General features: G+C 47.4%; 72 protein-coding genes. 58 read left to right on the forward strand and 14 right to left on the reverse strand.

Annotated features, from left to right (window positions below):
• Positions 1-109: 109 nt before the first annotated feature.
• The 33 genes from IEX86_RS19870 (at position 110) to IEX86_RS20030 (ending at position 14370) form a co-directional block, all read left to right on the forward strand.
• On the forward strand, positions 110-421 hold the full coding sequence (locus tag IEX86_RS19870; protein WP_188867885.1) for a hypothetical protein: 312 nt from the start codon (positions 110-112) through the stop codon (positions 419-421).
• A complete protein-coding gene (locus IEX86_RS19875) occupies positions 405-671 on the forward strand; it encodes a hypothetical protein (RefSeq protein WP_188867886.1) in 267 nt (88 codons plus the stop codon). Before IEX86_RS19870 ends, IEX86_RS19875 begins: the two co-directional genes overlap by 17 nt.
• Positions 672-736: 65 nt before the next feature.
• On the forward strand, positions 737-973 hold the full coding sequence (locus IEX86_RS19880) for a hypothetical protein (RefSeq protein WP_188867887.1): 237 nt from the start codon (positions 737-739) through the stop codon (positions 971-973).
• Positions 974-1246: 273 nt separating this feature from the next.
• Positions 1247-1585, forward strand: a complete 339-nt coding sequence (locus tag IEX86_RS19885; protein ID WP_188867888.1) for a hypothetical protein — start codon at positions 1247-1249, stop codon at positions 1583-1585.
• A 37-nt stretch (positions 1586-1622) separates the two neighbouring features.
• Positions 1623-1844, forward strand: coding sequence for a hypothetical protein (locus IEX86_RS19890; RefSeq protein ID WP_188867889.1), 222 nt, complete (start codon positions 1623-1625; stop codon positions 1842-1844).
• Positions 1845-2161: 317 nt separating this feature from the next.
• Positions 2162-2374, forward strand: a complete 213-nt coding sequence (locus IEX86_RS19895) for a hypothetical protein (RefSeq protein WP_188867890.1) — start codon at positions 2162-2164, stop codon at positions 2372-2374.
• A 37-nt stretch (positions 2375-2411) separates the two neighbouring features.
• Complete coding sequence (locus IEX86_RS19900; protein WP_188867891.1) at positions 2412-2903, forward strand: hypothetical protein; 492 nt, start codon at positions 2412-2414, stop codon at positions 2901-2903.
• A gap of 32 nt (positions 2904-2935) precedes the next feature.
• Positions 2936-3286, forward strand: coding sequence for a hypothetical protein (locus tag IEX86_RS19905; protein ID WP_188867892.1), 351 nt, complete (start codon positions 2936-2938; stop codon positions 3284-3286).
• Between the two features lie 461 nt (positions 3287-3747).
• Positions 3748-4050: a hypothetical protein gene (locus IEX86_RS19910; protein WP_188867893.1), complete on the forward strand. Its 303-nt coding sequence runs from the start codon at positions 3748-3750 to the stop codon at positions 4048-4050.
• Positions 4051-4061: 11 nt separating this feature from the next.
• Complete coding sequence (locus IEX86_RS19915; RefSeq protein ID WP_188867894.1) at positions 4062-4379, forward strand: hypothetical protein; 318 nt, start codon at positions 4062-4064, stop codon at positions 4377-4379.
• A 231-nt stretch (positions 4380-4610) separates the two neighbouring features.
• Positions 4611-4985 (forward strand): hypothetical protein, encoded by a 375-nt coding sequence (locus IEX86_RS25115; protein ID WP_229685426.1) that lies wholly within the window; start codon positions 4611-4613, stop codon positions 4983-4985.
• A 10-nt stretch (positions 4986-4995) separates the two neighbouring features.
• Positions 4996-5331, forward strand: a complete 336-nt coding sequence (locus tag IEX86_RS19925; RefSeq protein ID WP_188867896.1) for a hypothetical protein — start codon at positions 4996-4998, stop codon at positions 5329-5331.
• A gap of 82 nt (positions 5332-5413) precedes the next feature.
• Positions 5414-5806, forward strand: a complete 393-nt coding sequence (locus IEX86_RS19930) for a hypothetical protein (protein WP_188867897.1) — start codon at positions 5414-5416, stop codon at positions 5804-5806.
• The gene (locus tag IEX86_RS19935) at positions 5803-6165 is read left to right on the forward strand and encodes a hypothetical protein (protein WP_188867898.1); all 363 of its coding nucleotides are present in this window, start codon (positions 5803-5805) and stop codon (positions 6163-6165) included. Before IEX86_RS19930 ends, IEX86_RS19935 begins: the two co-directional genes overlap by 4 nt.
• A 244-nt stretch (positions 6166-6409) precedes the next feature.
• Positions 6410-6772, forward strand: a complete 363-nt coding sequence (locus tag IEX86_RS19940; protein ID WP_188867899.1) for a hypothetical protein — start codon at positions 6410-6412, stop codon at positions 6770-6772.
• Positions 6769-7248: a hypothetical protein gene (locus tag IEX86_RS19945; RefSeq protein ID WP_188867900.1), complete on the forward strand. Its 480-nt coding sequence runs from the start codon at positions 6769-6771 to the stop codon at positions 7246-7248. Before IEX86_RS19940 ends, IEX86_RS19945 begins: the two co-directional genes overlap by 4 nt.
• Positions 7249-7326: 78 nt before the next feature.
• Complete coding sequence (locus IEX86_RS19950) at positions 7327-7593, forward strand: hypothetical protein (protein WP_188867901.1); 267 nt, start codon at positions 7327-7329, stop codon at positions 7591-7593.
• Positions 7594-7614: 21 nt separating this feature from the next.
• Positions 7615-7902, forward strand: a complete 288-nt coding sequence (locus tag IEX86_RS19955) for a hypothetical protein (RefSeq protein WP_188867902.1) — start codon at positions 7615-7617, stop codon at positions 7900-7902.
• Positions 7903-7941: 39 nt separating this feature from the next.
• Positions 7942-8400 (forward strand): hypothetical protein, encoded by a 459-nt coding sequence (locus IEX86_RS19960; RefSeq protein WP_188867903.1) that lies wholly within the window; start codon positions 7942-7944, stop codon positions 8398-8400.
• A 73-nt stretch (positions 8401-8473) separates the two neighbouring features.
• Positions 8474-8776, forward strand: a complete 303-nt coding sequence (locus IEX86_RS19965; protein ID WP_188867904.1) for a hypothetical protein — start codon at positions 8474-8476, stop codon at positions 8774-8776.
• A gap of 44 nt (positions 8777-8820) precedes the next feature.
• Positions 8821-9330, forward strand: coding sequence for a hypothetical protein (locus IEX86_RS19970; protein WP_188867905.1), 510 nt, complete (start codon positions 8821-8823; stop codon positions 9328-9330).
• A gap of 461 nt (positions 9331-9791) precedes the next feature.
• On the forward strand, positions 9792-10037 hold the full coding sequence (locus IEX86_RS19975) for a PapB/FocB family fimbrial expression transcriptional regulator (protein WP_188867906.1): 246 nt from the start codon (positions 9792-9794) through the stop codon (positions 10035-10037).
• 78 nt (positions 10038-10115) lie between these two features.
• On the forward strand, positions 10116-10262 hold the full coding sequence (locus IEX86_RS19980; protein ID WP_188867907.1) for a hypothetical protein: 147 nt from the start codon (positions 10116-10118) through the stop codon (positions 10260-10262).
• Entirely contained in the window at positions 10262-10480 is a 219-nt protein-coding gene (locus IEX86_RS19985) for a hypothetical protein (protein ID WP_188867908.1), read from the forward strand. Before IEX86_RS19980 ends, IEX86_RS19985 begins: the two co-directional genes overlap by 1 nt.
• A 44-nt stretch (positions 10481-10524) precedes the next feature.
• Positions 10525-10746, forward strand: coding sequence for a hypothetical protein (locus IEX86_RS19990; RefSeq protein ID WP_188867909.1), 222 nt, complete (start codon positions 10525-10527; stop codon positions 10744-10746).
• Positions 10747-10816: 70 nt separating this feature from the next.
• Positions 10817-11029 carry a hypothetical protein gene (locus IEX86_RS19995; RefSeq protein ID WP_188867910.1) on the forward strand — a complete coding sequence of 71 codons (213 nt, stop codon included), beginning with the start codon at positions 10817-10819 and terminating at the stop codon, positions 11027-11029.
• Between the two features lie 74 nt (positions 11030-11103).
• Positions 11104-11409, forward strand: a complete 306-nt coding sequence (locus tag IEX86_RS20000) for a hypothetical protein (protein WP_188867911.1) — start codon at positions 11104-11106, stop codon at positions 11407-11409.
• Positions 11406-11816: a hypothetical protein gene (locus tag IEX86_RS20005; RefSeq protein ID WP_188867912.1), complete on the forward strand. Its 411-nt coding sequence runs from the start codon at positions 11406-11408 to the stop codon at positions 11814-11816. Before IEX86_RS20000 ends, IEX86_RS20005 begins: the two co-directional genes overlap by 4 nt.
• Before the next feature lie 250 nt (positions 11817-12066).
• On the forward strand, positions 12067-12582 hold the full coding sequence (locus IEX86_RS20010) for a hypothetical protein (protein WP_188867913.1): 516 nt from the start codon (positions 12067-12069) through the stop codon (positions 12580-12582).
• Positions 12583-12597: 15 nt separating this feature from the next.
• Complete coding sequence (locus tag IEX86_RS20015) at positions 12598-12966, forward strand: hypothetical protein (protein WP_188867914.1); 369 nt, start codon at positions 12598-12600, stop codon at positions 12964-12966.
• A 64-nt stretch (positions 12967-13030) separates the two neighbouring features.
• Positions 13031-13306 (forward strand): hypothetical protein, encoded by a 276-nt coding sequence (locus IEX86_RS20020; RefSeq protein WP_188867915.1) that lies wholly within the window; start codon positions 13031-13033, stop codon positions 13304-13306.
• A 56-nt stretch (positions 13307-13362) separates the two neighbouring features.
• Positions 13363-14049, forward strand: a complete 687-nt coding sequence (locus IEX86_RS20025) for a hypothetical protein (protein ID WP_188867916.1) — start codon at positions 13363-13365, stop codon at positions 14047-14049.
• Between the two features lie 15 nt (positions 14050-14064).
• Positions 14065-14370, forward strand: a complete 306-nt coding sequence (locus tag IEX86_RS20030; RefSeq protein ID WP_188867917.1) for a hypothetical protein — start codon at positions 14065-14067, stop codon at positions 14368-14370.
• Between the two features lie 177 nt (positions 14371-14547).
• Here IEX86_RS20030 and IEX86_RS20035 read toward each other — a convergent pair whose 3' ends face one another.
• Positions 14548-14862, reverse strand: coding sequence for an LptM family lipoprotein (locus IEX86_RS20035; RefSeq protein WP_188867918.1), 315 nt, complete (start codon positions 14860-14862; stop codon positions 14548-14550).
• A gap of 347 nt (positions 14863-15209) precedes the next feature.
• Here IEX86_RS20035 and IEX86_RS20040 point away from each other — a divergent pair, with 347 nt between their 5' ends.
• The 14 genes from IEX86_RS20040 to IEX86_RS20105 all read left to right on the forward strand — a co-directional run bounded on the left by IEX86_RS20040 (position 15210) and on the right by IEX86_RS20105 (position 23343).
• Positions 15210-15641, forward strand: a complete 432-nt coding sequence (locus IEX86_RS20040) for a hypothetical protein (protein WP_188867919.1) — start codon at positions 15210-15212, stop codon at positions 15639-15641.
• A 55-nt stretch (positions 15642-15696) separates the two neighbouring features.
• Positions 15697-15933, forward strand: a complete 237-nt coding sequence (locus IEX86_RS20045) for a hypothetical protein (RefSeq protein ID WP_188867920.1) — start codon at positions 15697-15699, stop codon at positions 15931-15933.
• A gap of 87 nt (positions 15934-16020) precedes the next feature.
• Positions 16021-16569, forward strand: coding sequence for a hypothetical protein (locus tag IEX86_RS20050; protein ID WP_188867921.1), 549 nt, complete (start codon positions 16021-16023; stop codon positions 16567-16569).
• Positions 16570-16676: 107 nt separating this feature from the next.
• Entirely contained in the window at positions 16677-17183 is a 507-nt protein-coding gene (locus IEX86_RS20055) for a hypothetical protein (protein ID WP_188867922.1), read from the forward strand.
• Positions 17184-17267: 84 nt separating this feature from the next.
• Positions 17268-17606 carry a hypothetical protein gene (locus IEX86_RS20060; RefSeq protein ID WP_188867923.1) on the forward strand — a complete coding sequence of 113 codons (339 nt, stop codon included), beginning with the start codon at positions 17268-17270 and terminating at the stop codon, positions 17604-17606.
• A 75-nt stretch (positions 17607-17681) separates the two neighbouring features.
• Positions 17682-18098, forward strand: a complete 417-nt coding sequence (locus tag IEX86_RS20065) for a hypothetical protein (protein WP_188867924.1) — start codon at positions 17682-17684, stop codon at positions 18096-18098.
• 80 nt (positions 18099-18178) lie between these two features.
• Entirely contained in the window at positions 18179-18496 is a 318-nt protein-coding gene (locus IEX86_RS20070) for a hypothetical protein (RefSeq protein ID WP_188867925.1), read from the forward strand.
• A 403-nt stretch (positions 18497-18899) separates the two neighbouring features.
• Entirely contained in the window at positions 18900-19496 is a 597-nt protein-coding gene (locus IEX86_RS20075; protein WP_188867926.1) for a DUF6012 family protein, read from the forward strand.
• Positions 19497-19553: 57 nt separating this feature from the next.
• Positions 19554-20018: a hypothetical protein gene (locus IEX86_RS20080; RefSeq protein WP_188867927.1), complete on the forward strand. Its 465-nt coding sequence runs from the start codon at positions 19554-19556 to the stop codon at positions 20016-20018.
• 165 nt (positions 20019-20183) lie between these two features.
• A complete protein-coding gene (locus tag IEX86_RS20085) occupies positions 20184-20435 on the forward strand; it encodes a PapB/FocB family fimbrial expression transcriptional regulator (RefSeq protein WP_188867928.1) in 252 nt (83 codons plus the stop codon).
• Positions 20436-21053: 618 nt separating this feature from the next.
• Positions 21054-21344, forward strand: coding sequence for a hypothetical protein (locus IEX86_RS20090; RefSeq protein WP_188867929.1), 291 nt, complete (start codon positions 21054-21056; stop codon positions 21342-21344).
• 110 nt (positions 21345-21454) lie between these two features.
• Positions 21455-21793, forward strand: a complete 339-nt coding sequence (locus IEX86_RS20095) for a hypothetical protein (RefSeq protein ID WP_188867930.1) — start codon at positions 21455-21457, stop codon at positions 21791-21793.
• Between the two features lie 597 nt (positions 21794-22390).
• On the forward strand, positions 22391-22633 hold the full coding sequence (locus tag IEX86_RS20100) for a hypothetical protein (protein ID WP_188867931.1): 243 nt from the start codon (positions 22391-22393) through the stop codon (positions 22631-22633).
• A gap of 302 nt (positions 22634-22935) precedes the next feature.
• Positions 22936-23343, forward strand: coding sequence for a hypothetical protein (locus IEX86_RS20105; RefSeq protein WP_188867932.1), 408 nt, complete (start codon positions 22936-22938; stop codon positions 23341-23343).
• A gap of 495 nt (positions 23344-23838) precedes the next feature.
• On the opposite strand, the gene IEX86_RS20110 is transcribed toward IEX86_RS20105, so the two are convergent.
• The 4 genes from IEX86_RS20110 to IEX86_RS20125 all read right to left on the reverse strand — a co-directional run bounded on the left by IEX86_RS20110 (position 23839) and on the right by IEX86_RS20125 (position 33168).
• Positions 23839-29385 (reverse strand): helicase-like domain-containing protein, encoded by a 5547-nt coding sequence (locus IEX86_RS20110; protein WP_188867933.1) that lies wholly within the window; start codon positions 29383-29385, stop codon positions 23839-23841.
• Positions 29386-29807: 422 nt separating this feature from the next.
• Complete coding sequence (locus IEX86_RS20115; protein ID WP_188867934.1) at positions 29808-30164, reverse strand: hypothetical protein; 357 nt, start codon at positions 30162-30164, stop codon at positions 29808-29810.
• 7 nt (positions 30165-30171) lie between these two features.
• Complete coding sequence (locus IEX86_RS20120) at positions 30172-30543, reverse strand: hypothetical protein (RefSeq protein ID WP_188867935.1); 372 nt, start codon at positions 30541-30543, stop codon at positions 30172-30174.
• A 132-nt stretch (positions 30544-30675) separates the two neighbouring features.
• The gene (locus tag IEX86_RS20125) at positions 30676-33168 is read right to left on the reverse strand and encodes a type IA DNA topoisomerase (protein WP_188867936.1); all 2493 of its coding nucleotides are present in this window, start codon (positions 33166-33168) and stop codon (positions 30676-30678) included.
• An 820-nt stretch (positions 33169-33988) separates the two neighbouring features.
• On the opposite strand from IEX86_RS20125, the gene IEX86_RS20130 reads away from it, so the two are divergent.
• From IEX86_RS20130 to IEX86_RS20170, 9 genes are all read left to right on the forward strand, one after another.
• A complete protein-coding gene (locus IEX86_RS20130; protein ID WP_229685427.1) occupies positions 33989-34864 on the forward strand; it encodes a secretion/conjugation apparatus DotM-related subunit in 876 nt (291 codons plus the stop codon).
• Positions 34861-35835: a DsbC family protein gene (locus IEX86_RS20135; RefSeq protein WP_188867938.1), complete on the forward strand. Its 975-nt coding sequence runs from the start codon at positions 34861-34863 to the stop codon at positions 35833-35835. Before IEX86_RS20130 ends, IEX86_RS20135 begins: the two co-directional genes overlap by 4 nt.
• 8 nt (positions 35836-35843) lie before the next feature.
• On the forward strand, positions 35844-37133 hold the full coding sequence (gene dnaG, locus IEX86_RS20140) for a DNA primase (RefSeq protein ID WP_188867939.1): 1290 nt from the start codon (positions 35844-35846) through the stop codon (positions 37131-37133).
• Positions 37134-37135: 2 nt separating this feature from the next.
• Positions 37136-39361 (forward strand): TraM recognition domain-containing protein, encoded by a 2226-nt coding sequence (locus IEX86_RS20145; protein WP_188867940.1) that lies wholly within the window; start codon positions 37136-37138, stop codon positions 39359-39361.
• Between the two features lie 15 nt (positions 39362-39376).
• Positions 39377-40747, forward strand: coding sequence for an ATP-binding protein (locus IEX86_RS20150; protein WP_229685428.1), 1371 nt, complete (start codon positions 39377-39379; stop codon positions 40745-40747).
• Between the two features lie 202 nt (positions 40748-40949).
• Positions 40950-41306 (forward strand): hypothetical protein, encoded by a 357-nt coding sequence (locus IEX86_RS20155; protein WP_229685429.1) that lies wholly within the window; start codon positions 40950-40952, stop codon positions 41304-41306.
• A 521-nt stretch (positions 41307-41827) separates the two neighbouring features.
• Complete coding sequence (locus IEX86_RS20160) at positions 41828-42601, forward strand: ParA family protein (RefSeq protein WP_188867942.1); 774 nt, start codon at positions 41828-41830, stop codon at positions 42599-42601.
• 3 nt (positions 42602-42604) lie between these two features.
• Positions 42605-43678 carry a ParB/RepB/Spo0J family partition protein gene (locus tag IEX86_RS20165; RefSeq protein ID WP_188867943.1) on the forward strand — a complete coding sequence of 358 codons (1074 nt, stop codon included), beginning with the start codon at positions 42605-42607 and terminating at the stop codon, positions 43676-43678.
• Between the two features lie 129 nt (positions 43679-43807).
• The gene (locus IEX86_RS20170; protein ID WP_188867944.1) at positions 43808-44089 is read left to right on the forward strand and encodes a TrfB-related DNA-binding protein; all 282 of its coding nucleotides are present in this window, start codon (positions 43808-43810) and stop codon (positions 44087-44089) included.
• Positions 44090-44383: 294 nt separating this feature from the next.
• Here IEX86_RS20170 and IEX86_RS20175 read toward each other — a convergent pair whose 3' ends face one another.
• Both IEX86_RS20175 and IEX86_RS20180 read right to left on the reverse strand, forming a co-directional pair.
• Complete coding sequence (locus IEX86_RS20175) at positions 44384-45088, reverse strand: hypothetical protein (RefSeq protein WP_188867945.1); 705 nt, start codon at positions 45086-45088, stop codon at positions 44384-44386.
• Positions 45075-45614, reverse strand: coding sequence for a hypothetical protein (locus tag IEX86_RS20180; protein ID WP_188867946.1), 540 nt, complete (start codon positions 45612-45614; stop codon positions 45075-45077). The genes IEX86_RS20175 and IEX86_RS20180 overlap by 14 nt, the downstream gene beginning before the upstream one ends.
• 233 nt (positions 45615-45847) lie before the next feature.
• Here IEX86_RS20180 and IEX86_RS20185 point away from each other — a divergent pair, with 233 nt between their 5' ends.
• Positions 45848-49402, forward strand: coding sequence for an LPD7 domain-containing protein (locus tag IEX86_RS20185; RefSeq protein WP_188867947.1), 3555 nt, complete (start codon positions 45848-45850; stop codon positions 49400-49402).
• Between the two features lie 32 nt (positions 49403-49434).
• Positions 49435-49926, forward strand: a complete 492-nt coding sequence (locus tag IEX86_RS20190; protein WP_188867948.1) for a hypothetical protein — start codon at positions 49435-49437, stop codon at positions 49924-49926.
• A 270-nt stretch (positions 49927-50196) separates the two neighbouring features.
• Here the strand turns inward: IEX86_RS20190 and IEX86_RS20195 are convergent, their stop codons facing one another.
• The 7 genes from IEX86_RS20195 to IEX86_RS20220 form a co-directional block, all read right to left on the reverse strand.
• Positions 50197-50904, reverse strand: a complete 708-nt coding sequence (locus IEX86_RS20195; protein ID WP_188867949.1) for a hypothetical protein — start codon at positions 50902-50904, stop codon at positions 50197-50199.
• Positions 50888-51292, reverse strand: coding sequence for a hypothetical protein (locus IEX86_RS20200; protein WP_188867950.1), 405 nt, complete (start codon positions 51290-51292; stop codon positions 50888-50890). Before IEX86_RS20200 ends, IEX86_RS20195 begins: the two co-directional genes overlap by 17 nt.
• Positions 51293-51346: 54 nt before the next feature.
• A complete protein-coding gene (locus IEX86_RS20205) occupies positions 51347-51649 on the reverse strand; it encodes a hypothetical protein (protein WP_188867951.1) in 303 nt (100 codons plus the stop codon).
• Between the two features lie 295 nt (positions 51650-51944).
• Positions 51945-52208, reverse strand: coding sequence for an IcmT/TraK family protein (icmT, locus tag IEX86_RS25130; RefSeq protein ID WP_268239878.1), 264 nt, complete (start codon positions 52206-52208; stop codon positions 51945-51947).
• Positions 52205-53368: a plasmid transfer ATPase TraJ gene (gene traJ / locus IEX86_RS20210; RefSeq protein WP_188867952.1), complete on the reverse strand. Its 1164-nt coding sequence runs from the start codon at positions 53366-53368 to the stop codon at positions 52205-52207. The genes icmT and traJ overlap by 4 nt, the downstream gene beginning before the upstream one ends.
• 7 nt (positions 53369-53375) lie before the next feature.
• Positions 53376-54302 (reverse strand): type IV secretory system conjugative DNA transfer family protein, encoded by a 927-nt coding sequence (locus IEX86_RS20215; protein ID WP_188867953.1) that lies wholly within the window; start codon positions 54300-54302, stop codon positions 53376-53378.
• 12 nt (positions 54303-54314) lie between these two features.
• Positions 54315-54773, reverse strand: coding sequence for a DotD/TraH family lipoprotein (locus tag IEX86_RS20220; RefSeq protein ID WP_188867954.1), 459 nt, complete (start codon positions 54771-54773; stop codon positions 54315-54317).
• Positions 54774-54818 lie beyond the last annotated feature (45 nt).

Raw genomic sequence — 54818 nt, forward strand, 5'->3', positions numbered from 1 at the left:
GTTTCCTGCTCTATCGTTCACCCTCTTAAGCAACGTCTCCAAGTGAGTTAAGAAACTATGGAGTTGCCAGCGTCCTAGAATCGTTGAGGACCGTATAGGAAAACATCGTATGACAGCTGAAATCCATCAGTTCCCCGAAGTTGCACGCCTCAAGAATCGCCAAGTTTTGCAGCATCAGGCCGAGCGTAAAGAGCTAGCAGATTGGTTTAGAGCATTAGCCAACCACATTGAGGGGAATGAGCTGGAGTATCCACCGCTTGCAGCTCTCATTGTGCTCAGTAGCGCGGCTGGGGATGAAGTCGTGACGAATGGCTACAGCAAAAATGGGATTCCCCGCTCTCAGGCTGGAAGTAACGCCTATCGATTCGCCACCGCAACCTATTCGCGTCGCGGTGGAAACTTCTATGACCGTCAGAAATGAGGAAGAAAACAGCATGAGCATCGGATTATTTCGAGTGGTTTTAATCCTCACCGGTGTCATGGCCTGCCTCATGGCCACAATCGCTATACAAGGTGCGTTCAATATCAGCGTTACTCGCGCAACGGCCTTGTTGTTTCTCTGCTTATCTGCGTGGATAGGATGCGCCTATTACGTGACTGGAAACCTATGGATGAGGCGTATCGCAATCACATGTGTGCCCACGGCAGTGATCATGTGGCTGATCAACTAAAACATGGCCTAACTGATCTCTTCTCTAGAGGTTGACTCAATCCCCAACTGATAACGGAAAACACGATGACCTTCTACGACTGCCTAATGGAGTGCGCCATAACGCCGACTCTGGTGAGCGAGTTCAATCGTCTAACAGGTCGTCATGTCGGAGAGAAGCTGGTTCGTCATCCGCTGGAAGAGATGATCGACAAGGCCACCGGTTACGAAGAGATGCGGAAGTGTCAGCAAGACGATGATCTGCTGGCTTTCATCGAGTTTTGCCACGAATGCGTGTGGGTTCGTCTCCCGCTCCAGAATTGATAGGAAACCAAAATGATACGAGCACTGGGGCGTCATCTCGGTAATGAGTTTCTTCTGCTAATTGTCTTGCTTCCAGCAGCCGCTATCTTTTTTTCACCTTGCAGTAAATGGACAGCGATAGTAGCCATTGTCTACTCCGGCTTCTGCGGCCGACTTTATGGCTCATGCCGCTGGGCCGAAGGATTTTCAGAAGGTCTCAAAATTGGTAAGCAAACGCCTGGCAATGGGAAGAAACAGGAAACTGATTTCGCCAAAGACAGCTAGGAAAAAGAGATGCGCTCGTTCTTCGCTAACGCCAAAACAGCTATCTATGTTTCGGAGCCGGATATTCAGGCAGCGTTAGATCACCTACGCGCTTTACCGTACTCGAAAGCCGACTCAACGCCTCGCGCATGGGATCGTAGAGCGTTGTTGATAGAGCTTCAGGAGCAGGCCGATAAAGGCGCGTTTCAGAAGGTGGACGACATGCAGGCAATCGGCCCCGGTGTTTGGGCGTTGGTAAAGCCGCTGGGAGCAGATTTATTGCGCATGCCCGAAAAGCCAGAAGGACTCCAAGTCTGGTTGCTCATACGCAACGTTGGTACAGACCCAACCGCACTCACAGAGTTATAGGAAACTAATTTCGCTCAGGACAACTAGGAAAAAGCCAATGGCAACCGAAAATGATAAAGATGCCGTTCAGCGTCGGGACGAAGCGCTAGACCTGGCTCGACGCTTTGGTCAGAGCCAGGAAATTCACCATCAAGCTTGGGTAATTGACCAAATGTGCCGCGTCCTACTGGGCGATGAATATGAAGCTTGGGTAGCTGATGCGAAGGCCGGTGAAGACGGCCCTGACACATACAGGTGGGATACAGGCATCGCGCCCTGAATTCGAGGAAAACAACGTGGAATTGTTTAGAAAACTCATCCGTCTTCTCTTTTCCAGCAGATCTCCACGGTTATAGGCCGCTTCCACCTTGCTGCCCAGCGTATGGGTGCCACAGTAAGTTGTTTCATCACCAATAGCAGGATCGCTCAGCAGCTTCCCTGAAGGGCCGCAGAAAACATAAGATGAATCTGTAAGGATTGTCCTTTTATTTTTGTATGATATATATTATACGAAAAAAGGATCGGTATGAAGAAGAAGTAAGCGCTCACTTGCATATGCCGCCCTTCGCGTCTCTTAGTACTATTAGGAAAACAAACATGGACCCAATCGTATTAGTACTGTCCGTCGCCCTCGGTTTGTCGCTGCTTGGGGGCGTAATTCTTGCCAGTCTTTACTGGAGCGAGCGCACCAGACACCACGCCGCCAAAGCATGGGCAGAGGCTGAACAATTGCGCTTTGCTGCTTACAAGAAGCTTATTGAACACGAGCGCACGACCCAAGAAGAGCAAAAGACCTTGGAGCATGTTTAGTCCATGTTCGATCAGGTCAATATATAGGAAAACACCTATGCCAAGCGAAGAACATAACCGACTCACTGTTCTAGGTGCCCGATGGCTGAATCGTAATGGCTTTGCTGTGGTGGCAACGGAACTGACATGCTTCGGTAGCCGCGAGCAGCCAGACGTTATCGGCTTTCGTAGCTCTTGCTCGGCAATCATCGAAGTTAAGGTGAGTCGAGCTGATTTCTTCGCCGACTCAAAAAAGCCTGAGCGCGAGAGTGGAGGCTTGGGCAATTACCGCTTCTACCTTTGCCCCGAAGACATGATCAAACCGGAGGAAGTGCCGCCTCGCTGGGGTTTGCTGTATGTGAAAGGGAGAAGCGTTAAGTCCATCGTCAAGCCAAAGGGTAATTTATGGCCGTCGCTGGTGATGCAACCGGAGCTGGCATTGATCGCAGACGAATGGATTGCCTATCAACATACGCCCGACTATTCAGCCGAACGGCAAGCCCTTTTTTCGATTGCTCGGCGGCTCAGTGCCGATAGCGCCCAAGTATAGGAAACCAGTCCCGCTGGATAGAGGAGGGAGATATGGCACATAACGTTTTTACGGTTCAATTCGCGGATGGCAAACAGCTTTTTGGTATCAGCGAAGATATTGGCGGATGGGTTTGCCGTCAGTTATTCGAGACCACCGATGAAGCGCGAAATGTTCCGCGCTACGGAGAAGGCGTGTCGTTTTCTGAGCCTAATATTGCAACGGCAACCGAGGAGGAAGTGGTTATTCCTGAGTGGGGACATGACCCGGATTGGCCGTTCAAAACTAGGGCTTCGCGTCAGGCTATGTGGCTTACGGGGCCATGTGACTCTGACGAAATTGAAGCCGAGCAGCCAGTGGACTTCGGTATATACGGGGCCGACAAACGCACTCCATCCAAGTAGGAAGCGTCATGGAAACGAAGTGCATGGCAGATAGCGGCACGGTAACAGTGGTGTTTACCTGTGAATTTAAGTGTGGCAACGGAGGAGGTATGGACAAAACGTACCCTTCTGAGAGCCTAGTCCCCAAACAATATGACGATATCTGTCCTTCGTGCCTGAAAGGGCAGCTTTTCCTGGATAGAGAGGCGACGAAGCGGTGTTACGGAACAATAATCAGTGCCTTGAACTGAACAGATAAACGAATCACGGAAAACGCACCAGGTACACCCAAGCCCCGGCCTAAAAACCGGGGCCGAGCCAGTAGAAGGACGTTCATATTCGCGTCCGCGAAATCTAGGAATTCACCCCATGATCCAACTAATTCAGATTCAGGCGCTCCGCTTCGAAGTATTTGATTGAGAAAGTACCCTTCGAGCCTCCCTTAGCCGCCCAAGATAACTAATCAAGGAAACCACCGACCAATGACAATGATAAAGCTATCACTAGAACTGACACGCAGCGAAACCAACGGCTCGGTCTACAGACCACACACAGAGTTGGTCGAGAAGCTTTCTGGCGAGAGCTTTGAGGCAGTCAAAACGAAGTGCGAGGTTGACGGTTGGGTAATCCACTCGTGGTCGTTGTCAGAGCAACTTCCTTTTGATGAGGGTTATGCCGCTGCTGCCGCTGGAAGTGGCAGCGATGCCAATCCTTACGCTGAACACTTCTGGAAGCACAACGAATGGTGGTTGGGCTGGGATTGCCACCAGGAATCCAACAGTTAAAGAAAAACACCATGTCGTTCGTATTTTTGCTCTCACCGCACTTCGTCAATCAAGGCGCTGAAAAGGCTAATCGCCTTCCTGATGCGGATACGGCTGAAGATATTGCCGCGCTTCGTAAATACCACCCGGAGCTTGCCGAGTGGGGTGACGCTGCGTTGGATATCGCTTGGGGAAGCTACTGCCAGCAAGTGAATATGATCTCCTGGGAGCCTGTTTCTGAGCGAGACGAAGACTTCCTAAACTTCTGCTGCTGTGAGCAAACACGCGGCGAGTTTGCCTGGGGTGATTATCGAGCGAAGCTTTGCCAAGCTAATGAGTGGAAGAGTTAGAGGAAAACCATGAAAACGCACACGCGGAGCAAAGATTATCCACATTCACGGTCGGTTAGGTGGCTCGCAACAGCAATGGCAATTCTCGCCCTTATAGGCTGGGTTGGCAGTATCTGGGCTCCTGGACTGGAGAAGCCAGCTGCGGTTTTCGGTCTTTGCTGTGCGCTGCTCGTTGCTTACGGTCGGAAGAAAGGCCCGTAAGCACCTTCTCGGATTAAAGGAAAAGTAGCCATGACCGCTCAAGCGCGACTCTGCAACGATGATTTTAAAGCTCTGCGTTCCCTTGCCCGTGGCCGGTGGGTACAGAGTCGGGAAATCGACTGGAAGATCAATCGTACCTGGACGTGCATTCCGTTATCCGATGTTGCACTCGATGCTGCTTTGCGGTTAGTACAAATGGGCTTTGCGGAAAATTTCGTTTGCTGTTCAGCCTGCGGTGAAGTCTTCCAGCTCACACAGGCCGGCCAAGCGCGAGCGGGTCAGATTGATCGCGGGCCAGTTGCGAACATCCACGATAAAGCACCTCAAATCGAAGCGCAGCGGCCAAATGCAGGCAGATGGTTTCATCGTCTCGCCCAGCTTTTCAGTACAAGCAGTCATATCTAGGAAAACAGCTATGACGTACGCCGAGTTCACAGCAATTTTGAGTACAGCAACAGCAGAACAGGTTGATATGCTCGACACAGCCCATTGGCGGTATATGCGTCTGATCGGAATTGTTGATGATGGAGTGTCTGTCGAGTTAGAGGCTGATCAGGGAGCCTACCCGCAGTTCATAAAGAAGGGCCGAACTGGTCTTCCAGTCTTCGATGACGCTGATTGTGTCACGTTCATGGCAGCGATCTCGGGCCTTTCGAAAGAGTTTTGTGCTGCTTGGCGTGATAAAGATTTTTACGAGCTTCACGGTGAAAGTGTTGAAGAAATCGAAGCCCTTCAGAACAACGCCATGTGAATAGGAAAACCCCGCTCGCAGGCTGGGAGTAACGCCTATCGATTCGCCACCGCGACCTATTCACGTCGGGGTGGAAACTTCTATGACCGTCAGAAATGAGGACGCAGCCATGATCTATCAGGAGTTTAAAGCGAAGTACCACCAGTGGCTTATGAGTGAGTATGTTCAATACATAGGCAGTCCAGTAGAACCCGCCTACGAGCGCTATTGCCTTGCCGAATATCAACGCTATCTGAACGGTGAATATGCCGAGAAACCTAGTGGCCTTTGGGCCGCTTTCGCTCAAGGCCCGGATGAGTTCATTGCCATGGCAAGCCGGGAAGCGGCAGAGCAGTGTGTGGCCTATTTTGACGAATTGGATCGTAAAAACGCTGCCCATCCCACATTCCCGCAAGTGAACTGTATCCTTGTACCTTGGCCGGGCACGGCTGAAGAGCACCAGGCCGAACTTATCGAAAGGAGTAACCATCCATGAAAACGCCGCCGATCAACAGCCCGCCATGTGCGGGCCTTGTCGGTAGAAACAGGCGCGTTGCCTACAGGATTGAGCAGGATAATCAGATGGGAATGTATGACGATGTGAGTTTCAGCTACCGGATGCCCAACGGGCGCGACGGCTACAATTTCCAAACTAAAGACCTCGAATGCCGACTGGATGAATACGAGGTGACCCCCTCGGGGCGTCTGGTTCGCATCGTCAGCGACGACGAAATCGAACGACCTTTGGGCGATTTAAATCACCATGGGTGGCTCGACATTCGGGATGCCTTTGACTACTACCGGCTGGATTTTGTGAACGGATCGCTGCGAGCAATTACTGGCAAACTTATCTAATATGAATGTAGTGCCCAAATTGGCTGTTCAAGAAAAGCATGACCATGCATGACTTATGGAAACCACACGTCCAAAAACTAAGCATCTCATGCTGTAAAAATTAATCCGTATTATGCGTACAATGCAAAAATATAATATAGTTAAGAGTGCCCTAGAAGAACTACATAATGAAATCTGCGACTGGCTCAAAGCAAGATGCATTAAAGAGCTATACGGCTGATTACGATGATCGAACAGGAGAATTATGATGACTTATAAATCACAGAAGAACGTAACCAATGAGTGCAATGAGTGTGGAGTAGGTTGGCAACTGCATCAAAATCGATTCAACGAAATGACGACTGCTATTTGGCCGCATGCCACGCTCCATGAGCTTTCTCGTAAAGCCTCTCTGCGCGAACTAGAAGAGGTGATCAATTCTGGAAGTCTGCCGCCAAAGCACGAATCACTGCTGAAAAACTATCTGAACTCTTTGCCAGGATATGGCAATCCTAGCCTTGAACAAGAGACAGAACGTCATCATGGCTATGTTACAGCCTTCTTGCATAAAGCAGCTAAAACCGATGGTTCCCGCTCTTTAAACTCACTTATGAGTGAAGCGAAATGAGTTTCACAGGGACCATTACGCTCAACCATTATCAACTCAAGACTTTGTTCGACTACAGCGAGGAGAATTGGGGGCATTTTGATTCGGTTATATTGATGTATCGCTCTGGTGAGGATTGCTTGGCCTATGCGGGACCTGGGTTGTATACACGCACTGATGTGGACGATCTAGAGCATACTTTATATCTGGCTTGCGATAGTCAAGATAATGACCGAGCTATTCAGATCGCAAAAAATAAGTTTGAGCAAGAGGTGCGTGAATACGCGGAAATTGAGGAGTCGGAATGGAGAAGCGGCACCGCAGAATGCAAGACGATGCCAAGCTGTTGGCGTCAGTACAGCACTGACTGGATGTTCAAGGTGCCTGCAAAGTTGAAATCATGCAAAAGCATTGGTAGGTGCCTCTGTAATGAGTTTCGAGGCACAGTTATTGAAGTTGAGCTAGAGATCCCTTTGGACCCGGCTGAAGACCTCTGAATGAATCAAGGTAAACATCATTATCGGCGGGGCCTATTCATGGTCTAAACGACACACTAAGTGATCGAGGAAAATCCCATGACGCACGCATTATGGCCTGAGTGGGCCACTTTCAAATGTCCTTTCTGCGATGAGAGTCATCGAGTGCGACTTGCCCGCGATGCCCTCAACGGGCCAGTTGACGATGACGGGAACCAAACCCCTGACCCGGTTGATTTCGCCTACTGCCTCAAGGGCGATACTGATCTGCCGTCGGTTGTTGGGCTTCATGCTGATCGCCGTGTTTTGAAAGAGACAGCCCCCGCCTCGATGGCGTTTGAAGATACCGGCAGTTACTGGGCGTAAGTAGATAGGAAACTAGTCTCAATGAGTGCCACCATAACCCAGCTAGAACAGACTTTGATAACTCAAGCCCGTCTAGCTCATGAGCAAGTAGCCAAGTATTACGAAAAAGTTAGGGCCAGAAAGCACAGCGGAGCGGATTACGATGAATACCTGAAGCATTACTACAGGCTGAGCGCTCTACTTTATCCGATAGACATCCAAGATAGCGGGCTTACTGAGGCCGCCTCGCATCAGCTTCGTGGCATCGATGCCGAACATCAGGTGCTTTACCGACAGTACGCATACCCGAACGTGCCCGACGACGTTTGAATAGGAAAACCATGCCATTTCTACTTTGGAGAGAGCACGATGAAAACCATAGTTACCTTTCTGTATGACCATTGGGCTCCGAAGCCTGTCAATGAGTTAGAAGTAGGTGATTTGATCTCTCAAGGAGGAAAAGTCACCACTGTAGCCGCTCTTCCTTATGCGGAGGGTGGGAAGACACATATTCCGGGCGAGCCCTATGATTCCGGCCCGATCAAGCTGCTCGTTGGTGAGTTTGCCGATGGGATGGAACACGTCATGATGGCTATGGAGTTAGTGGGTTCTGAGCTAGCAGAGTTTGATGACGGTACAGCGCTGATTACAGACCTTGAAGCAGGGCACGGCCCAGTGTATTCACCTCGCCTTCCGGTGTCAGAGCTGGAAGCGTTCTGTGCGGAGCATATCGAGCGCTATCAAGCATTCTATGACGCCAATGAAGATGCCATCGAAAGCCGTCAAACGGTTACTCTTGAGCCATGGTGGTCTCAGGCACAGCAGTGATAGGAAAACGCTCATGCGCTATGCGAACAGGCCGTTTCCAGCCCACTACATCAAACCGTAAGGAACGCCGTAAATGCTGATACAAACCCGTGAATACCATCCCATTGCCACCCTACCGGGTGCTCAACCAGTCAAGTTCGAGGTGTCTCCGTTTCACTTGCATGTGAGCATTGGGCAGCCCTACACCGAGATGGCGGTCAAGTTGGGTCAATTGCGCTTCGAGGAGACCACAATGACGTTCAACAAAATTCCAGTGGTCAACGTGTGCGGTGGTAGTGGGAGCGATTTGTTCTGGCAGATCGCGCTTAAGCCTGAAGACGCCGCCGACTTGCAAACGCTGATCGCTGAAATTCTCGAAGCGGCCAAGAGTCTGTAGCAATCCCGCCCTAGTTCGCCGGGGCTTCAAGGAAAAGTAGGCCAATGCTAACCACGACTAAAGAGGCCGAACGCAGGGTGGCAGTTGCGCGTGAAGAAGCCAAGAAAGACTTCATTTCATGCCTTGAAGCATGGCACAAGCGGCAAAGTGACCATCAAGCGACCCTGGAAGCATCGTTTGACCTAAATGATATTAAAGCATGGTGCGTGAATGTCTGGGACGATTACCCCGAGGAAGGAACCACATACGCTTACGTCGAAATGCCGTCTGTGCCGAACTGCATCAGCCTTGATGTGCTCTTGCATCTATTGACCTATGGACGAAGCAACTGCCTGATCAATAAAGCTGGTGTGAGCCTTAACCTCCGTTTCCAGGATTTATCCAGCGTGTATCCGGCATTGATCGGCAACCCTACAGGCGAATATAGCCTTTTCAAACGGTGGGAAATCACCATCGTCGGAGCTAGCTATGAGGCGTTAGATCAAGTCGTCTATGGGATGAAGCAGGCACCCATGTACCTGGGGAAGCCTTTCGATGTTATTAGCGAGTCATAGGAAAACACGATGGCTACTGCTGCGCTCACCCCATGTGCAAAAGCCTGACCCACACTCGCTGGCTTGCCGCCCTGGACGCCTGGATTGAGGTTCGCTTGCGCCGTCGCTGGGGTCATCATCCGGTGATGACGAATACCGGGGCCTGCGCCCAGGTTCAAAACTGGTCACTACGCACAAGGGCCAGGCCTTTGAACTGACGTTCAAGCACCGCATGTTGGACACCGGCCCTGAGGTCTACAGGGCGCTCATTGGCGGCTAAAGTGCGGGCTGCTACAGGCGATGTTGAAGCGGTGCAAATGATCCTTGGGCATGCCCAGCTTGATCACAGCAAGCCTTATCTCAGCGTTGACCAAGGGGTCATTCGGCGAGCGTTTGAAATTGCCTTGTAGGCCGGTTTTCAAGATCGTTCATTCATGAGATAGTTAACCGAATTGGGTAAACGTTTCGGTCGAGGTTTGTCGGTGTCAGAGAAGAACAAATTGGTTCCTGGTGAAGTTGACCCTGCTCACCTTTCAGGGTTGCTGCGCTTCACTGGAATCCACGGCGAAGCTGTTGTAGCCGCGCTACGCGGACACCTTGTCGAGGGTCGCAAGCAGGCAGACGTATGCCGAGAGTTCAACGTCAAGCCACCACTGCTTTCCAGAAAGGTAGCGGACTTGAACGAGGTCAGTGACATTGCCAAAGAGGTATCAATATTTTACCGATAACGGTTAAAACATATTTGCATAGTTAACCGTATACGGTTAATGTGTCCTCATTGAAGCGAATCAATGAGGACGCAGCAAATGGACAAGAAGGCAAAAATCGCGGCGGTTGTGAAGGTGACAAGCGTAACCGCAGAAGTCACCTATCAGTACCTTGAAGCTGAGGAGTGGTCGGTAGATGACACGGTGTGTGACATTCGCTCTAAGCGCAAAATGGGGCTGCTGTAATGGCTCGCTCAACTCCCTTCCAGACCCGCGACAAACTGGGGTTGGTCGCGGCCAAGAAGCTGGAGGCGGCCCGCGATGCTCTGCATGCCTACCGGATGGCATGCATCGAATGTGGTGATCATGCTGCCAGCCATGACCGGCGGCATTCGTTGCTCGGTGAACTCGGCGAGCTATCGGCTTTTATCGAAGGCGCCTGCAAAGCCAGTAGCGCTAACTAATTGACTACGCCCCGGTGCGCCGGAGCATCAAGGAAAAACCCGCAATGACATCGAAACCTGAACTTAACCAGCGCGACCATCAGAACATGGACGCATTTCTCGGGCATGTGCTTGACGGCTACAAGACCGGTGAAATCACTAAGGACGCTGCTTTGGGGGCCTTGGCTCATGTAATGACAGCCCTCGATTTGGGCAACTACACCGAAGCACGATCTTGGTTCGAAGAAGGGCGGAAGCTCCTTTCGAAAGAACCTATCACTGAATGATAGGAAAATCGGCCATGAGTAGTAGACGATGCAATCTTTGTCTTAAACGCGCCCTAATGAAAAAGAAATTATGTTCTACGAAACGGTAAAAGCCGCATACGAAGCGGGAAAAGTTAGGGTTGGTCTTATCGCAATCGGTGGCGGTGATCGCGTCACCATCGAGGCCAATGGCCTCATTGGTTTCAAGTCAGCGTTTCTCTCCGAAGCAGAGCGGCAGAAGCTGGCCGAGCTTTCCAAAACCGATGCGAAGGCCATGAAAGCCCGCCAGTCGAAGCGGGAATGAGTTTAGATTTCAATGGTGGCCGGTACTACTCAGCCGAACATGACACTCATACGAACGGATCACGGAAAACTGCGATGAATGTAAGACCGGGAAATATAGAGATTGTTGTGGCTGTAACCTGGCTCGCCCTTGGAGCCTACTTCGGACTGGAAGGCCGGCCTTTGCTCATGGGCGCGCTGGCTGGTGTCGTGTTCATGCTCGGATTCTGGGGAATGTTCGTCCTAGTCATCAGCGCTGCGAACTTTACGCTGCTTCCCAGCTACAGCCGTGCACCCTTCCCCGCGTGCGCAGTTGCGCCTTTCAGCACAGGGCTAACCCTGCTGCTTTTGAAGGGTTGGCCTGGAGTACGCAAGACACTGATCACGGAAATCAAGTCATGAAACAGAAATTTGCAGCTATGGTGCTGCTGGGCGGAGCGGTATGTACTGGCTACGTTTACGCTGATCAGCAACCCACCGTAGCCAACAGCTATATGCAGAACGTGCTATGTGGGAGCCGTCAGGTAGCGGAAGCATTGCAGCCTGCAAAGTTGGACGGTTGGGATCAGACCGTGACAATTGCAAGCTTCACTGCCGACGTGATCGGTGACAAAGGTCTGGTGTGCAACGTACACGCGGTGATGAAGCGGGAAAAGCCCGGCGGAATGGTTGGAGATATTCGCGAAATAGATGGGTTGATTTTGGTAGCCATCACAAGCGAGGCCGCTGTCGTAGCCGAGAAGATAGATAGAGGGTTTGCTGACACCCTTCTGGCGTCTAAAGCCGTTCAAGCCATGGCTTCGAATTGATCTAGGAAAACATAAGATAAAACTGTAAGGATTGTCCTTGTATTTTTGTATGATGTTTATTATACGAAAACGAAAGGATCGGTATGAATAAGAAGTAAGCGCTCACTTGCATATGCCGCCCTTCGCGTCTCCTAGTACTATTAGGAAAACGATGGTGACTTCGGATTTAAACGTGACTGATAAAGAGGCTAGCTCGATCAGCTGAATGATCAAGTAAAGCATCATGGACATAGAAACGAGGAAACCAAGCATGATTGACGTCTTTATCCGCACCAACACGACCATCACCGACATCGCAAAGGCGCTGTCTGGCTTTGACTGTAACAGAGTCCAAGTACGCAACGGCGGGCCTACCGAAATCTGGCAGCGTACCTCTGAGGGGTGGGTTGTAGATGAGCCAGGGATGACTTTGTACGAAGACCTTTCTGCAAATTACATCGAGCTCTACGGCTATGTGACCAAACATGGTCTGACGGAGCCTATCAACGCCCCATCACTCAGACTTTCTGGAGACGAAGCCGGGGAGTGGCTGGCATCCATGGAGCGCCGCCGATACCTCCTGGAGGATAGTATCGGCTGCTCAGTAAACGTGGCTGTTGATGGGCGTATCGTCAAGTGCGCAGTGGCGACATTTGCTTTGTCAGAGTTCAAGCAGCGTGCCATCGAGCCAGGTACTGAGTTGAACGACAAAATATTGGTCTGGGCTGCTGACATGCTGAAGGCCGGTGCCGATGCTATCGACGTGTGTATAGCAAGACACAACTGATCTAGGAAAACAGCCATGAAGACATTGAGTGAAAAACAGGCAGAATTGAGGTTGACCGTTGCTCTCCCGACCGCTGATGACTGGCAGTTGTTGGTTGACGATAAGGAGACTAAAGAACAGTTGGTCAACAGGTTGAATGCTGTGCTGGTAGCCGCTCTTGAATTTGCGAAGCGCGACGACTCCACCTGGGGTCAAATCAGTGAAGAAATTTTCCCTGCGCTTTTTAAGCTTGATGCTGAATTCCCGAATGCTGGGATTAGAGACAGCGAAGGTTACTTGACAGTGGCACGTTTCTTTGCGGTGAACTACAGCCCCGCAATGTACGACTTCCTCCGGTATTTCGAGGCCGACAACAACGATAAATACGTTGAGATGAGGCGCTAGAGCTGGCTTGGCGTTTTGATCAGTCCCAAGAAAGCATCACGGACGTGGAAGCGAGGAAAATCCTATGACGCACGCACTATGGCCTGAGTGGGCCACTTTCAAATGTCCTTTCTGCGATGAGAGTCATCGAGTGCGACTTGCCCAGGATGCCCTCAACGGGCCAGTTGACGATGACGGGCATCGAACACCTGACCTGGTTGATTTCGCTTACTGCCTCAAGGGCGAGACTGATCCGCCGTCGGTTGTTGCGCTTCATGCTAATCGCCGTGTTTTGAAAGAGACAGCCCCCGCCTCGATGGTGTTTGAAGATACCGGCAGTTACTGGCGTATTGCGAACTGAAAGGAAAAAAGACCTGACTACCTGGCGGCGGGGTGCGAGGGTCTAGCGGAGACGAAATGGACAGTGAAACCGATAGATTGCATTGTATGGCTATCAGGCATGAGTATCTTCGGTGTAAAGATGCCTTTGAACTCTTCGTCGCGCAAGGTGAGTCCATGGTCCTCCAAGGCCATAGTTATCAGCGGGCATACCGGGCCTACAATGCTTACTCCAGCTTCATTCACCATCTGTACGAACTGTATATGGCCCTTTTTGCACGGGACCATCAAGTCGCTGATATCAAAACTTGCCCTAGGATAAAAGCTTGGGTGAAAGGTGAGCAGGCCAAGCTAATTGGTGATGCAAAAAGTAAAGTCGGTACGCATACGTACACTGATAGGGAACTAAATGAGCAAGTTCACCTTCAGGCCAATCAGTGGTTATCAAGCATCGACAGAGGCGCTGTCTCCGCCAAAATGCACCTACGTTCCCAATACGAAAGCATGCTACCTGTCGATCAAAATTTCGGTCCAGCCTTTCGATCTATGCGGAACAAGATTGCAGGCCATGTAACGTATGAAAGGATTGAGCAGGTCAAGCTGACCGAGTTCTTCCAGAAGTACCACCCCTACCTTTGCATGCTTTTTAGAAATGTAGGAAGTAACTCATTCGGACGTAATCTTGACACTGTACCGGACTTCGGAGAAGTGACTAGCTTCTTGGACATATTCAACAAGCCCGACCCAAATACTAAAGTTGAATAATCACGGAAACCACTGATGCAAAAGAAAATAGCAATTCGTGTAGTCGTGGTCTGCGCGTTGGTTCTCAGCGGTTATGTTGGGCGCTGGTTTTACCTGTCGTCAGAAGCGTCTCCTGATGAGGTGGCAGTAGCTGCTATGACCAGTTCATGCGCTATGGAGATGCTGAGCCAAGAAAAACCTGGTGGCACATTAAGAGGTACATTTCACAACGGGGACGTTTGGACGGTTGGTGATCTGAATGTTGTTCAGGGTATCTGCGAGGAAAAGGATCTTGCTGGGAAGCAAGCAATAGCTGCCAAAACAGCAGATCGCCCTGACTGACATGCTGATTGACGATAGCTTCTTTGCTGCAATGTGACCCTGTGACTTTTCAAGGAAATCATTGCTTTCTGACTATGTTGCTCTTCAAAAGGAAGCGGTATACCCGCTTCTCCTGGTTCGTGAGCGCGAAAGCAGCAGCTTCGACTACTGCTTTATTCATGCTCAGCTACCTCTAGCTTAATTAACGAACGGCTCAGGGTCTGTCCACTCAAGCGGCCCAGGCTTACCATTAGAGATGATTGCCATTCCACGCGAGCAGACACGACCGTTGATCTTAGCTCCTTTGGAGTAGGGCTTACCTTCGGCATAGCAATACTTTGTATTGTCCAAAGCTTCGGCCTGATTGCGCGTTAGCGTTTCATGAATACTAATAAGCTCCTGGTTGGTTTTGACTTGCTGAGCGCTTAAAGCCTCCAAGTCCTGTTTCGTCGCACAGCCAGAAAGGGTTCCGACCACAGTAACGAGAGTAAGGGAGATAAGAATTTTTTTCATTTGGAACTCCTAAGTTTGGTTGATGCTTCTGAGAGTTTAAAGCGCCTAGTGGATTACTCAGCCGAACATGATTCTCATACGAACTGATCACGGAGAACCCGCTGCACCATAAGCCCCAATAGTCGCGGGCTTTTATAGTGTTTCCCCCGGCCATGTACTTGCTTCACAAGCTATCCAGTCGCTAGGGCCATTTATTCAGGACAGCTAGGAAAAAGTCTTACGCTTGCTAAATTTCGTATTAATACTATTATACGAAACAGTTAGACGGATATTTTGTCCATAGTTGCTTGATCCAAGCATACATAACTATAACTGTAAAGGGTGGAGCACTTAGGAAAAGGTGACTTATGCGTAACTTCAAAGGGCTTCCTGAATTATCGAATGCCTCTGAGCTGTTGTCTTTTATGGAGGTTGAACCCTCAGATCATGTTCTGATGCTCACAAGCGATCTTGATTCGAGTGATTTTGATGGAGCACTTGCAACGCGAACGGATGATAGCGTTTTAGTTGTGTATTCGCTGCGCGCTGCGGGGGCTACCTCCATCGATGAGCTGCTCTATGTGATTGGCGGCCAGCGTTTTCAATGCGGAGTTCATATTGGAGAAGTTGCTGTTGTTGGCAAGGATGAGCAGCGGGATAGGTTTGGCCGGAGTATTCCACGTTGCATAGAAGCGTTGCGGCGAGATGCAGAGAACAAGATAGACAATCGGCAGCTGGTTTGGTGCGGATTTGAAGGTATATGCGTACTGCCATCGCATCCTGAAGCCGAAGCGAATTGATCAACGTAAACATCATGGAACAACTTCCTAAGATAATTCCGGCTGAAAACTATCCATGAGTAAGTTCGTCACCTACGTTATCCGCCTGCCTAAAGGCCAAGATGCCAAGACTAAAATCACCACAGGCGTACGTACCTTGGTTAAGAAACACGGCGGTGAAATCACCGCTGCGTCCAACGAGGACGAAATGACTATCCTCGATATGATCGAGCAACACGAGGACTTTCCAAAGCACATTGCAGAGGATGCTCGTACGCAGGCCAAAGAGCTTTGCGCGAAAGCGGGTCACTGATCAAGATCAATCGTAAGTAAAACCCAATGATCAAATCCGTAATGCTTAGATCTATATTGAGTTAAACGTCCTGCAATGAGTGCTTCAATGACTAAGATAGAAGAGATCCTGATCGCACACTTTCGTCAATGGCAAGAGCATGACGTCGATATTGATGAAAAAGTTTTGACTGGCCAGGCCAGCGATGCGGATTACGATGAGTGCCTAAGGCTTAGCGACGTTCTGGACGCTCAAGTTTCCATGGCACATGAAGAACATGGCGTTCTGAGTTTGGAGGCTACACGTCATATACAAAGTCGATCACCTGTTTCCATAAATAACGATGGAGACAATCTAATCATGGATGATGGAAGCTATTTCATAGCTGAATCAGATAGTCATGCAGGCTTTTTGTATAAAAAGTTAGGCCATGATGATGTTATCAGATGTATTGGTGGATATTTGGAGTTTGAGAGTAAAAGATGGGTGACACGTCTTTTTAGTTTTGATGACGCTCCGTTAATAATTTACCCTGACGGACTCGGTGATCGAAAATATGAAACCCAAGAAATAGCTTTACTAAAGTTATGGAAAGATCGTCATTATGCAAATAATTTGATAGTTCTAGGAAGCCACCCACCATCACAGAGTTTCTAGGAAACCACATATCCAAAAACTATTCGCTAAATAAGGTGGATCTTATTTTGTATTATATATATTATGCGAATATATATAATAGTTAAGAGTACCTGATAGAGGGGGGTATGATGAAGAAAGCAGAGCAACGTCCAGAAGTGAAAAGGCTGCTCAACAAGCTAGAAACTGTCTCTGAAATACGATATTTGATTCATAACAAACAGGGAATAAAAGCAAATGGAGTTTTGTTAAAAGCAACTTCGTTTCTCCTGCCGGCAACAGTGGTGCTTGTTGGGCTGTATCGGTTAACGGATATGGCTGTATGGGGTAAAGGGCTTCTGATATCTATTGCAGTTAGTGTGGGGCTGGTAGTGTTCAGCTGGTTTCGAAAGCTCCTGAAACATATCAGCGAAGCAATGAGTACCATCGATAGCACATTGGCTCATTATGAGCCACTAGATACAGAAGCTTTTGTAGCCCTCCAGAAACGGATTCTTGATGGAGAAAGCGACATAGAGCAGTGCATTCTAGAGTGGTGCCGTACGGAGCGTGACACTATAGATCTTCTTCTCAGAAGGGAGGAGGCCCGCGATGCGAGCAGCGGTCTACCCTGTTTTCTGAGTAGGGACCTATGAGCAATCGGTAACTAGGGGAAAACCATACGTCAGGTATGAGAATGGCTCCCCCTGGTGTAAACGATTAGTTCGAGGAAAACACTCATGAGTTTGAAGCACATTACTTACGGTGTTGGGGGCGGTCTAGTTGGAGTTGTCGCGCTTGTCGGCATGCAGCTTGTAACAACCGTTAAAGCGGCTGATCAAGCGCGTGAGGCGGCAATTATCGCGTGGGCCGAATCGAATCCTAGCGAGGCGGAGACAGTGAAGCGCTATCGCCAGGAGTGCCTATGTAGTCCGACCGACGCTCTGCTACGGCCAGCCACGGTGCGTCCGTTTACCTTTGCTGAGTGCGCCGAAAAAATCGGTAGCGGCGAGCTGGCGTCTGCAATTGATGCTGCGGCTCAGTCTGTTGAGATTCCAGCTCCACTCCGCTGGCTCTGAGTTCAAGGAAAACATCATGGGCCTTTAGACGACTTGGGGCTTGGTTATCGTCGGTACTGCTACCGGCGGCTGGGCTTGATCTACCCGCCATTTGAATTGGAAAAATTGATGATGCTGACAGGATTTAAAAAGAATCGGGATGACCTTAACCGTATGGATGGTAAGTCCATAGAAGAGATGGCCGACGCTCTGCGCGACTGGATGAGCTTTGCCCATGAGCAACGTGCACTCCTTTGGCGTTTCGCACACCTGCAAGAAGTGCTGACCATTGAAGACATTCCCAGAGTGCACAGTGCAAACCTGATCCTGCTCCAGATCGCTGACCATGTAACGGAGCTGCGTGAAACTTTCTCCTTAACTCCTGCAGCCAGGGTATTGCAAGAGGCAAAGGAATCACTCACGTCTGATATTAAAGACGCCGAGCGGTTTACCTGCCAGATCATGAAATTCGTGCCGAAGGGAATGGTGTTGACCACTGGTAAGGATTCCTAAGGAAAAACCTACTACAGCGCGGCAGCGCTCACTGGGATGTTCCTCGTGCTGTTCAACCCGTTTTAGTTCAAGGAAAAACCATGACTAATCTAGAACAGAACCTGGTCACTCAAGCCAGTCTAGACCTTGAGTACGTCGCCGCGAACTTGCCCGATGACGACATAAAGCCAGCGCAGCCTACTGAAGCTGAGCTGGAAGCGCTCCGACATTATGCTGAACTTTATCTCTGGCTGCGAGAGCGAACGTGGTATGTGGACGCTGCAGCGAATGCTCTGGGCTTAATCAAGCCGCGTAGAGCATGGTCTGACCCGCCACCCAAGCCTGATTGGGATGAGGTCGAAGAAGCGCTAGAGGCGCTTATGAGCGATAAGTCAGACTACGAATCAGACTACGAGTAGAACGGGACCGGCAGCACGACGACTGCGCATAACGTCAATCAGTTCGAGGAAAAAATATGAATCTGATGTATGCAGCCCCCTTGATGTGTGCAGCGACATTTATGGTGGTTATGCGAAAAGAGCTTATGAGTAAAAAGCCGAGAAGCATGCGAGTAGTGCTTGCAGCTTTAGCAGTCATCTGTTTTGCGTCTGTCCCCATGGTGTACAACTCCTTCAACTGATTCCTACACGTAGGGCTGACAAACCTAGCCTGAAAGAGTTTTGTGCTGCTTGGTGTGGACGAATAAGTGACCTGTTAACCGGATTTATCGACCTTTTTTTTCAGATTCGCGGTTTTTTTATACGTATTATATAGTTTATACAAAACGATCTTATGATCAGTATTCCCTCTTGGAGGAATCCCATGCTCATTCATCTAATACCCAATATCCTAGCTGATCGAACCTACGTGCCGTGTTCGCTCGTAGACCTCACTTGTCACGAGTTTGGTTTGAATTTGATTGGCGGAAAGGAGCTAACTGCCCGACGTCCCTACCCAAACAAAAACTATCTTGTTGCTTGTCGCAAGGTCGGCCAAAAGGCGGTGAACGGGCTCCTTATCGAGACACCTAGCCCTGTGCGCGAATTCACAGTAGTAACGCGCTGGGCGGTCGCTGCAAGTCATATTGCAACGCATAGTGTGCGCTACATCGTAGTTGACGACGAGTTCGAGACCATCACTGAAGCAATGATGTTGTGGGGTGCAAAGCATCCTAGTCAGTGCGGCTACAAGCCACGTTATCCCAACGGTTTCACTTACGGCAGTTCTTTGGAATCGCAACCGAAAATGGAAGCCTTCAAGCGGATTAACCGAGTCGGAGAATTTACTGACCAACTCGACAATCACGGTGCTGTAATCAAGCGATCAGAGGTATTCCGTCTCCCAACCATTGAGCGTGAGCGGTTGACCATGGGCAGTTTTGTTGAACGCATACCTTCTGTTGAGAGCGCATTTAGGTAGGGGTGGTTTTAGCACTTATCATTGAGAAATGTGCAGGTATTCAGGTAGGAGAGATTCATGCGCAAACGAAAAGTGGTTTCTATAACAGAAGCGTGGTGCGTCTGGACAGGTGAAAAAAGTGCTGTGCGACTTGTAACAAAAAGCGAGGCGCTGGAGCTACTGAATCATCAGGGACAAGACTGCGCAGTCACTAACAGCTACTTTCGCTTTGACATGGCCTGCCCTGTTGCTCAGATTTTATGGAATGAGCCGCTGGAGGAGGGTAAGACCCACCATAAGATAGTTACATCTCCCCAATTGACTGTTCTAAGAAAAGGACAGCTAAGAACAATCATTCACCCTCTACCGCCTTCAAAGTTCAAAAGCATATCGAAGGCGTGGTATGACGTGGAATCTCAGCACATCGGGTGGTGGCCAGAGCAATACATTACCGGCATTAATGATCCCGACACACTTGTGTTGCGTGGATCTAAGCCACTTACTGACCAGATTGACGCAAGATGGCCCATCCCAAGAAGCTAGTAATGTCGCGCTAACATCCTGGTCGCGTTCATCAAAGCTCGCCTAGCAGCGACAGGGCGATATCCGGCGAGCCTTTGAGGTCGCGCTTTAAGGAGTTTCCTGAAGACTTAACTTCGTGAGGTAGTTAACCGAATTAGGTAAACTCTCTACATCTGAGGTTTAGCAGTGCCTGAGAAAAACAAGCTGGTTCCCGGTGAGGTAGACCCTGCCAATTTAGCGGGGCTTTTGCGCTTCACTGATATACATGGCGAATCAGTAGTTGCTGCGCTGCGGGGGCATTTGGTTGAGGGTCTTAAGCAGGCAGATGTCTGTCGTGAGTTCAACATGAAACCAGCGCTGCTTTCGCGAAAGGTGGCTGATTTGAGCGCAATTAGCGATATCGCCAAAGAGGTATCAGTTTTTACCGATAAGAGTTAATAATCGTTGATTAATTAACCGTTATAGGTTAACGTTTACTTATTGCGGTGGTTTCCACAAGGACATTACCGGACAAATCCAACGAGCCGGTGTGATGATCCCAGCTAAATTCTTAACTAGATGTAGAAGATGCTGTCGTCTTATTCCACTCATTTATAAGTTACTTCGGAAAAATGGTGCGGAGATATCCCTATGAATGGCTTTTCTGACCTAGACTTTGATGCACTAAATTCTTTCTTTTTCAACAACGTTATTATAGGTCTGCTGGCATGCATTTTTACTTTAGTTGTCCCAAGGCTTCAGAGGAGCTGGGCATTATCTAAAGCGGCATCGATTTGTATAGGAACTCTGGGGTTTTCAGTTGTATATGCAATCATCTATTTCTTTGGGCTCATAGAACGCTGGGCTGGCCCAGCTATGGAATTCTTAGGAGTAATAGCAGGGCTTACTTTTTTTGCAGTATGGTCTCTATCGGTTTTAGGTCTCTTTTTGGGGTTCGCATCAATTGCTACTGCCCCATTCCATAAGAATCGAAGGAAGTGATTGGAGTATTATTTTGTGTACCTCTATCATGAGAGATACACTGTGTTTACAAGTTCAGCCGAGCATGGATCAATTATGATGAAACGCAGAAACTCTTATTTAATGGAAATAGTGTTTATAGTGATTGCTATGTTGGTTTTTTGTGCCCGCCTAATGGGGTTCATAGAGTTATCTGCTGTAAACACTTTAAGCTCTTGCATCCTTGATCGACCGCTTCTTGTACCTGTTCTAGATGGTTCTTCAGCTTTAGCAGGTTTTGAAGATACCTTGCTAAGAATGATTGACGCTTTTATATGGGCAGCACTCGTAATGAGTGTTGGAACAGTCATGTTACTGGCATTACTGCCTCACACTGATCTAGAATGATTCAATGCAAACCTGATGTAGTCATATCATGAATAGATTCACGTTCGCATTGATGAACGGATGGCTTAAGATACGAGATGTATAATTTCCACTCTTAAGGAATATTAGTATTGAATCGCACGTTACTGGTCATCACCCTAAGTGTTGTTGTTGTGGGTAGCGCTTTGCTAGGCCAACAGTATGGAGAACAAGAGGGCCAGAAAAGCAAAGCCCTTATAGAGCTAGTGTGGCCTTCTTTTGATAGCTTTACCGAAGCAGACAGGGCAGTGTTAGCTGGTTTCTCAATGACCTGTAACCTTCAAAACAGGGCAAAAAATGCGTATGAAGTAATTAGCTGTTTGCGTGAGGCTTCATCGGACCCGAATGCTGTTCGTCCTAATGGAATGGACCAGTCCCAGGCTTCTGCTCGACTTGAGTCCATGATCTCCAATGCCGAATCATCTCTTTGATGATTGTGAACATTTTACTGATTCTTGCTATAAGCCTTAAGCTTTTAGATAAGCAATCTGTATTGTTTCGACAGCTATGATACGAGGATGTTTAAGTCTATGACGGGCGAGCAATATGATGCTCTTGTAAAGCTTATGCGGGGTGACGCAGATAGCCCTAGCAATCGGGCTGCTCGACGCGTGCTTATTGTAATTATATTTATATGAAATTATTAGTACATAGGAGCTATGATGTCATCATTAAATCTTTCGGAAATTACTCTCCCCCGTGCTTCCTTTTTTCTAACCACACCTGATCTTTCATTCAGTACAATCATCCTTGCATCAGGTATTGTCATTCTAAGCTTGTTTTCTCTAGTCTTATGGATAGCAAATCGTAGAGGTCTCGACCACTTTCAGAAAAAGCATGCCTTTAAATCTCTTCTGTTATCCATGCTAGCATCTGTTATACCTCCTCTTGCTATTATTCTATTTATTAGAACTGCACGTTATGTTCTAACGGTCGATCCAGCCAAATGATTCGTCTGGATGCAGTGAGTTCCTCTCGTTCCTTGTCGCAACCAACTGGTTGAGGAATTCGATCAGTAGGAAAAATTCATGAATAATGAAATCGCAATGTCCCCCTTTAAGATATGGGCACTGGTCATTCTTGGTACGGTAAGTAGTGGAGCCGCCTTCGGACTAACCAGCTTTCTTTATCGCGTCTCAACAGAAATTATAAATTCAAATCAGCCACAATATGTTGCCCCATATTGGATGTTTATATTGGTTGGTATGCTCATGTGGTTTGCCATTAACTATTATTTCGTACATATCGTCACTAAAAAAACTTTGGAATAGAGCATTCAGATATGGTTGACCAGACACCAAACATGAGCTTTGGCTCGCCGGATCGGGAAACCGTCTGGAGGGGAAGGCCACTGAGTTTCAAGGCCCAGCATCGCTGGAATGTGTTGAGCGCTTTCATCACTGGCGAAGTCAGCGCTAGGTCATGCATGTTCGCCCTAAGATACCCGGCATCCGTTGTTCACCTCGCATCGAAACGGGCCCAGCAAGGATTGATATGCATATGCCCGGAAGCAATTCTTACTCATCAGGCGCTACTCGAAGATTAATCCACCTACTTTGCAAGGAAGCCAAACATGTTTTTTTCGCTTCTGGCTGTCACTTTCATTGTCGCGCTGGGCGTATCGGCCCTAGTAGTAGCTCTATTCAACTCATCTATTAAAAAGGTTTTAAGCAGAGTCATCAAAGATGACGTAAATAGCGCGTGGCATCGCTACATAACCTTTGCAAGCTTTGTTGTTGGAATCTCTGGAGGAGTAAGAATTTACAACCTGGAGCGCTATATCAATCCGCCAGCCACGAATGGCGAGATTCTGATACTGAACTCTGAGCGTTGGACACTTGAAGTCTACCGAACAGTCATTGAAACACTGCAAAGCATCGCATGGATGTACCTGGTTGTTTTCGTAGTGGCTTTAATTGCTTTCGTGATCGTTCGTGCAACTGAAGCTAAGTACTTGTTGGGTAAAAACAACAATGAGTAACTAAGCATACAAAGTCTGGTTAGCTCAAAACCACAGCGTTGACGTTGAAAATGAACCATGGATCACTTCGCTCTTTCATCAAGCTCGTTGATCGAGCGTCAGCTCTGCTGATGATTGATCAACGGGCCGACAAGCGTAGCGCGTCAGTGTCCAAGCAAAAGAGAGTGCTATGCCATGAGTAAGCGAAGGGTTATAGGTGATGTTGTTCAGGTTCAATACGATAAGACCGAACCTCCGTATCTTATAAAGCTGACTTCAGGTAGCGGAGTCGTGCCTGATGACTGTGTGCTTGATTGTGGTGATTTAGAGTGTCGTGAGTGGGCAGTGGCAATAGTTCTCGACGACATAAGAAGACCTACGGGTGAAAAGGTTTACCACATTTCAGAATGTCTCATGAGTGATCCTGACCCTTTAAATCTTTCAGCCCACAAGCCAAAGATGCCGTCATAGTGCCTGATATGACGGCATTGGCGCAGTCCCGCATGCGGGAATTTCTTATGCTCTTACTTTGGTTCGTTCAAGCGGTGTAGCCTGTTGATCCGTTTCTCTAGATCTGGGCTTCCACTGTGATACGTAATCATCATCAGCTTGCATCAGTTTAAGCTCCGTCATGACGTCCCTGACATCCTGCCGTAGATACTCTAAGCGTTCCATTTGGGAAAATGGTCGTTCCTTTTCAAGCTTGGCTTTTTCAAGCTCCCTGAGTTCCTTATCGCGAGTCTTGTTAGCCTGATCTCGCCAATGTTCAAACTGATCAAGGAAATTGTCTGTCCGGTTAATGAATCCGCTCAGACTGAATTTATCATCTGGCCAGTACCGCAGGTTTTCAGGTTGATATGTACTTGATCCTGAGACGCTGAATTGTAAGTTACCCCGCAAATTAGATACGGAAATATCAAAGCCACGATATTTACCTACTTCGAAGATTGTTGGTTTTTCCGTCGATGCGCTTTTATCTTCAGCAGCCTTTTTCATCGCGTAGCCAATTTCACCCAACAAAGCCTCTTTCTTATCCTCGTTAAAGATCCTGCCATTCACTTCAAATCGGAACCCAGTAGGCATAGCCGGCTCGCGCCGCTCGATTTCTTTATTGAGTCTACCAATAGCTCTATCAGCTCTCTTATCAGTATCGGCCAGCCAGTCGATTCGGCTCTCAAGCCTATATTGATTACGTTTGAAGTTTGAATACACGGCCTCCAATTTCTTGAGTTCAGCGCTTAGCTGCACCTGCAGAAAGATAAGAGGATTTCCTGTTGCGGCTGCTTTCATCTCTGCCGCATTTGCTGCCTCGCTTGCCACGTCATCTATAACCCTCTGGAGGCTATCCCCCTTTCTGAACTGCTCAATGCCAGCAGCCTTATATTCAATCGTCTGCCACATGCGCGAGTCATAGGTCTGCTTTGTTGCATACCGAAAGATCTCGATCTCAAAGTTTTCAGGATCTCGTGCGTAGAATAGATTTCCTTGTCGCTCAATCCGGCCCTCACGCTGTTTAAGATCACTTGGCCGCCAGGGGGCATCGAGATGATGCAGGGCTACTAGACGTTTCTGGACATTCATGCCTGCGCCCATCTTGGCTGTAGACCCTATGAGTACACGCACCTCACCGCGATTGACCTCATCGAACAGTTTGGCTTTTTGTAAATCTGTTTGAGCCTCATGGATAAATCGGACTTGGTGCTCTGGATGACCAAGAGCCACTAGCTTCTTCTTGATATCATCATAAACACTAAACTTTGATCCACTCGCCAATAGGTCATCCATGCTGATTGCTGGCAAATCATCATCCGTGTCATCTACTTCACTACTGGGAAGAGTTGAAACCGTCTTTTTACCCAGTTTTGGCGTTGATAAATCGCAAAAGACCAATTGCGCTCCTTTATCCTCAGACCAGGCTTGCCAGATACGGTGTATATTCTGAACCGCTACATTGATCTTGCTGCCTTCAAAGTCTGGGGCTCCTGGTTCGATAAGCCGATAATCGAGCCCAGCTTTTCTTGCGTCGTTGGTGATTTTCAACGGATTATCCAAGCTTGGATCTTTGGGTAAATTCTCCATCCGATGAATAATGGACCCTCTATTCCATTCCTTGATTGCAGAACCGTCGCTTCTCAAGTATGGATTGCCACTATCATCCAACCGAACGTTCTGAACGCCCATGAACTGCGCTTGTATGTGCGACCGCTCGACGATGACATTTTCTGGCTTTCCTCCTTTTAGCTTGGGCAACGGAAAGCGCATACCCATTTCTTCCGCCTGTCTTTGCAAATCTGACGTGGTAATCACATCAGCGAATGTTCTATACATGCTGGTAAGTTCGGGTACGTTCTGAAACTTAGAGAACCGCGAGTTAAGCTTGTAATTCACGCCCGTTGCATCTAACTCCCATCCAGTTACAACTTGGCCAAATGTGCTCGCCCAAGAGTCAAAATGGACAATGCCTCTTACCTTCATATCGTCGTACTGCAGAAAGCGCTGCATGGTATAGAGTTCAGCTATCGTGTTGCTGATTGGTGTGCCAGTCGCAAAAAAGACACCTCGGCCATCATGGTTCTGCTGCAAGTAGCGACACTTAACAAACAAGTCGAACGCCTTTTCTGATCCAGCCAGATTTCCAAGGCCCGATATCCTAGAAAGAGATGTGGTTATCCAGAGATTTTTGAACTCATGAGCCTCGTCGACAAACAATGCATCAACACCTAAATCAGCAAAGCTCACCGCCTGGTCTTTTGCTCCTGTATCAGCCTGTCGTTCCAGCCGCTCGCGCATACGCTCACGAGCCTTTTCCATCTCTTTGATTGTTAGGCGGTCGCCTAACTGTGATTTGAGTTGTTGGATAGCATCTGTAAGGTCTTCAATCTGCTCATCCAGGATCTGCTTCAGTGTCTCATTTGGCATTCCAATTTTTTTAAACGAGCTATGAGCCACAATTACAGCATCCCAATCTCCTGTTGCGATGCGGCTGAAAAGACGCTCTCGGTTTTCTTTTTTGAAGTCGCTCTTTTCGGCAACAAGAATGTTGGCGTTTGGGTAAAGCGAATAAAATTCGTCCTTCCATTGCAAGAGGAGGTGATTGGGAACAACAACCATTGGCTTGTTGAGCAAACCCATGCGCCTGCTTTCCATGATTGTGCCTACACAGGCAAGGGTTTTGCCTGCTCCAACAACATGGTCAAGTAGGGCCGTACCGTCCTGAATACCCCTCCATATGGCATCTTTTTGGTGGGGGCGAAGCGTTATTCCTAGTGAGGCACCTGGTAGTGTCAGGTGTGAGCCGTCATATCGGGCAGGAATGTTCGTATTGAATCGTTCGTTATAGATATTGGCCAAAGTCTCCCTACGGGTTTTGTCCTCCCATACCCAATCTAGAAAAGCTTGCTTGATTTCGTCAGCCTTCTGATTGGCTGCAGCAGTCTTCGACTCATCCACCCGGTATATCTTGTTACCGTTTTCATCCTTACCAACTTCTACTTTTACTTGGATTGGCTTATTGGTAAGCACGGCATCAATGAGTTTATTAGCTGGATAGTCCTCTGTGCCCCACGTAACTGTGCAAGTAGTTCTATCGCCATCTGAAATATTGACGAGCCACTTGCCCAATGCCGGTTGATAAGATATGCGCCGGTCTACGTCATCTAACAGGTGGCCAACGAACTCGTTGACAACCTTGTCAGGCACCCACGTAGAGCCTAGTTGAATAGAAATATCGACTGCATCAATATCTGCTGGTTGAACGGCTCTCAGAGCCACCACGTTTTCACGATAGCGTGGGTTTTGCTCTGAAGCTTCCTCAGCCGCTCTCAATTTACCTTTGACATTGCCAGTCAGATATTGGTCTGCCGTTTCCCACTCATTACGGGTAGGGCTGTGATAGATCAAACCTTCTAAATCTTTAATCAACTCTTCTTCTGGCTTACCGGAGAGTTGTACCATCCTAGGTATATCGATTCGGCCACACTCATTCATCGATACAACAAGCGCATCTTTGGCTGTTTCAACATGCTCAACAGTGCGTTTAGCACTCATCACGCGTTGATTAAAAATAGCCGCTTTGCTAGCGCTTGGAGCCCTGCGCTCGACACCATTTTTACGAGCCATTTCAAAGGTCACGCCCTTGTCATAATCACTTTCAAGGGCATGTATAAGAGGAAATTGTGGATCATCAGACATGGCCAAACGGTTTGCCTGATTGCTGATGTGTCCATAATTATGGATGAATTTATCGTAAACCTTATTAAGTGTATTGCGCTTGGTCTGAAGGTCTATATCCGTGCTGGACTCTCTTTGCTCCGCAGACATCAGGTCTCGAAGTGCGTCCCTGATTTCAATCATCCCAACAATACGTTTTCCAGCCGTCTCATTTTTGGGCGTGACCATCTGATAGTCATGCTTGTCGAGAATGTCTGGAAGTCTACGAGCAAGCTGCCCATTGGGATGAACAAAGTAGGAGCCGATCTTCAATGTGTCAGGAAGTACAAGGTCCTCCCTAATACTTTGTGGTAAGGCTTCATCATTCAAAAGGTTTGCTTGATAGAGATTGATTGGAAGTACAGCCAAACGGGTTTCAATGGCATTACTTAAATCAATACCCGGCTCCGCCACTAGATCAGCGGTATCACGATGCATTTTGCTGGTGATAGCCATTCTGCCGGCCATCTGGCCTGGATTATCGATGTAGTATTGATTGATCGTTATAGGCTGCCCTGTCTCCTGATCCGCTACTTCACCTACGTTAACCCATGCTCTATCTGTCTGCTCGCCGGATTTAGCTTTGGCAAGAAAAACGATATCGGTCGTTACTTCAGTAAGTGCATTTTTCTTAAAAGCAGTATTCGGTAAACGAATAGCCCCAAGGAAATGTGCTCTATCAGCTATATACTCGCGCGGTGCCGAGTTATTGGCGTCAAGAAAATATCTACTAACAACTACAGCTAGAAGTCCATTTTCGCGCAATGAATTAACTGACTTGGCCAAGAAGTAGTTGTGTATAGAAAAGGTGCTGAGATCTTTATTGTACGGGTCGTAAAGGCTCTGGTTTCCAAAAGGGGGATTCCCGACTACGGCATCAAAATGGCCTTGGGGAATTACTACATCCTGCAGTCCACGATTAATACATGTAGCAGAAGGGTAGAGGTGACGGCCTATTTCAGCCGTTATTGGGTCTAGTTCAACCGCTGTGAAATGCGAGTTGACCCGCATAGTGGCAGGCATAAGCCCGATGAAATTGCCAATGCCGCTGGAAGGCTCAAATACTTTCCCGCCTGGAAAACCAAGGCGCTCAAGCCCCTTGTAGATCCCATTTGTTACTACTGATGATGTGTAATGAGCATCTTGAGTTGAGCGCCTGGCTCGCTCGTACTCCTCTTTACTGAGAAGGCTTGAAAGCTCGAAGTACTCATTACGCCAATCTTGATTGAGATGATCGAAGGCTTGTGGCAAGCCACCCCATCCAACATACCGTACCAGAGACCGTTGCTCATCGAGTGTTGCACTGCGGTTTTCCTCTCGTAATGTATGTAGAAGACGTATTGCAGCCAGGTTATCTTGGCATTTTGCCTTGGCTCCGCCTTCTCCCAACCTGTCCAAATCCGTAATTACATAATCTAAAGCTCGGTATTCACTTCGTTGATGGCCAGTATCTCGTGCTCGGTCATTCCTTGTCGACGCAACTGGATCGTCTCGTTGAGGATCTGCTGTTCCAGCATCTGTTGCTCTAGCAGACGGCCCAAAAGGATCACTTCTCCCTCCTGCTCCAGCTTTCTCAACTGTTCTGGACTGTTGAATGCCCAACGATCCAGTATCTTCCATCCGTGATGGTTGAATGATGGGGACTTGCGAACGGCTCGAAGGGTCGAAGCCTTGAGTTGTTTGGCTGCTATTTCCAATGGCTGTTGTTGTCCGATTATCATGAGCGATTTCTCCTTCGTACTCCTCAATATTAATCTCAGTTTGCAGACGTTCAATCGCTTCAACAGTCTCATTGAAGTTGAAATCGAATGCCATCTGATCCTGGTTAGGATCAGGACGCCGTTTTTTTGGCATCACCGCTTCTCCTCGCTATCCGTATTATATGCATTATACAAAATAAGGCATTTGGGCAAAGATTAGCGGCTAAACTCTATGACGCAACAGCTTTTTGCCTTATTTCAAATAAGGCATTTAGAACTGAGATGAATTGGGCGATTAAGGATTTCCCTATACAGCTCTCATTTGACCTTCTTTAATGTTCTACGTAGCAACATGACACCTAGGGAGCCGTATATCAAAGCTACCAGAATCGATTCGCCTTCTAATGTGCCTTTGGAAAGGTAGTTTGTTATCAAAAAGAATATATATATTGCTGCTGTTAGGCAGGCCCCTAATCCGACTATTTTCATTGCCATTACGTCCACCCTTAGGTCTAGGTGCTATCAAGTTCAGAAAAGTATTTCTCATATACGTAATTACGCAATTACTTAATTAAGTTAGTCTTCTCGTACCATGCTTATTTGATAAGAGACATTGATCAGTTGCATGACCTTTTCGCAAAGTTCACCAGTCTGACATCTAAACAGTACTATTGCGCCGTCTATATGCATGGCTCTATCAATACACTCAGGAACCTTAGACTCAATGTTCTCACCAAGGGCTATAGATGCGATAGCTAACCCCTCCCGTCCGGTAATCTCAATGGTTCTATTTATTGAGTTTTCTATTGCAGGAGTAATGCGATGATGGCCGTGTTGGTCTTGAAACATCACAGTCACAATGAAAGGTACTGAGTCACCATTTGAATTTTTGGCAAAATAGGCTGGAACGGCTTCAAGGTTAGCAAAACGCATAACATTCCTATTTATTGGGATCGATTGAGAGAAAAGGCCTGCGTTGGCCTTGCTCGTAGCTAAATGATGCAAATGAGGCCGTCATACGAGCACGCTCTTTAAGCCAATGGTCAAGTAGCTTCTTTGCTTGCTCATTACTTACATGCACTGGCTGGCCTTGTGTCATAAAAAAGACAGGCATTCGAAAGCTTGCGCTACCGTCCACCGAAATTGACATCTCGTACCACGTTTCCGTACCTTCTGAAACTCGGTAAAAGCTTGTCGTGAGACTTTGTAAAGCCTCTCTTTGTAGCCCGTCTGCACTTTGGGGAGGGGATTTCTCACAGCCTAAAAGTAAGCCAAATCCTAGCAACAGGCCAGCTGCGCTATAGAGCTTCATGCAAAGACCTTCTACTCTGTAAATTTGAGTTAGCATCTCTCCATGCAGCCGTTATTGCATTGAGCCCAACCCTACAATCCTTTGCGCCGCGTTTGATTGAGCTATTTGTTTTTCTAAGCATAAATGCCCCTATCAGCTCTTGTTTTCGAACTCAAAATTTACCCGGCCACTGGTCTTATCCAAACGGAGTCTTGCGGTAAAAGGCTTCTTTTGCTTGCTTTTGAACCCTGTAAGAAAAGCAGCAGTCATGCCTGTGTTGATCAACTCTTGAGCCTCAGATATAGCAAGTTTTCGAGAGGCTATTTCACCCCAGACTTTGAAGTCACAACCGCTACATGCGTAGACAGCACCCTTGACGGTGACAGGAGAAGAGCATCTGGGACAGATCGCATTGAACTGTGAGTCATGATCGACAGCTATGTTTGGCTTAGCCTCAAACTCAAATTCAACTTTTCTGCTTTGTTTGTTCAACTTAAGTTTTGCAGAGAATTTTTTCCCTGTGGTCCGACTATCGAAACCCTTTAAGAGGCCGGTTTCCCCTTTGCCTAGTAACTGTAAAATCTCATTATCCGAAAGTGGACGACCCGCTACTACATGCCAAAGTTTGAAGTCACAATCTTCACAACTATGAGCTTTATCGCTACGTTTCATATTGCCTTTGCATAAGGGGCAAACACATATCGGGGTAGCTGACTCAGGTACAGCCATTGAAGCAGTCAATGCATTCCTGACCACATCAGTAACATATTGCTCGGTGCGTTCCATGAACGTCTCAAACGCGAGTTCTCGGTTAGCTACTTGATCAAGCTGTGACTTAAAAAAACCGGCCTGAGCTGGATCTTTTACATCCATCGTAAGAGCGTCTATGGCAGCTCTCGCTTCCACTGAAGTCATCAACTTCTTTGATCCTGGTTTCACAGGTACTAGCACGCCCTTGCTACGCATTTCGGCAATTGTGGGTCCACGAGTCGCCGTTGTCCCGATACCATCACCTTCCTTTAGACGATTTTTCGCAGTTTCATCATGGACATACTTGTGTAGATTCTTCATCGCCTCAAGTAGTAGCTTCTCGTCGAACCTGGCAGGTGGAGTAGTTTTACGTGCGTGCTTATCGCAACTTAGGCACGCTACTGCATCCCCAGTCTCCATTGATGGAAGGGCCTGCGAGTCATTAACATCAGCTTCTTCACTTGAAGACTCATCGTCTGGAGCTGTGTCTGCGATGATCTGCTTCCAGCCGGCTGCAATCTGAACCTTGCCAGTTGCATTAAAAACTTCACTTGCAGCTGATGTTTCAACTGTGGTGTGCAGATACTCGTAAGGCGCGGCAAACTGTACAAGATAGGAACGAACGATAAGGTCATAGACGTTACGCTCAACCTCCGTCCATGCGGCCACATTTACATCAACTTCGGGTGCAGTTGGAACTATCCCATGATGAGGTGTTGGCTCGCCCTTAGGCGTCTTCATCTTTTTATCATCAAAGGCGCTTGATTTACGGCTCGTGTCAATGACGTCTCGCAGATATGCTAAGTCTGGCCTTAGCTTAAGAATAGCTGCTACGACAGCTGGGGCCTTTTCATGGTGTGATTCGGATAGATAGCGATTATCAGAACGTGGATAGGTTGTAACTTTGTATGCTTCATACAGCTTTTGTGCAGCATCAAGAACTTGCTGACTGGTATAACCATAGCGGCTGAAACCCTCTATTTGAAGTTCATCCATTGCTAAGGGGAGGGGGGGCTTTTGTTTTTTAGGCTCTTGCATGAAGCTTGTAATAGCTGCGTCAGCGGATACAACTCGTTTCGTAATATCGACTGCGATTGCTTCGTCTATCAGACGTCCTTCTGAATCCATTCCTGGTTGATCTGGCTTAGGCTTCCAAGTGGCCTGATACACTCCATTTCTATGCTTGAACTGGGCAGTGACTGAAAAGAAGGGCTGCGGCTTGAAATCCTCGATGATCCGATCTCGCTCCCGCACAACGTAGGTAAGTGGTGACTTGACGCTGCCAACTGGTAGAACCCTATTCATGCCTAACTCTCGGCCTCTGAGTGTCATGGCTCTTGTGGCGTTCATACCCAGAAGCCAATCATATCGGCCACGAGCTGTTCCCCAGAGATACCAGCCCCTAAACATTGCCTCATGATTATCACGAATGTTGGCTAGTGCTTTCTGAACCTCACTCTGGTTGTAATCATTGATCAATACCCGTTTGACAGGCTTTCGATTGCGGTAGAACTCCAATGCTTCATCGACAAGCGTTTGGCCTTCTGCGTCAGGATCGCCCACATGATAGATAACATCACAATTAGCAAGACACTGCTTGAGCTTCGCAAGACAGGCTTTCTTGGTCGCTTTTGGAACCAGCTGCCAAGCCGTAGGGATAATTGGCAAATCCTCTTTCCTCCATAGCTTGCGACCGGAGCTGCCGGTCGGCACGTTATCTGGAAGATATTCATCCGGTGGAGCCAACTCGAAAGCGTGTCCATTTAGATAAATGAACTCATGCTCGCCGGCTCGAATGTACCCAGAACTGCTCTCCGAGATCTGAGTATTCAAACAAGGCAGTATCGCTTCTGTTATTTGGCTCTTCTTTTCGGCAACCCATAGTATTTTTTTCATCTACATCGCTCTGTAAAGTATGTGAAGTACAGATCAAGAAGCCACGTCTATAAGCGCCTATCTTGAAAAGTCTTGCTTGATCCATTTCCGTAGAATATATACCATACAAAATCTCAACTGGCATTGAAACCTTTCGAGGAAATTGAACAATGCTTCTTATTGCTGCTGATCTACCTCCTGTTCCTGCCTGCATGGTTCAGGCTGCAGTGGAGTACTCCATCCCCCTTAGAGGCCTGATAGCGGTTTGGCTTACAGAGGGTGGAAAAATCGGAACGCTAAGTAAAAACAAGTCAAATGGGACGATTGATCACGGACCTATGCAGATAAACGATGTTTGGGCTGATGAGTTGCAGAAAAACTTCGGTGTCACCCGAGACATGCTTACGAATGATTTCTGCTGGTCCGTTCGAAGTGCCGCTTACATTCTTCGCTCTGAAATCAATCGCGCTAAGGGAAGTTTCTGGGATGGCGTAGGGCACTACCACTCACGAACTCCAGAATTCAAGTACCCATACATTCAGCGAGTTTATAAGAACTCGCTTAGATTCTGAGGTTGACCATGAGTAGTTCGACATCTCCTAAGTCAGATGACATGGGTATCGTCTATATCGGTGTAACCATCCTTGCATGCGTTGGTGCTTACATGATCTGGAGCACCTATCACACATCGATAACTTATTATGCCCTTCTATGGACCTGGTATTTACTCGCTCCTTTTGATCAAAGTTTCATGCCAAATGCAATCCATATTTGGCGTCAAGAGACAGTTTGGCTCGCTTCAAACCCTCATCTAGTCAGTTTCAGCCAGCTGCTCTCTGTCATGAACAAAGCTGCATACCTATATATCTGGATTCCATTGCTAATTGCTGTAGTAGGCATAAAAAAAGCGACCCAGCATCCAGCAAATAAAACCCGTAGGGTGATAACTGTTCGAACGCTTCCCTGGATAATGGCCAAGCATTCTCCGGCCATTATTCCAAGCCTTTATTACGGTGATCCTGACACGCTGCTTCTGAACGTAGATCCTCCAGAGCATCGCTCATCTAAAAACCCTGAGGAGTGGGTTGCTGAGAATGGGCTCATTGTGAATGGCCGACTCGACAAGACTCGGTGCCGTGACTTGTTGAAAGCAGAGCTTGGAAAACGAATAACGTCCTTGGCAGACCTGAAACCGCATGAAAAAGCTCTGTTCGCAATCATGGCCACACGTGTCCTTTCAGATGGAAAGGACCTCAAGAAAGCCCAAGAGCTATTAGACGGCCTTAATTACTCCTGTCATACCCATTCATGGGAAGGAAAGCCAGGCTATCCAAATCTTGCCATCACAGACAGAACCTTTGAGGTCTATGCCAAGCATCCAGACGTAGCGATCTGGATCAAAAAGCATCCCTATGTCCGTACCCTACTGCATAGCATGCACAAAAAGGCACAGCGCACGGGAAAGCTTCCGTCATCTCACTTTCGTTGGTTGAAGGGAATGGATCGAGGTCTTTGGTATGCCTTAAACACTACAGGCCGGAAGGCCCCATTTCTTGAATCATCTGCCGTGTTTACTCAAAGCCTTTGGGAAGAGTTCGCCGCAGACAATGGTTACGAGCTTACAGAGCCATACATCGACGATGCGATTGTTGGCATTGAAAAGTACCTGATCAAAACCGGATTGCTAGCACCATTGAAAGCTCAGGAGCACCAATGAAAAACAACGACGTTATCAAGCCCTTTGGCAAATCTCTCTTTGTTTCATTTGGTACTACTGGTGAATCTCATAGATCTAACATTATTCGCTTGGACCAAGGTGTGTCGGTATTCAGGAGTGATAACTCGCTCTATTACCGATACAGTAATTCTTCAGACGCCTGCGTTTTGGAGAGCTTCCCAAATGAAGCTCTTGCCATCACCGCATGCAGTAATGTCCGAAGTGCTATGAATCGTTATGCATCAACTCAGCGCCTTGAGGGATTTGGTAAAGGGGCTGTGAAGTGGATAGGAGGACCACTCGTAGCAGGTGTGTTCGTATTGGCATTGAATATGGCTGCAACTAGAGCATTAAATTTGCCATCTCCTGCTGCCTCTCAATCTCTTAATAATCAACCAATCGTCATGGGTTCGTCATCCCCACGACCCTCACAGGCCTATATTCCCAGCACAGCCTTACCCCAAGCTAATGGTATTCAATTACCTAATCAAGCTGATCCAGCTGAACTCTCTAAGGCAGTAACGGCTGGCATAAAGGCTGGCAAATATAGCGTGCAGATATCGAGTGGTACTAAAGGAGTCCTTTACGTCTTCAGCGACCCATCGTGCCCGCATTGCCGTGATCTTGAGCCTGAACTCGACCAGCTTGCTCGCGATTACACCATTCACTTATTCCCCGTTTCAGTAATAGGTGGGGAATCATCTACCCATAGAGCAGCAAAAATGCTGTGTGCCAAACCAGAAGAACGTGCGGCTTTATGGAAGAAAATTGTTAAGGGAGATGACCTGGAAACCGAAGAATGTGATGAGGGATCAGCGGCAATTAAGGCAAACGATCTGGTCTTCCGTCACATGAATTTCTTGGGTACACCAACAATAGTCAATGAAGCAGGGGAGCAGACACCACTTTCCTTACCTAACAAAGCTTCATCCATTGATCAGTGGATGAATCAAGCCTCGCAAGCTAAGTGAGGGATCACATGGCCCGATATATCGAATTCAGTACTGATTTTTTGGATGATGTTCGTGAGCGAGTCAACCTGGTCGAACTCATTGGTAAAACGGTAAAACTTAAACGATCCGGTGCAAACCGCTATGTTGGCTGCTGCCCATTTCACGATGAGAAAACTCCATCGTTCAACATCTCTACAGAGAAAAACCTGTATAAATGCTATGGCTGTCCAGCCCGTGGTGACGCCATCCAGTGGATGATGTCGCACCACAATCTTACCTTTCATGATGCCGTTATCCAATTATCAACTCTGGCCGGCATGGAGCTTCCAGCTACGATAGGAAGCCGTGAAGAGAATATTGAACGGCGGCAACACCTTGCCTCGTTGTACCAAGCACTAAAAACAGCAGAAAGAATTTACATCCGTGGGCTAGATAAGAGCGCAGCTGCCCGCCGTTATCTTGAGCAGAATCGAGGTCTATCTTCACAGACAATCCAAGAATTCGGTCTTGGAGTCGTTGCTACTGGAGTAGTGTCGTATATGACATCGACTCCACATGTTGCCCTGGTTGAGTCAGGCCTTGCTTGTGAGCGTGACGACAAGACTGTATTTGATCGATTTCGACATAGGATCATGATCCCGATTCGCAACGAGGTCGGAAACCTTATTGGTTTTGCAGGTCGTTCTTTAGTCGAAAAGCCCGACCGAACTTCTAAATATATCAACTCCCCTGAAACGGATCTGTTCCATAAATGCCGTGAGCTATTTGCCCTGCATCGGGCTAAGCCTGCCATTCGAGCGGCTCGTTTGGCTGTTATTGTCGAAGGCTACTTCGACGTTATGGGTTTACATCAGGCAGGAGAAAATAAGGCGGTCGCTCCGATGGGTACAGCATTTACAAGTCAACAGCTAGACAGGCTTCTACCGCATATCGACACGCTAGTGTTTGCATTTGATGGTGATAAGGCCGGTCGGCAAGCAGGCTTACAAGCGGCACTTCTAACTCTTGAAACATTGCCAGATTCAAAATCAGCGAAGTTCGTGTTTCTTCCTGAAGGTGAGGACCCTGATAGTTTCATTAGAGCCAATGGCCTTGATGCATGGAATACGCTCATCAAGGAAGCCATCCCATTGAGTTCTTTCATGGCGAGCTACATCACCAAGAACCTAGATAGGTCTGTACCAGAAACCCAGGTAGAAGCCGCGACTAAAGCCAAGGAAATACTCGCCCGAATAAAGCAGGCCCCTACTTTCAAGAGCGCACTACAAAGCCACTTTGAAGACTTAATAGGCTTCAAGCTACAAGTGGGGAATTAAAAATGGCAGTGAATCCGAATCATGAAATAGATTTTGAAAAGCTTACGCGAGACACGCGTACAACTGGGCAAAAATTCTTCACAGCACTCAACCGCCCCACTAATTTCAGGAAATTCCTGATCTTATCCATCGCTTTGCAGCTGTATCTGCCGGTGTTATGGCCGCTATGGAGTCTAATTCTTTTACAGCTGGTTATGAACTTCCAAGATCAGAAGTTCAAGATGCCATTACGTATGCCTAAAGATATCGGAGGCCTGGACCGTACGGACTTTGTAGAAGAGCGCTTTGTAGAAAAGGTGCTCGGAGGGTTAGCGAGTAGAAATCGAACTTTCAGACGATTATTAGCTGCCGGTGGAATTCTGTATTTAGGTTATCTGCGGACCCCTGACGACCATGAGAAAGGGCGCGAGCTGTGGCTTACAAACTCTGATGCTCGTACCCACCTATGGTTGGGCGGCACCACGGGAAGCGGTAAAAGTGAAACCTTAATGGCACTTGTCTTCAATGCCTTATGCTGGGGATCTGGAGCTACGTATGGAGATGGGAAAGCCGACTCCAATCTAGCCTTTTGCTTATGGTCTATGTGTCGACGTTTAGGGCGGGAAGATGACTTCCTGATGCTGAATTACTTATTAGGCGGAGAAGACCCCTTCAGGCGCATGGTTGAGGCTGAAGCCGGTATTTTTAGGGACTCAGTTTCATTACCCCAATCGAATTCAATGAACCCTTATGCCGAAGGGGCTGCTGATTTTTTACTGCAGTTAATGGCCTCATTGTTGCCTCAGGCATCAGGTGACGGAGCAGGTTGGCAACAAAAAGCGCTGAACATGATTGATGCGCTCTTACGAACCCTATGCTACAAGCGAGCAAAAGGTGAGTTGGATATTTCTATTGGAGTTATCCGCCATTATCTTGCGCTACAAAACCTAGTTCAGTTCTACATCGAAGGGCGTGAGGGAAGAATACCTGAGCTTGCTTACCTGCCAATCAAAGCTTATTTCGAGACAGGACTCCCTGGCTTCAATCCTTCTTTGGCCGATGACCCCAGTAAGTGGGACCCAGAAGTATTCAATCAGCACGGTTATTTGACAGGCCAATTCGCTCGTACGTTGAGCATGATGATGGACAGCTATGGCTTCATTTTCAGTGATAAATATCCTGAAATTGACATGCTAGATGTTCTGCTCAATAACCGTATTTGTGTTGTTATGATTCCTTCGCTTGAGAAGTCAGCATCGGAAGCATCCTCTCTTGGCAAACTGTACATCGCATCAATCAGGCTGATGATGGCTCAAAACCTGGGTTATCGTTTAGAAGGAACAAAGGCCGAGGTTCTTGATAACAAAGCTACTGCAGCTCCAACTCCTTATCTGATCATCAATGATGAACTCTCATATTATTTTGCTGCTGGTATAGCCGTTATGTTCGCCCAAGCTCGAAGCTTGGGCTTTATGATGGTCGCTGCTGTACAGGATATTCAAGGCTTACAGCGCGGCGAAGCTGCTGATGAAGCCCCATCAATGATCGCTAATACTAAGGTCAAATGGACCTTGGCTCTTGAAGATCCAGAAGACACATATGAGCTGATCAGAAAAGCCGGAGGGGAAGCTCATTACAGTACATTGTCAGGGCATGAAACAACCACCGGAACTTTCACAACAACTCAAACCCAGCAAACTTCGGCAAGTATTGAGCGTCGTGACAAAATCAGCCTAAATGATTTAAAAAAGCTTAATGCCGGAGAGGGTTTAGTTATATTCAAAGATTCGGTGTTACCTAGCCAATCTTTATACATACCTGATGATGAAAAACAATCAGTAAAACTTAAAGCTCATATTAATCGTTTCCTACAAATTGAAAGACCAAGTTTTGAGCGATTACCGCTGAGCGCCAAGAAGAAAGATGGAAAAGACCTGGTATCTGCGGACTACATATATGCCCAGTTGATACGATCAGAGAAGCCTTACTTTCCCAATCTCGACGATCCTATTCTTAGCGCCGTAAATAATGCAGCTGCACACTTAAACAATATCCAAAATGATCCTATGCGTGCACCTCCATCCCCAGTAGTAAGAGGAATCGTGCTCTTTGAGGCAGCTCGCAAGGCAATGCAGGAAGCCGAAGCAGGTGGACGTACTGGCTATATGCATGAGCCTCGCTACGATGACCCTTATGAGCTAATGCCTGTGGGAGATGAGGATATTCCTGACGATGCTTACGACGAATAATTGAGGTAGAGATTGATGACAAAAGTATTTATCGGCCATGACTTTTGGAAGCAACGTAAAGAAAACAACCAAGTCCCTGTATTTTGGCAGGAAGACTCTGTTTCCAATCACCATATTGGTGTGGCCGGTACATCTGGAGCGGGCAAAACGCATTGGATTCGTGAATTTTTGAGTGGAATGCCCAATGATGTGGAAATTGACATCCTAGATGCTCATGGGGATATCGAGATACCTGGTGCGGAGTCGGTCCTTTTTAGCGAAGCCACACGTTATGGATACAACCCTTTAGTTTTGAACTCAGACCCTCATTACGGTGGCGTACGGCGGGCAATCAATGACGTCATCGAGTCCATCAATAAAACGTCTCGTAAATTAGGAGGTAATCAGGAGGGGGTGCTCCGGCATTTATTAAGTGACTCATATGGCATGAAGCGAATCTATGCAGATAATCCTCGCACGTGGACTCGTAGAGAAGCCACCGAATCCGAAATTCGTTCGCTTATTGATCGCAAGGATTGGAATGGGCTGCGTGATGTCTATCCGACTATAGGAGATGTAATTCTTTTCGCTAAGCGCAAGCTTAGAGCACTTTGGCAAGGCCTTGAGGACAAGGATGAAGGTAAACAAGCACTGACAGCGATGGATGAGTATTGCCGAACCATGGCGGCAATCAACCAGATCCGAACTAAGCAAAACAAAACGAGCGATAGTAACGAAGAAGAAATTGAGCGTTTACAGAAAAGGCTTGATGCAGCTAAGGCTAAAGCAATCGAAGCTCATACTAATTACCTAAATAATTTGAAAACTGGCCGTGAGCTTGAAGAGGCTATGAAGTACAACAGCAAGGATGTGCTCATGAGTGTCATTACACGTCTTGAGAATCTTTATGCTACTGGTATCTTCAATCCAAATCCGCCACCGTTTGGTAGCGCAAGAATTCGCCATTACAACCTGAAGCCATTAGCTCAATCAGAAGATGAGCTAAAGATGTTTGTACGATTCCGCCTTAATTCAATCATTAGAGAAATGATGCAAAAAGGTGAGTCAGGTGGTCGATTAAGGCGAATCATCGTGTTAGATGAGTCAAAGAAATTCAACGACGAAGACCCCAGCAATCCTATAAATCGAATCGTCAATGAAATGCGTAAATTTGGCCTTGCGCTCTTGCAAGCGGGCCAGTCTCCATCCCATTGGAGCAACGATTTTATTACCAACGCTGGAACGTTGCTGCTACTAAATTTAGCCACATCAGACTGGGATGATGCTGCTAGGAAGTTAAAGATAAAGGTCGACGATCTCAGGTATCTCCGCCCGCAGCAAAGCGGTGCAGTAAGAATGCTGGAGAAAGGACAGTCTGCAACTTTTAGACAGGTGAGCTTTGCTTAGCGTAACTGAATCTGTTGCTACACACGCCACTGTGAATCAGCTAAAAGGATAACCTAGGCAATTATATTGTGCGATATTTAATCTGTATTATATATATAATACAGAAATTATCAGCACATCAGGCATCACTAAAACTGAGATACATTTAATTTTAGCTTTGCTGAAGCTTTATTAGAGGAACGTCCGTCAGGAGAAAAGAATCATGAAAGATAAAGCAATAGCAAGTTATGACGGCTTTTACATCGATAAGCACTCCTCTAGCTGGGTATTAAAACACCCAGACATCTCCGAAGGGCTAATGTCAGCTAAGACCAAGCACGAATGTCTGCAATACCTAGCAAGACGGCTTCTTGAGATCGATCAAAGCATTTTAGCCGAGGCATTTCAGCAGAAAATGCGGGAGAAAGGTGATGACTACGGCTACTTTGATTCGCTCGACGCACTCCTTGATGAGGCGTCGTCCAATAGTAAATACTTTATAGAGGTGCTGAGGCCCGAGTTAAAGCAGCGCTTTGAGGAAAGCGGTGAGTGTTCATTCGAGATTCAGATTCTGAGATAGCGATTATCAAAAGGAACTCGGTCTCAGCGCTTCGAAGTATCAGGAGCTAGTATCTGGCTCCTGCTTAGCCATTTTATCCAGCTCCTGTTCATATGCTTTATCCAATATAGAAGGCCTCCTCTTCCAGGGATTACGATCAGGTTTTCGTTGGGCGGCGTACGTCACAATCTCACCCTGATAATGCTGAGCTAACTCTATTAATTGAGCTCTCAGCTTTTCTTTCTCGCTTGTCATGTTCCTTTAGAGATTTCCATAGCAAATGAATGAATGATGCTAACGGAGGTATTGTTCCCGCATGCGGGAATGTTACCGATGGCTATTCATTAGTCCATGGGGACCAAGCTAGATTTCAACGACTTCTTCAGAATGCCATTTTACCTCTTAGCACCCCGCCTATTCGAGGGTCTAACCAAGAAAACTTGCAGTAAACCTATTTTATAGGTTGACCAAAGGGTTTACATGCATTATCTTGAGTTCACCTTAGAGATACATCTCCCGTCGAACATCAATTAGGAGGCATCATGGACATCCTTAGCGTTTCTAATCAGAAAGGCGGTGTTGGTAAAACCACCATCGATATCCATCTGGCTATACGGGCTGCGGAGCAAGGCAAGCGAGTACTCATCGTGGATTTTGACGAAGGAGATGTTTCTCAAGTCTTTCCTGAGGTAGCCGAGACCGATGAAAAGAATTACATTCAGTCCAGCCAGTTGTTCGACGGGAGTTATGTTGGAGGCATACCTCGCCAGGTTGCCCCAAATCTATGGTTGATAGAAGCAGATCTCGCCATTCTTGATGTCGACGACATGCCACTCGAAGCTATGTATGGCCCACGAGACGCCTTAGCTACCTTCGCAGATCAGTTCGATCTATGCATAATCGATACACCTCCGAACTTACAGAGACGTATGCTAGGGGCATTGGTGGCATCAGATGCCGTTGTTACGCCCTTCAATATCAGCCGATTTACATTGGCTCGCATACCCAAACTTCTCAATACTATTGAGAGTATCAGAGAGGTTAATCCTAACCTTCGACTATTGGGCTTTTTGCCTAATCTGGTCAACAGTCGCTCAAGCAATGAGATCGAGGCACTTCCTGGCCTCCGAGAGATGTATGGGGATGCAATGTTTGAAGAAGCAATCATTTATCGATCCTGTGTTTCTACTTCTCTCGCTGAAGGCAAAGCCGTATGGCAACAAGCGAGAAGTGGAGCACAGAGAGCGGCAGCTGCAGAGATGAAAGCTGCTTGTGATGCAGTTTTTGAACGTCTCTACAGCGGCTTTGGAGCATAAAACATGGCTAATAAAACTAATAAGCCTAATGCGTTCCTTACCCCAGCCACAAAGAAAAAGCTGTCAGCCTATCAAATGCCTAGGGGGGGAGAGCAGATCGTTGAGGTTGATCCCGATGATATCGAGTGCCGTGCTCAGATAAGGGCTGCTGACAACCCAGGCTTTACTGAGGAGTCTCTGAATGAGTTTGCCGAGGCCATTAAACGAGATGGCCAGTTCCAACCTGCTGTAATCATGCAGAATCCAGATCCTGCAAGTCCTTATAAATATGTGATGGGAGCGGGTGAGCGGCGCCTCCGAGCATGCCGAATCGCCGGGATCAAACTTAAATGCATCATTCGCAATATGTCTGAGCAAGAGTTCATTCGCCTTCAGCGAGCCGAAAACATTCAGCGTGAAAATCTCACTCAGCTTGAAATAGCGACCGCCCTTTCAAATTCTAAAAAAGAGCTTGGTTCACTAGAGGCAGTAGCTAGGGAGTGGAAGAAATCAATCAACTGGGTTTCCGAGCGTATTAACTATTTACGCGTAGTAGAAGCCGATGGTGCTGGAAGCCAAGCAGTCAAGGAAGGTCTTACTGCTGATATCACTACTATTACAGAGCTTGCTCGCCTGGAAAAGCAAGACCAAGAAGCTGCTAGTGAAGTTTTGGCAAAGGTTAAAGAAGATCCCTCTATAAACCTACGCAAACTTGTCCGCGATACGCGGGAAAAAATCAATGGAAGGGTAAGTAAGCTTAAATCAGAAGAAGACTATTCTTCCCACCCAGAAGATAGCTTTGAAGAATCCTCTATGAGAGAGGATGACACCAAGGCGATTACAACGAGTCCAAATAAGGCGTTGTCTGACAGCGAGCCTGAGCAGGTGAAGCCTAGTCAGCCTTCAAAAGCAAGTAATATCCAAAAGGTCGATGAAGCCGATTTCAACCATCGCTCCACTAGAGATTTAGAGATTGAGAATAAAGCTCTTCTTATTCAAATGGAGAAACTTGAGAAAGAGATCGAAGCTCTTCAAGCGCAATTACTAGCAAAACAAGAGGAGATAGAGAGACTTAAGGAACTAGATATCCGCTCTTAAACGGGTCGAATCCATTATGAACAGAAAATATAAAGTCAAGAGTTGATAAAGATGGTGCAGAGTAATTCATTAGAGCACCGTATCCCTTCTGACGCGTTTGAGAGGCTGCTACAAACAAGACGCAAGAAGATGGACCCTAAAAATATCGAAGCGGCAAGAGAACTCCTAGTCGAGGGTCTGGCACTTCAATATGTAGCTGACAAATACGGGCTAACTAAGCAAAGGGCGCTGGCTATAAGGGACAAACTTTATGCTGCATATGTACAACTTCCTCCAGACGGCTGGGAGACAGCAACCGTCTGTGCGCCTAAAGATATGCTGGATCAATTTCTTATAAAGGTAGGGGAGTGCCGTCGAGAGATTCAGAATGTCCGTGCCAATAACGGCACCCGGGTCAAGAAGCCAAAATGAAACTTGATTGCTGCCTGGTTCGACGCACCTGAACCCAAGTCACCCTATCAGCCTGAACCAGGGCCGAGTTCACGAAGTAATGTATGTATGCCGAGCTAGCTTGCATCCTTCCCGCATGCGGGAAAAAGGAGACAAGTGAAAACTATCTGACTGGGTGTCTACCACTGAACTACTGAAGTGTCATTTACCTTATATTAATAATACAGGGATGGTATTATTAACAATAATATACACTAAAAAACCCTCAGCTGAGAGGGTTTTTAGTTTTGTGCGCAATTGATTGGTATTGATTTATTACCTCATTTTTGGCCCTTTGCTGCGGTCTGCATCAATGTCCTGAGGTGCTTGATTACTGATCTGCTTATCTGATGAAGAGGGAGAGTCTAATGTGATCCTGATGTTGGGGTGTAACCGGCAGCTGGCTTCCTGAATAGCACTCCAGTGCTCATAAGGTACAACCCCTACAGTTAAAGGCCTTTCGCTTACAGCAGACTTAGCAGGAAAAGCTAATACCTTAAGGTGCTCCCACCCCGAAGCGGACATTACAGCTTGGATTAATTCTGGGCGCTGCATAATCAGATGATGAGGTTTTGATAGGTCCATTCCTGAGACATTCGAACCATCCCGCTCAAATTTGTTTCTTAAGATATCTTCAACCTCGTCTAGGGAGTTGCGTGAAAGCCGTTGAAACGATAGGAAATCGTGTCGAGGTATATCACCAGGCTTCATCATCAGTGGGTTTTGTTTCTGATCTAGCTTGACCAGGAAGTCAATAACCGTGAATTGTAATCGATTTTTATCGGCGTACTGCCTCGCGGCCATGAAGCCTTCCTGCTTACTTTGATAGCCATAAAGTGCAGAAAAAGCCCCAGGTATGGGGCTTTTCATAGGAAGACTACAATCCTTCAGAGCAATGGAACTCGGCGGTTGCCCTTGATAAAAGTAGACTGTCGATAGCTCTATAATGTGCTGTGAGTCAGGCTTTTCATTCGTGCTCACCACTATCACCTTGTTTTGTCCAACCCTGAATCAAGACCTTACTCACTCCCTGACGTGCGCCTACAGTACTCACCACATCTGCCATTAGCCGTTGTGTTTTTTTTGGAGTTAGCTTGAGTCGCTTAAGCCCCTCAATCCATTTAACAACTGGCCGTCCAGCGTTCCCACCATGCAACAAAATTCTGTAAGCAGTTGGTGGTGTTCGCCCAATCAATGTAGCGAACTTGTCCCTATCCTGTGGTGAATCCGTAAAGCCTAAAAAATCGTAAAACTCTACAACGTTGGGGGGTATTACGATTGGGGACGATTCAGGGTACTCACGGTATAAATATAAAAGCATGGCAATCACGGGGTCGGTTATCGGCTCAGCCGAATTATCCGTGTTTGTCAGCTCCTCCCATTTTGCTTTTTGCAAGCCAAAAGCATCAGCTGCAGCAGGTTTGGACAGACCATTCTCGATCCGCCAACGCTCCAAATCCGTTCCACGAAAAGGATGGAGTTCGTGCAATTCATCTAAATTGTTCATGGTCGCCCTTGTAAGGTCAATGATAGCAGAGGTTGCGCTCCGTTTATCGCTCTATATGTAAAGCAAAAGCAAAGGTCTTTTATAGCAAGATAATTTTGTATAATGTACATTATACGTATTAGTAAGAGCTATGAATTAACTTGCCTTTCGCGGTTATGACGCTCGCTGTGAGCGAGGTAACTGATTCTTGAGGCAGACCGATGACTTACGCAGGCAAACCTAGGGGAAAAGGCATGACAGAAGAAATTGAGCAGAAATGGGAGCACTTTAGGCAAACCATTTATGAACGACATAATAATCCTGGAAAGCATGAGTCATCTCCCTTAGGTTCAATTGAAGACCGGAATGTGGCTTTTGCTGACTGGTCAGCATTGAGCAAATCATTGGGCCAGTCGCCAAATATCCCAACCCCCGTATTGAGGCATTGGATAGCTGCTGATATCTCAGACTTCAAACAACTTTCGCCTCAAGATCATGCATCAGCCGCCACATTAATGTCATCTAATTTTTCCACATATCCACCATATACGGAATTAATGAGTTCCGTCGATGACGAGATGACGAAAAAAATTAGAGCTTTGGATGCTGAAAATACTCATCAGATCCATCTGAAGGAAGCTCGCAAAGCAATAGACATGGCATTGATGAATGCATCAGCTCCAGCCCTCGCAGCAGCTGAAAAACAGCTTGGTTCCGAGTGGGAACAAGCTCAAAAGCATCGGTTAAATCAACGAATCAGCGATGAAGAGACTGTTAAGGCCGCTATGCTCAGCGCCTTAAAAGACATTCGGAATGAACTTCAAAAACAAGAAAAAAAGGATCGAAGTACTAAGCCGCTTGCTAAACGTCTAGCTGAAATGGCCGGGGTCGAGCCTGGAAGCAAAACACATGAAATCAGTCGAATTGATCGCGCTATTAAAGAGATAGAGCGGACAACTCCGAAAGAGATCGAGCCACAGAAGATGTCTTTCTCCTCCTTGCTCGAATATGAGCGCGAGAATGATCGCGAACGAATTAGCAGAGGAATCGTAATAGGTGGAGGTTCAACAAAGCAGCAATGGGTAGAAGATGAATTAGTGAAACGAGTTGTAAGCCCTAATTTCGATCTAAGTCCGAGGCCTACTGCTCCCGAATATTCACCGCATTTTCTTCAAGAGATAGAAAATAAGCTAAAAGTAGATGCCCGCGCTTTTGCTGAGAAATTGAGGGATGGAGACAGCCTCGCTCAATCTAGTATTAGTTACTTTGCTTCAAGCCAGCTCAGGAGCTTAAGCCGCCAAAGGGAGTTTGCTTCTCCTGAAACACCTCAGCACACATCTTCTGAAAAAGTTAACAAGGATGAATTGCAACTTCATGTCAGTGAGCCCAGAGCTAATGGCTTTGCCTCTCCAGTTGCTCCTGCTCCAGAACCCCAATCTAGTTCTCGTCATGAGCAACCAGATAGCATTCTAAGCGCTTCTTCCGTTCCTAGTGTGGATCAGCAAGAAGCTACCCCGTCCCACAGTACATCCAGTTCACCTCTAACAACTGCCGGTGAATCCAATCAAGCAGAGGATGTTGGCGAGCTACTGCCAGCAAAGAACCAGGTAGCAGAAGAGAAAATAGAGGAGCAACGTAAACTGCGTGAAGCTGAGATTGCGGATCAGCTTACCCATGAAAGATCAAACCCCTTAGAAGCCAACGGGTTCATTTTTCCAGATAAGCCTAGCGATACAGCATCTGCTGAAGATCCCAAGGATGTCATAGCCCGCCTGGTAGAAGGGATCACCTATAAGAACCGCAACGATGGCTCTGTGCTTTACCTAGTAAATGATAATGAAGCATTCATTGATCATGGTCGGCAGATATTAATGGCTCCCAAAGCCTCGGAAGATGAGGCTATTTTGGCTGCAATCCTGCTTGCCAAAGAAAAGTTTGGTAGCTCTTTTAATATTACCGGCACTGATGAGTTCAAGCGTCAGGCTATGGAAGTGATGCTGAAATATGAAATCGACGTTAAATTCTCCGACCCTCAACAACTCGCCCTCAAAAATGACTTAATCAAGAAGCGGGAAGAACAGCAAGAGCCTGAGTCTGAGTCTAAATCTGAGTCTGCCCAGTTCAATAGTGATGCTCGTCTAGGTACGCCAGCACAGGAAGCGTCTGTTGCCACAGGACCGTCTGCATCAAAAGTCATTGCGGATGATGTTGCACTCGCTTCCTCGTTACTGAATGTCAAGCAAGAGCCTGTTGATAGGATGCAGGGGGTAGTCAAGGAGTATGGTGCTGCCCCATATCACAACGAGCCCAAAGCCAAAGAGAGCTTCTTTGTTACTTTGGAAAATGCAGATGGAAAATATAATACTGTTTGGGGAGTAGACCTGCCAAGGGCGCTGCATAAGGCAGATATCCAGGCAGGAGATACAATACAACTCGAAAACTTAGGGCGAGAGAAAGTTATCGTTCCGGTTCCCGAATACGATGAAACTGGTAATCAGGTAGGGACTCACGAGTTAGAAACCTATAGAAACGCTTGGCGAGCCGATTTACTGGATCGCCCAGCCGTTGAGGAAACACTGGAAGATTTCGAGTCTGATTATACCGGGCATGATGTTGCTTTTGAAAATGAGCTAATCGAAAAGGTTAGATCAGGCGATATCAAAAATGCTATTGCATCAATGGACGAAGAAAAGCTTGAAAGAGTTGAAGCCGTCCTATCAGACATGAACTCGCTAGGTACTGATGCCCCATTTTGGAGGCGTCATGAAGATCAAGTTGAAAATGTCTTCAACAATGACATCGACCATTTCGCCAACAACCTTAATAAAGCTCTATTCGAGAACATCGCTGATCGTTATACACAGCTCCAAGAAAGCGGTGCTATTACCTTAAATACCTCCAGTTCATCCTTTGATAATGATCCATCTTTGAAGCGTTCTGATTCGCTAATTGCGGTGAGCGCCCATAACTGGTGGACGACTCAAAAGCAATTGATTGAAGAATGGGCCAAGAATGACGAGGAAAAGCAGGCCGACCTCAAGTTACTGGGAGCTGAGCCACCGGCAAGCCAGATCTATTGGTTTGATAAATCAGGTAGTCCAGCTCAAGCTCCTATAGATGACTATGAGCACGAGTTGGCCCGTAACTTTAAATCTTCTGATACTGGATCAAACGTATTGCGTGGGCGTGACGCAATAAGCATGAATAGTAGCGCCGCTGAGCTTGAAAATCACTTTAAGGAGTTCGTTATGAATAGCAACGAAAACTCGAATAAAGCAGAAGATCTAGTATTACGTGGAGTTAAGCGCAACGAAAATGGCAATGGCTATGAAACTACGGTTCTTTTGTTCAAAGGACAGGGGGACTATCTCCAAGGATTTGTCAAAATTGGAGATCAAAAGCATCACGTAATTGCACACATCAATGAACGGAAGGTCGATACTACAACCGGTGAATTGAAGCCAAATTTCTTAAAGTTGAGTGAACGGGTGGGCGATGGCCAGTGGAAAGAGATTGGCTTTGGAAACGCCGTTAATAAGCGTAACGATAATAAGCAAGTTCACTTTGACGAAATGCTTTTTAACGTAGGCGGCCAAACGCTTAATGCCAGGATAACTAAGCATGTTGATGAGGAAATGCATCGCAAGCTAGGATTTGTCGAGGAGCGACTGGAAAGGCCCAAGGATTCGACTAAACAAATGCCGGCTTCAATTCCGGCTCCCTCACAATCACCAGCACATGCATCTGCCGAGAATGCATTCAACGAAGTTGCAAAACAGGCTCAACGGCCACGAATGGCCCGAGCTTAATCGATATGCTTGCTTATCCTGGGAGGAGTTCAATGAAAGGTTTTCTATGCACGTTGATCGTAGCAATGCTGTGCTCAGTATCTATAACTGAAGCGGCAACGTGCCGAAGCGGTGAGGCCGCTGAAAGAGGAGGCCAGAAAGGATATGACCGGGATAAGCAGGCAGCTCAGGAAACTGCGGACAGAGATAGAAGTTCATCAGATATTCTAGGGAAATGCATAGGTGGAATAACTGCTGTAACAACTGCCCCCCAATTCCCATCACTGGCTGAGATCTGGGAGGCCATAAAGGACAAGGTTTGCGCAATAGCTAGCAATCAGGTTCACGGTGCTATAAGTGAGGTCAATAGCCAGATTGGTGGTGTCATGCGGGACATCAATGGCCAGATTGATGATACAGGTGTTAACGATATCGGAAGGCCAATTGGGGTGGACGTTGGCGTCGGCACACCTGTAAGAATCGATCAGTCCGCCAAGAGTGGTGCCTCGTCTTCCTCTGCTTTTTGGAGTGAGGTATGGAAATAGGTCAGTAAGAAAACTAATAGTCAGGCTGCAGCGATTGAGTTTGAGCAATACCAGGCGCACGACTACGATGTCGAGTTAATGGTTTGAACCACTCTTCGAGCCAGCCTGATTACACCCATAGCCAGCCATAAGATGTCAGCGCTTACGAGTCGGGAAAAGTTGTTGGAACACAACGCGGGTCAAGTTGAGATGATCGCTCAACTTGCACGGAAAGCGAGGAGATGCCGATTGATATGGTGTTAAATGCAAATAAATCGTCATCCTATTTTCCTAAAACACTTTCTTTACAGCCCAATCCAGCCGTCTGCGATACTCGCGCATCCTATCCAGATAGGCACGATGTCGCTCAGGATCACTACGTATCAGGTCGCGGTAGCGCTGAGCATACAGCCGTTGATAGTTGCGGATACGAACCCGCCAATGTGCCAGCTGCTCGGGTGTCATAGCGTCCAGCCGTGCTCGTCGGCGCGCCTGAATAACTACTCGATTCATCGCATAATGAGCAGCCATGTACTGCCTAATTGCCTCTCGGTTAGCTGGGTCGTTCCGCCACCGCTTACCAGAGGCATGCTGTATCTGACGAACCCGCTTGGCCAGCTCAACATCGAGCATCATCCGGTCAGTCAATCGTTGATAGCGTCTACGGTTAAACTCGGCATCAGCAGCAACACGTCGATGATAGTGCTCTTGATTTGTCTTGCGCCGCTGGACAGCAGCACAGGTATCAGAACACGTATTGCTGCGCGGCCTATCCGATAATACCTTGTTGCCACAAATCAGGCACTCTGGCCGCTGACACCAGGAGCACTCTCGCCATCCGCGCTGGGTAAGTAGGCTCTGGGCAACCGTCTCTTGTCGGCCACAATTGCACACTACAAGCCAGGCAGTCTGCTCACGTCCGAATTTGATTCGTCCATTCGTTGCAAGTACACGTAACCGACCGAAGCGCCTACCAGCTAGATTAAGCGGAGCCGGCATCGTCGTGATTCCGCCACCAGCGCTCAACTGCCTCGATTATGCACACCTCCTGAAGGTAGGTTAATTCGGCAAGCTTATGATTCATAATCACAGCATCAACATCCCATTTGAACGCAAGACCATCTTCAAGAGAATCCTCCCATCCCATTGCCAGACTGCCACGAATCATTGCAGCTGGTTCGCTGGAAACACCGCAAAGCATGTCCCGCAAAGCATTCCACTCAGCTTCGCTAAAGTGCTTCTCAATGCGTTCACGGCGAAGGATTTCAGCATAGCGATCTCCAATTACATTGACGCGTCTGCTCGTAGTGATACCAGCCCTTTCGCCTGTGACGCCAATAATGGCGTCCAGTTGAGGGCCAATATGAATTCCGGCTTTCTTGGTCATAATGTCGCCTTTATGAAAGGTTACTCAGGCACTATGGCCAGTAAAGGATATTGATTAAAACTCGCTGTGAGACTCGCAGAACTCTATCCAGGCAGATTCTCGAATGTTGCGCACGATATCTCGGAGCTGCTCTTCAGCATCAAGCCGATCAGCCCAAACCGAATCATTGGAAAAACCTGCCAGTATATGATGGTAGGTAACAGAAATGTCGTTGGTATCGAACCCAGCTTCGCTCGCTGACTGCTGCAATCTGGATTGAAGGAAAGAAGCATAGGCCTCGCCTGCGGCCTCAATATCATTCCACTCTGTACCGATGCTGTCAGATAGAACGTTAAGACGAACAGTTGCTACTTTCATGATGTTGTCCTCTGTGCATGCCGTGCATCGATGCCGGCTTCTTCAGTGGTAATTCACGTTGCGTGAAATAATGATTATAAGAATAGGTGCACCTTGGTGCACCGTCAAGAAATAGGTATAAGATTATATTGAAAATATGATCAGTTTACTGCTGGGAGCAGATAATAACCGCTCGGGCCATCAGCACGCTGATATCGAATTTGGATATTCACGCATGCGGGAATACCCGATCCAAAAGCATTACCGATATTGAGCCGGCCATTGCCCTATGTTGTCACCATAAACAGAATGAAGTTCACTCATCACGAAAGCGGTTTCGATACCACCAAGGTCTTGCATAAATACGCGAACCACGAAGAATATGTAAGAACCTTTCCCATAAGACTCTAAAGGTCCAGCCTAGCTTTGCTAATCCAGCAAATACAATGATGATTCCGATAGCACTATAAAAAGTCCCCCAAGTCATATGAAATAGCCATATCAAGCATGGAAGAAAGGCTATAAAAGGAATGCCCATAATTGTTGGTGCTCGGCTTGCATGCCGCCAAATCGATTTCATAAGGCCTCTTTAAAGCGATCATTGAATGCCTTAGCGCCTGCTAATTCGATATATTCTGCTTTATCGATTCGTCCTTGCTCATATAGAACCCAAGCTTTATCCGCCATTGTTGCCCTTTGCTCTTCAAGCTTTGTACGAATCATCAAACTCCATTTTTCAGGCGGTTCATTCTGAAGAGTATTCCTTAACTCGCGGTCAAATATCACGTATTCGCGGATAGCTTGGCGGCGTCCATCTGTTGTTTTTAACAACCGTTGTACGACAATGACTCTAAGTGATCCTATCAAACGTGAAGCGATAGATGACTGTTGAGCAGGTGGGTAGACTTGAATCATACGATTGATCGTTTCTGCAGCTGATTCAGTATGAAGCGTGCCGACACATAGATGACCTGTCAGACTTGCCTCGACTGCTGCATCAACAGTCGGCAAATCACGTAGCTCACCGATTCCAATGATGCTTGGTTTTCTTCGCATTGCGTTTTTTAAGGCAGCCGGAAAATCAGTAATATCACGTCCAATTTGAGATTGGGCAGGCTGCGGACCACGCCAGTGTTCGCCCCCCAAAACAAATTCTATAGGATCTTCATAGGTGATTAATTTTCGATCAGGAAATACCTCACCCGCATAAACATAATTCGCTGTTAACAGGGTAGACTTACCCGATCCAGTGGGACCGCAGACGACTACTAAACCACTTCCGGGAAAGAACGCCCCAAATAAGTCTTGCTCAATATCCATTTCTAGGATGTTTGGCAGCTTGGTGGGAATCACACGCATGGTGATTGAGTAGGCCTCTTCTAAGCCCGCTATTCGGGCCTGGATAAAATTACAGCGGAACCTGATAATTTCCCCACGAGCTAAACCGTACTCTTCGCCTTGTAGTTCGAAAGACCTATCTGCACCCACCCCTCTGCGCATATGGCTTTCTAACTCTGCACCCCAAAGACCTGCAATGATAAGTGGCAGATTCCCTTGCTTTATTTTTTGAATACTACCCTTACGCTGCCGCCCATGAATCTCAGCCCACATATAATCGCCGCCCTGGACCAAGATATCCGAGACACCTTGCTCTGCTAAATATATGAGCGACTCTTTAAATGTATGAACGCTAAAATCACCCTTGAAATCGTATGGCTTCAAATCGTCAGCATTGATCATAGCCACCTCACTTTTTACTATCTGTTGAAGATGGGGATGGTTGAGGCCCTACAATCGGTGGTTGATTTGTGTCGGCTGATGGAATGATTTTTTTTCGAGGCTTATGAACCGTAGGTCGCCACTTATTGGGATCAGTTTCAAAAGAGGCTTTTTCAGTAAGTCTTCGCAACTTGTCACCAAGCATAAGTTGCTGGCCATCACCAGTTACTGTCTGCTCTGACTCTGCAATTCGTGTAGGTTTAATCAGATCATTCTGCAGGAGTGCCGAATACAACATCATTCCTGTCATGTCTCTTACCAGGCGGTTAAAATTAGCGTCCAGGATGTCATCTGCCTGTTTCTCCCCTTCAACCCAACCAGCCCGAACAGCCTTCTCCCAAATCTTTTGTTCCTGACTGTTTTGCGGCCTTGCTTCCATGACAGGTAAATCAACCGTCGAGGCAAAGGTCATTCCCGTAAATAGATAATCCCTCCATGTTGGAGGAACACTAACGAAACGCTCCTCTCTGTGAATTTTGTAGACCTTGTTAGCTGTCCGCACTTGGTCAGGGGCGAAGGCAGCGACATCTTGTGCCTCAACAATGACAGGCGGGAGCGTTCCTGACCTACTGATCAAAGGCGCAAATTGATACTCCATACTCAACGCATGGTTACGTTTTTCTAGGGCTTTGACTAACTCTCTACTACGTGCTGCCATCCCACCACGAAAGCCTACTGTGGTCCCGGCCTCGTTAAGCATTTGAGTACGTAGATCTGTTATACCCGAAGACACCTTGGATTCAGGATGCATTAGAGATTCAAGAGATACAGAATCATCTTCCTGCCAAGTCTTAGGGGCATTGGCTGTTGATGCCGCATCTAATTGGGGCGGTTCACCAGCTAAAACGATGCCACTAACAAAAAAGGGAAGTGTGGCGACGGCAAAGCGCTTCATTTGCGTTCCCCATCAGCTCTGAGGCCGGTTATAGTGCAAGACAATTTTGGAAGGTTCTTCAATAAGGTTTGCTCGATAGCCAATCTGGGCTCTTAGCATCCCGATTACGACGCTGTAGGGCGTGGCCTTAACGTCTATGCTGACGGGCAGGGGGACTCTCACCCCCATAAAAGAAAACTGAACATTGCGATCATGAGCAAGTTTGTTTAGAAGCTGTAGCGCATCGCCTTGCCAGTGGACTGAAACCAGCTGGTTATTTTCCAGAATCGACTGTGGGAATTGCGGCCTTGCCTGGTTGAGAGCGCCGGCTTGGTATAAATCAGCTTGAGCTGCTTGAATCTTTCGGGCGGCATCTAAGATTTTCTGATCAACTAGCACTTGTGCGTCATCGACTTTGGGTTTTGATGCACAGCCAGTGAGAACTGTTGCAGCAAGAAGCGTAGCAACAATAGAGTAGCGATAGTATGCCATGGGGCACCTCACGTTTTTTTTCGTATTCATGCTACTATACGGAAT

This window comes from Pseudomonas asuensis (assembly GCF_014646755.1).
In the GTDB taxonomy this organism is placed as follows: Bacteria; Pseudomonadota; Gammaproteobacteria; order Pseudomonadales; family Pseudomonadaceae; genus Chryseomonas; species Chryseomonas asuensis.

What these genes read in the sequence shown, in the direction of transcription:
- IEX86_RS19870 (WP_188867885.1), top strand. Translation starts at nt 110, where the DNA reads ATGACAGCTGAAATCCATCAGTTCCCCGAAGTTGCACGCCTCAAGAAT.
- IEX86_RS19875 (WP_188867886.1), top strand. Translation starts at nt 405, where the DNA reads ATGACCGTCAGAAATGAGGAAGAAAACAGCATGAGCATCGGATTATTT.
- IEX86_RS19880 (WP_188867887.1), top strand. Translation starts at nt 737, where the DNA reads ATGACCTTCTACGACTGCCTAATGGAGTGCGCCATAACGCCGACTCTG.
- IEX86_RS19885 (WP_188867888.1), top strand. Translation starts at nt 1,247, where the DNA reads ATGCGCTCGTTCTTCGCTAACGCCAAAACAGCTATCTATGTTTCGGAG.
- IEX86_RS19890 (WP_188867889.1), top strand. Translation starts at nt 1,623, where the DNA reads ATGGCAACCGAAAATGATAAAGATGCCGTTCAGCGTCGGGACGAAGCG.
- IEX86_RS19895 (WP_188867890.1), top strand. Translation starts at nt 2,162, where the DNA reads ATGGACCCAATCGTATTAGTACTGTCCGTCGCCCTCGGTTTGTCGCTG.
- IEX86_RS19900 (WP_188867891.1), top strand. Translation starts at nt 2,412, where the DNA reads ATGCCAAGCGAAGAACATAACCGACTCACTGTTCTAGGTGCCCGATGG.
- IEX86_RS19905 (WP_188867892.1), top strand. Translation starts at nt 2,936, where the DNA reads ATGGCACATAACGTTTTTACGGTTCAATTCGCGGATGGCAAACAGCTT.
- IEX86_RS19910 (WP_188867893.1), top strand. Translation starts at nt 3,748, where the DNA reads ATGACAATGATAAAGCTATCACTAGAACTGACACGCAGCGAAACCAAC.
- IEX86_RS19915 (WP_188867894.1), top strand. Translation starts at nt 4,062, where the DNA reads ATGTCGTTCGTATTTTTGCTCTCACCGCACTTCGTCAATCAAGGCGCT.
- IEX86_RS25115 (WP_229685426.1), top strand. Translation starts at nt 4,611, where the DNA reads ATGACCGCTCAAGCGCGACTCTGCAACGATGATTTTAAAGCTCTGCGT.
- IEX86_RS19925 (WP_188867896.1), top strand. Translation starts at nt 4,996, where the DNA reads ATGACGTACGCCGAGTTCACAGCAATTTTGAGTACAGCAACAGCAGAA.
- IEX86_RS19930 (WP_188867897.1), top strand. Translation starts at nt 5,414, where the DNA reads ATGACCGTCAGAAATGAGGACGCAGCCATGATCTATCAGGAGTTTAAA.
- IEX86_RS19935 (WP_188867898.1), top strand. Translation starts at nt 5,803, where the DNA reads ATGAAAACGCCGCCGATCAACAGCCCGCCATGTGCGGGCCTTGTCGGT.
- IEX86_RS19940 (WP_188867899.1), top strand. Translation starts at nt 6,410, where the DNA reads ATGATGACTTATAAATCACAGAAGAACGTAACCAATGAGTGCAATGAG.
- IEX86_RS19945 (WP_188867900.1), top strand. Translation starts at nt 6,769, where the DNA reads ATGAGTTTCACAGGGACCATTACGCTCAACCATTATCAACTCAAGACT.
- IEX86_RS19950 (WP_188867901.1), top strand. Translation starts at nt 7,327, where the DNA reads ATGACGCACGCATTATGGCCTGAGTGGGCCACTTTCAAATGTCCTTTC.
- IEX86_RS19955 (WP_188867902.1), top strand. Translation starts at nt 7,615, where the DNA reads ATGAGTGCCACCATAACCCAGCTAGAACAGACTTTGATAACTCAAGCC.
- IEX86_RS19960 (WP_188867903.1), top strand. Translation starts at nt 7,942, where the DNA reads ATGAAAACCATAGTTACCTTTCTGTATGACCATTGGGCTCCGAAGCCT.
- IEX86_RS19965 (WP_188867904.1), top strand. Translation starts at nt 8,474, where the DNA reads ATGCTGATACAAACCCGTGAATACCATCCCATTGCCACCCTACCGGGT.
- IEX86_RS19970 (WP_188867905.1), top strand. Translation starts at nt 8,821, where the DNA reads ATGCTAACCACGACTAAAGAGGCCGAACGCAGGGTGGCAGTTGCGCGT.
- IEX86_RS19980 (WP_188867907.1), top strand. Translation starts at nt 10,116, where the DNA reads ATGGACAAGAAGGCAAAAATCGCGGCGGTTGTGAAGGTGACAAGCGTA.
- IEX86_RS19985 (WP_188867908.1), top strand. Translation starts at nt 10,262, where the DNA reads ATGGCTCGCTCAACTCCCTTCCAGACCCGCGACAAACTGGGGTTGGTC.
- IEX86_RS19990 (WP_188867909.1), top strand. Translation starts at nt 10,525, where the DNA reads ATGACATCGAAACCTGAACTTAACCAGCGCGACCATCAGAACATGGAC.
- IEX86_RS19995 (WP_188867910.1), top strand. Translation starts at nt 10,817, where the DNA reads ATGTTCTACGAAACGGTAAAAGCCGCATACGAAGCGGGAAAAGTTAGG.
- IEX86_RS20000 (WP_188867911.1), top strand. Translation starts at nt 11,104, where the DNA reads ATGAATGTAAGACCGGGAAATATAGAGATTGTTGTGGCTGTAACCTGG.
- IEX86_RS20005 (WP_188867912.1), top strand. Translation starts at nt 11,406, where the DNA reads ATGAAACAGAAATTTGCAGCTATGGTGCTGCTGGGCGGAGCGGTATGT.
- IEX86_RS20010 (WP_188867913.1), top strand. Translation starts at nt 12,067, where the DNA reads ATGATTGACGTCTTTATCCGCACCAACACGACCATCACCGACATCGCA.
- IEX86_RS20015 (WP_188867914.1), top strand. Translation starts at nt 12,598, where the DNA reads ATGAAGACATTGAGTGAAAAACAGGCAGAATTGAGGTTGACCGTTGCT.
- IEX86_RS20020 (WP_188867915.1), top strand. Translation starts at nt 13,031, where the DNA reads ATGACGCACGCACTATGGCCTGAGTGGGCCACTTTCAAATGTCCTTTC.
- IEX86_RS20025 (WP_188867916.1), top strand. Translation starts at nt 13,363, where the DNA reads ATGGACAGTGAAACCGATAGATTGCATTGTATGGCTATCAGGCATGAG.
- IEX86_RS20030 (WP_188867917.1), top strand. Translation starts at nt 14,065, where the DNA reads ATGCAAAAGAAAATAGCAATTCGTGTAGTCGTGGTCTGCGCGTTGGTT.
- IEX86_RS20035 (WP_188867918.1), bottom strand. Translation starts at nt 14,862, where the DNA reads ATGAAAAAAATTCTTATCTCCCTTACTCTCGTTACTGTGGTCGGAACC.
- IEX86_RS20040 (WP_188867919.1), top strand. Translation starts at nt 15,210, where the DNA reads ATGCGTAACTTCAAAGGGCTTCCTGAATTATCGAATGCCTCTGAGCTG.
- IEX86_RS20045 (WP_188867920.1), top strand. Translation starts at nt 15,697, where the DNA reads ATGAGTAAGTTCGTCACCTACGTTATCCGCCTGCCTAAAGGCCAAGAT.
- IEX86_RS20050 (WP_188867921.1), top strand. Translation starts at nt 16,021, where the DNA reads ATGACTAAGATAGAAGAGATCCTGATCGCACACTTTCGTCAATGGCAA.
- IEX86_RS20055 (WP_188867922.1), top strand. Translation starts at nt 16,677, where the DNA reads ATGATGAAGAAAGCAGAGCAACGTCCAGAAGTGAAAAGGCTGCTCAAC.
- IEX86_RS20060 (WP_188867923.1), top strand. Translation starts at nt 17,268, where the DNA reads ATGAGTTTGAAGCACATTACTTACGGTGTTGGGGGCGGTCTAGTTGGA.
- IEX86_RS20070 (WP_188867925.1), top strand. Translation starts at nt 18,179, where the DNA reads ATGACTAATCTAGAACAGAACCTGGTCACTCAAGCCAGTCTAGACCTT.
- IEX86_RS20075 (WP_188867926.1), top strand. Translation starts at nt 18,900, where the DNA reads ATGCTCATTCATCTAATACCCAATATCCTAGCTGATCGAACCTACGTG.
- IEX86_RS20080 (WP_188867927.1), top strand. Translation starts at nt 19,554, where the DNA reads ATGCGCAAACGAAAAGTGGTTTCTATAACAGAAGCGTGGTGCGTCTGG.
- IEX86_RS20090 (WP_188867929.1), top strand. Translation starts at nt 21,054, where the DNA reads ATGATGAAACGCAGAAACTCTTATTTAATGGAAATAGTGTTTATAGTG.
- IEX86_RS20100 (WP_188867931.1), top strand. Translation starts at nt 22,391, where the DNA reads ATGAATAATGAAATCGCAATGTCCCCCTTTAAGATATGGGCACTGGTC.
- IEX86_RS20105 (WP_188867932.1), top strand. Translation starts at nt 22,936, where the DNA reads ATGTTTTTTTCGCTTCTGGCTGTCACTTTCATTGTCGCGCTGGGCGTA.
- IEX86_RS20110 (WP_188867933.1), bottom strand. Translation starts at nt 29,385, where the DNA reads ATGCCAAAAAAACGGCGTCCTGATCCTAACCAGGATCAGATGGCATTC.
- IEX86_RS20115 (WP_188867934.1), bottom strand. Translation starts at nt 30,164, where the DNA reads ATGCGTTTTGCTAACCTTGAAGCCGTTCCAGCCTATTTTGCCAAAAAT.
- IEX86_RS20120 (WP_188867935.1), bottom strand. Translation starts at nt 30,543, where the DNA reads ATGAAGCTCTATAGCGCAGCTGGCCTGTTGCTAGGATTTGGCTTACTT.
- IEX86_RS20125 (WP_188867936.1), bottom strand. Translation starts at nt 33,168, where the DNA reads ATGAAAAAAATACTATGGGTTGCCGAAAAGAAGAGCCAAATAACAGAA.
- IEX86_RS20130 (WP_229685427.1), top strand. Translation starts at nt 33,989, where the DNA reads ATGAACAAAGCTGCATACCTATATATCTGGATTCCATTGCTAATTGCT.
- IEX86_RS20135 (WP_188867938.1), top strand. Translation starts at nt 34,861, where the DNA reads ATGAAAAACAACGACGTTATCAAGCCCTTTGGCAAATCTCTCTTTGTT.
- dnaG (WP_188867939.1), top strand. Translation starts at nt 35,844, where the DNA reads ATGGCCCGATATATCGAATTCAGTACTGATTTTTTGGATGATGTTCGT.
- IEX86_RS20145 (WP_188867940.1), top strand. Translation starts at nt 37,136, where the DNA reads ATGGCAGTGAATCCGAATCATGAAATAGATTTTGAAAAGCTTACGCGA.
- IEX86_RS20150 (WP_229685428.1), top strand. Translation starts at nt 39,377, where the DNA reads ATGACAAAAGTATTTATCGGCCATGACTTTTGGAAGCAACGTAAAGAA.
- IEX86_RS20155 (WP_229685429.1), top strand. Translation starts at nt 40,950, where the DNA reads ATGAAAGATAAAGCAATAGCAAGTTATGACGGCTTTTACATCGATAAG.
- IEX86_RS20160 (WP_188867942.1), top strand. Translation starts at nt 41,828, where the DNA reads ATGGACATCCTTAGCGTTTCTAATCAGAAAGGCGGTGTTGGTAAAACC.
- IEX86_RS20165 (WP_188867943.1), top strand. Translation starts at nt 42,605, where the DNA reads ATGGCTAATAAAACTAATAAGCCTAATGCGTTCCTTACCCCAGCCACA.
- IEX86_RS20170 (WP_188867944.1), top strand. Translation starts at nt 43,808, where the DNA reads ATGGACCCTAAAAATATCGAAGCGGCAAGAGAACTCCTAGTCGAGGGT.
- IEX86_RS20180 (WP_188867946.1), bottom strand. Translation starts at nt 45,614, where the DNA reads ATGAACAATTTAGATGAATTGCACGAACTCCATCCTTTTCGTGGAACG.
- IEX86_RS20185 (WP_188867947.1), top strand. Translation starts at nt 45,848, where the DNA reads ATGACAGAAGAAATTGAGCAGAAATGGGAGCACTTTAGGCAAACCATT.
- IEX86_RS20190 (WP_188867948.1), top strand. Translation starts at nt 49,435, where the DNA reads ATGAAAGGTTTTCTATGCACGTTGATCGTAGCAATGCTGTGCTCAGTA.
- IEX86_RS20195 (WP_188867949.1), bottom strand. Translation starts at nt 50,904, where the DNA reads ATGCCGGCTCCGCTTAATCTAGCTGGTAGGCGCTTCGGTCGGTTACGT.
- IEX86_RS20200 (WP_188867950.1), bottom strand. Translation starts at nt 51,292, where the DNA reads ATGACCAAGAAAGCCGGAATTCATATTGGCCCTCAACTGGACGCCATT.
- IEX86_RS20205 (WP_188867951.1), bottom strand. Translation starts at nt 51,649, where the DNA reads ATGAAAGTAGCAACTGTTCGTCTTAACGTTCTATCTGACAGCATCGGT.
- icmT (WP_268239878.1), bottom strand. Translation starts at nt 52,208, where the DNA reads ATGAAATCGATTTGGCGGCATGCAAGCCGAGCACCAACAATTATGGGC.
- traJ (WP_188867952.1), bottom strand. Translation starts at nt 53,368, where the DNA reads ATGATCAATGCTGACGATTTGAAGCCATACGATTTCAAGGGTGATTTT.
- IEX86_RS20215 (WP_188867953.1), bottom strand. Translation starts at nt 54,302, where the DNA reads ATGAAGCGCTTTGCCGTCGCCACACTTCCCTTTTTTGTTAGTGGCATC.
- IEX86_RS20220 (WP_188867954.1), bottom strand. Translation starts at nt 54,773, where the DNA reads ATGGCATACTATCGCTACTCTATTGTTGCTACGCTTCTTGCTGCAACA.